Origin of the sequence: Neorhizobium sp. T25_27 (assembly GCF_002968565.1) — a bacterium.
Classification (GTDB): domain Bacteria; phylum Pseudomonadota; class Alphaproteobacteria; order Rhizobiales; family Rhizobiaceae; genus Neorhizobium; species Neorhizobium tomejilense.
The window spans coordinates 57672-114957 of sequence record NZ_PVBJ01000012.1; the positions used below are offsets into that span (position 1 = coordinate 57672).

The window sequence follows — 57286 nt, forward strand, 5'->3', positions numbered from 1 at the left end:
GTTGCGGGAGATCAGGAAGGGCGTGCAATGGGTCTCGAAGAAGGCCCGGGCAGAAACGGGATCGCCCGGGATGTCCCGGGCGGCTTCGATGAAGGAGGCGAGTTCCTCGGCCGTCAGGCCAAGGATACCGGTGCGGTACGGCTTGACCTTGCGGATATGCTCCAGCGACGCACGCATGCCGGCAAAAAGCGCCGTCGGATCGTCATCGCCCCACCCCGCAAGATCGGGGAAGGATACCGGCCGTAGAGTATAATCCGCAGAGCTCAAGGTCATTGTTCGGATTCGGTGGCGACCAATCTCCAGTTCGGATCGCGGGAGTGGATGTCACGGGCAAAGGTCCAGATGTCGGTGACCTCGGCCACGGTTTCCTGATCGCCGTCGATCAGCGCGCCGGCCTTGTCATAGGTGGCGGAAATCAGCTGGCTGACGATGCGGACGGTGATCTGCTCTTCGGCATCCTTGACGGCTGCATGGGTGATATCCGCCTTGTCGATACCGACGAATGTGGACTTCACCACCTCGCCGCGGGATTCCCGGTCGGTGATCGCCGTGTCGAAACCGTCAAAAACCTCTTTCGAGAGGAGGCCCTTCAGCGTCTTCCGGTCGCCGTCGGCAAAAGCCATGACGATCATCTCGTAAGCCATGCGGGCACCGTTCAGGAACTCGCGGGGGCGGAAGGAAGGATCTGACTTCACCAGTTCGCGCAGCGCGGTGTTGAGCGGCGTATCGGGCTTGGCGACAGCGTCGACATCCGCATAACGCTGCTCGTCATCCGTGGCGTCGCGACGCGGCAGGGTCACGACCTTGCTGTCATCGCCACCCGGGTTTTTCGCGACGTCGCGGGGGCTGTAAGGATCGAACGGCGGCTTCTCGCTTCCCGTCCGGCGTCCGAGCACACTGCGCAGTTGCAGGAAGATCAGAACCGCTGCGACAAGGAAAAAGAGTGTTATAAAGTCGTTGGAGCCCATCTTAACCCGCATTTGGCGTTTAAATATTCGGTGCAGTCTCTCATATAGTCTGCATACGCCTATCATTCAAATGATGAAGACGTTAGCGCTTTGCGCGCAACCGAATATCACGACACAGGGAATATCATGCGCTTCTTTCTCGTGCCGCTTCTTCTGATCGGCTGGCCGCTCGCCGAAATCGCCGGCTTCGTGCTGGTCGGCAAAGCACTCGGCCTCTGGGCGACACTCGGTCTGGTCATCGGTACCGCAGTGCTCGGAGCCATTCTGCTTCGCAGCCAGGGGACCCAGATCCTGAGGAAGATTTCGACCGAGAGCCGCGACGGCCGCGCACCCGGCCGCGCCCTGATCGACGGCGCGATGATCGTGGTCGCCGGAATCCTTCTGCTGCTGCCTGGCTTCCTCACCGACATCATCGGGCTGGCGCTGTTCATTCCCTTCGTGCGCAGCCTGATCTGGTCCGTGGTTGGTCGCCGCGTCGTCGTCGTCCGTTCGCCGCGCAGCGAAAGCTATCGCTACGAAAGCCCGAAGCCTTCGCCGGAGGCCAAGAAAACCGGGCCGGTGGTCGATCTCGACGAGCAGGATTACCATCGCGATCCCGACCCCTCTTCGCCCTGGGCCGGCCCCAAAAGCAAGGAACCTTGAGAGGTCCTGCGGGTTGGCCAGGGTTGTAAGCCCCCAGACGAAATGTTAGAGGGCCTCAACGCTCCAAAGCCTCGAGGAAATCCCAATGGCAGACGATAACAACCAGGCCGCAACGCCGTCCCTCAACATCCTGGCGCAGTACACCAAGGATCTCTCCTTCGAGAACCCAGGCGCTCCGCGTTCGCTGCAGGCGCGCGACAAGGCGCCGGCAATCAACATCAACGTCAACGTCAACGCCAATCCGCTTTCGGACGCCGATTTCGACGTTATCCTGACGCTGAACGCCGAAGCCAAGGAAGGCGACAAGATCGTCTTCGCGGCCGAACTGGTGTATGGCGGCGTCTTCCGCATCACCGGTTTTCCGCAGGAACACATGCTGCCGCTGCTCTTCATCGAGTGCCCGCGTCTCCTGTTCCCGTTCGCCCGCCAGATCATTGCGGATGTGACGCGTAACGGCGGCTTCCCGCCGCTGATGATCGACCCGATCGATTTCGCGCAGATGTTCACGCAGCGCATGGCCGAGGAACAGGCCCGTTCCAAGGTTCAGGCACTCGACAGCTGAGATCCAGTTTTGGATTTGATGATAAGAGCCCGGGCTTCGACCCGGGCTTTTTTATTCGGCCGGCTTGTACTTCAGCCAGACCGCCTTGTCCTTCAGGGACGTGACCATGGCCGCATGGGCTTCGATCTCGGCTTCCGTCAGCCGGCGGCCAAGAGGCCGCGGACGGCCGGCCACCGTCACCACGACTTCATCGACCTCGATCACCGTCGCAGACCGCTCGTTGCCCATCAGGCCGAGCGCCGTCTGGCGGCCGCCGGTCATCTCGATGTAGACTTCGGCGAGTAGTTCGGAGTCGAGCAGCGCGCCGTGCTTGGTGCGGTGGGCGTTGTCGATGCCGTAACGGCGGCAGAGCGCATCGAGCGAATTCGGACCCATCGGATGTTTGCGGCGGGCCATGGCTAGGGTGTCGATGACCTGGTCGGACATCACCGGCGGCAGGCCGAGGCGGCCGAATTCCGCATTCATGAAGCCCATGTCGAAAGTGGCGTTATGGGCGATCCACTTGGCACCGTCGAAAAATTCGATGATCTGCTGGACGACATCGCCGAAGCTCGGCTTGTCCTTCAGGAACTCGTCGGTAATGCCGTGAACCGCCAGCGCGTCCGGATGAACCTTGCGGTCGCCCGGATTGATGTAAAGATGAAGCGTCCTACCGGTCGGGAAATTGTTGATCAGCTCGATGCCGCCGATTTCGATCACCCGATCGACCTTCGATTCGAGGCCCGTGGTTTCCGTATCGAAGATGATCTCACGCATGTGGCTTTTTCTCGCTTGTCTTCCCGGCCTTCAGAGATGCGATGATCTCGCGAACCCGTTCTCTCGCCGCGTCCAGTCCAAGGCCCGTATCGACAAGGAAATCGGCTCTTTGGCGTTTTTCGCCGTCGGGCATCTGGCGCGAGAGAATCATCGCCAATTTTTCCTCCGTCATGCCGGGACGCGCAAGCACCCTGTCGCGCTGTATCTGTGGATCGCAGGTGACAACGACAATAACATCGGCGCGATCCTCGCCCTTCACTTCGAAGAGAAGCGGAATATCGAGGAGCACGAGGTCCGTGCCGGCTTCTCTGTGGCGGGTCAGGAAATCGACTTCACGCTGGCGGACCAGCGGATGGACGATCGCTTCGAGGATCGGGAATTTTTCAGGCGACGCCGAAAGCTGGCGGGACAGTTCCTGACGGTTGATGGCACCATCCTTGACCGTGCCGGGAAATGCCTTACCCACGGGTGCCACCGCATCGGTACGGTAGAGATCATGGACGACGGCATCGGCGTCATTCACCGCGACGCCTTCTTCCGCGAACATTTTCGCGGTTGTGGATTTTCCCATTCCGATTGAACCGGTGAGGCCGATGACAATCATCCGTGGCTTTCCATATCGGCGATGACAAGGTCCCGAAGAATTTTATCGACAACCGGGCGGCGGCCGAACCATTTTTCGAAGCCGGGCACAGCCTGGTGCAACAGCATGCCGAGCCCATCGACGGTCGCGAAACCTTGTTCCTCGGCCTGGACGAGCAGCGGCGTTTTCAACGGGACGTAGACGATATCGGTGACGACCGCGCCGGACGCCAACGGCGAGAAGTCAATCTTCAGCGCTTCGCTGCCGTCCATGCCGAGCGATGTCGTGTTCACAAAAAGGCCTGCGCCGGACATCACCTCGTCAAGCGCTTCGACGGGATGGGCATGAACTTTCGGACCGAACCGATCGGCGAGTTCCTCGGCGCGTGAAACCGTCCGATTGACCACATGGATCTCACTGATGCCGCGATCCCGTATCGCCTGGATGACAGCGCGGCTTGCGCCGCCGGCGCCCAAAATGACGGCGCGGCCGATCTTATCCCAGCCCGAATGGCGGTCGTTGAGATTGGCAGTGAACCCGTGGCCGTCGGTATTGGTGGCGTGCAACAGGCCGTCTTCCATCCAGAGCGTATTGGACGCGCCGAGTTCTTCCGCCAGATCATCCGGTCGGTCGGCCAGCTTGAAGGCAAGCTCCTTGTGGGGAATGGTGACATTGCCGCCGCGAAAACCGGAGCTTCCGTCTTTCAACGACTGGATGAAGGCGGGGAAGTCCGCTTCGGTCACGGCCTCGGGCCTGTAGGTCCCGGCAATTTCGAACTTCTTCAGCCAATACCCGTGGATCAACGGGGAACGGGAATGCTTCACCGGCCAGCCGGTTACGAAAGCATTAACCAAAAATGTTTCACGTGAATCAGCCATCGATCGCTCCCAGTTCGCGGAGCTTTTCGAGAAGCGGCAGCATGGGCAAGCCGAGTATGGTGAAATAGTCGCCTTCGATCCTTGAAAACAACTGGATACCCTCCCCTTCCAGCTGATAGGCTCCGACACTGCCGTAGACCTTCTCCCCGACCCGCGACAGGTAGCGGTCAACGAAGGTTTCGTTCAGTTTCCGGACGGTCAGGTCCGCATGGGCGACATGTTCCCAGACGATCTCGTTATCACACACGAAAGCGATCGCGCTGTTCAGTCGATGGGTTCTGTCGGAAAGGGAAAGCAGGTTCTCTTTCGCTTCGGCAAGGGTTTTCGGCTTGTGATAGACGCGGCTTCCGAGCGACATGGTCTGGTCCGAGCCGATCACCAGCGCGCCCGGAAAATGGCGGCTCACATCCACCGCCTTTGCCATGGCAAGCGTCAGCGCCACCTGATCTGGGTTTGCGCTCTCCAGTCCGGCCTCGATTTTCCGCTCGTCGATATCCGCCGCCGTGCTTTCAAAAGCGAGGCCGGCATTTTCCAGCAGCATCCTGCGGAAGGGGCTGGAGGAGGCAAGTACGAGCGGCATTGTCACGAAAATCTCCCAAAGGCTGCGGATTCGCTTAACGCAGCTTCGGGCGTAGCGCAACGATTGCGGCTGCCGTCTCCTCTATCGACCGGCGGGTTACGTCGATGACGGGCCAATTCTGGCGGGCGCAAAGTGCGCGGGCGTATTTCAGCTCCTCGTTGATCGTCGCGCGGTCCGTATAATCGCGCCGGTCGAACCCTTGAGTGACGCCAAGCTCGCGGTGTTCACGCACCTGGCTGATCCGGTCGGTCGTGGCGACGAGGCCGACGATCAGCGGGTGGGTTGCGCGATAGAGGCTGTCGGGCAGATCGACGCCCGGCACGATCGGGATGTTGGCAGTTTTGATGCCGCGGTTGGCAAGATAGATGCTGGTCGGAGTTTTCGAGGTGCGGCTGATGCCGATCAGCACGACATCCGCCTCGTCGTAGTCCTCCGGCATCTGGCCGTCGTCGTGATCCATGGTGAAATTGAGCGCTTCGATGCGCTTGAAATAATCCGCGTTGAGCGCGTGCTGGGCGCCGACACGGCGACGGGACGGCGCACCGAGATAGGCCTGGAAGGTCGCCATGACCGGTTCTAGGACGTTGACGCAGGGCAAGCCCATTTCCCGGCATCGCTGATCGATGAGTTCGGCCAGTTCCTGATCGACAATTGTATAAAGAACGATGCCCGGTTCACGGTCGAGCGCCTCGAGCACCGCCAGCAGCTGTTTGCGGTTACGGATCAGCGGATAGACATGTTCCACCGCCAGCGACGACTGGAACTGAGCCGAGGCGGCGCGGCCCGCGGAAATGAGGGTTTCGCCCGTGGAGTCAGATATGAGGTGCAGATGGAAGAAGTTTTTTCTGTTCTCCACGCTAAACTTAACCCTTTGTTGATAACTCGGGAGAGACCATCAGGTTCTCCCGGACCCGGACCCGGCCTCGGGAAAACCGCCTAGTTTTCCACATTCGCAGATCTTGCGGAGGCGGATCAGGTGGTCTTGTGTGTTGCGGGGACAAGCTTTCCGCCCCGCTTTTTCCTCCCCAGCTTATCCACAGATAGCGCCTAATCCGTCAGAGCGCCATGCCTCTGAATTGACTGGCGAAATTCATGCTGTCCCAGCGAACTTGCCCGAGATGCGATTTTTTATCCCTGACGTGAGCACAAAGCGGCGGATCGTCGCGTCGGCTGTGATTTGACTTTAATCCTTGCTACCCACCGACTCTAAGAAATAGAAAACCTTTTAAGATTCATTTCTTTGTTTTTAGGGAGAACCCATTGACCGGCTCATACCGGAAGATCGTCGAGGTGCTGGAAGGCAAGACCGTCACTCCACCGCCTGTCTGGCTGATGAGGCAGGCAGGACGTTACCTGCCCGAATACCGGGAAACGCGGGCGACAGCGGGAAGTTTTCTCGATCTCTGTTATACGCCGGATCTGGCTGTCGAGGTGACCTTGCAGCCGATCCGGCGTTACGGCTTCGATGCGGCGATCCTGTTTTCCGATATCCTGGTCATTCCGGATGCTCTCCATCGAAACGTGCGGTTCGTGCAGGGCGAAGGTCCCCAGATGGATCCGATCGATGTTGCCGGCATTCAGGCTCTGAGGGGCGAAGGCGTTCTTGCCCATCTTGCTCCCGTCATGGAAACGGTTCGCCGGCTGAGACGGGAACTCCCTGACGAAACTGCGCTGCTCGGTTTCTGTGGCGCTCCCTGGACGGTTGCCACCTACATGATCGCCGGCCATGGGACGCCTGATCAGGCCCCTGCCCGGTTGTTTGCCTATCGACATCCCGAGGCTTTCGAAAAGCTCCTCTCAGCTCTTGCGGAAATTTCCGCGGAATATCTGGTCGCCCAGATCGATGCCGGGGCGGATGCCGTGCAGATCTTCGATTCCTGGGCGGGCGTGCTTGGCGAAAAGGAATTCGAAGCCTATGCGGTGAAACCCGTCGCGCGGATGATCGAGATCGTTCGCCGCCAGCGGCCGCAGGCGAAGATCATCGCGTTCGCCAAGGGCGCCGGCCTGAACCTGAAATCCTATCGTCAGAAGACCGGGGCGGATGCGATCGGCCTCGACTGGTCGGTGCCGCTTTCGTTTGCCGCCGAGCTGCAGAAGGACGGCCCGGTCCAGGGCAACCTCGATCCGATGCGGGTCGTCGCCGGCGGCAGGCCGCTCGAAGACGGCATCGATGCTATTCTCGAGAAACTCGGGCAAGGGCCGCTGATCTTCAACCTTGGCCATGGCATTACGCCGGAGGCCAATCCCGACCATGTGACGACACTGATCGAACGGGTGCGCGGAGCGAAGGCGTGAGCGGGGAGGAGCTGCAGACAGGCAAGACAGCCGGCCGGCGGTCGGCATTGCGGGCCCTGGTCGCGCTTGCCGTCTTCGTCGCCATCCTGGTTGCGGTCTACCTGGCTCAGCCGGGTGATTTTCTTCTCTACGTCAAGGCTTTCCATGTCATCGCCGTGATGTCCTGGATGGCCGGATTGCTGTACATGCCGCGGCTGTTCATTTATCACAGCGACGCGGAACCGGGTTCGGCGCAGTCCGAAACCTTCAAGATGATGGAGCAGCGGCTCCTGAAGATCATCATGAACCCGGCGATGATGATTACCTGGGTTCTCGGTCTTTTTCTCGCCTGGGACGTCTACGAATTTCGCGGCGGATGGCTGCATGCGAAGATCGGGCTTGTCGTGGTGCTCACAATGGTGCATGTGCTGTTCAGCCGCGCGGTGCGTAACTTCGCGGTCGATGGTCCGCGAAGAACGCCGCGTTACTGGCGCTTGATGAATGAACTCCCGACCGTTCTGATGATCGGGATCGTCATTCTGGTGATCGTGAAACCGTTCTGATGCCGGCTTGATCTTTCTTTGGCAAGATTTCGGTCTTGCCCCTTGCGGCGTTCCACGTGAATCGCTATTTTCGTCGCCATCTCATCTCGTGGCATGCGTGTAATTTCCCGTCGTCCCCGGATCATCTTCCGCGGTAGCGAATTTCACCGACACGCCTAATTCCCCCGAAATTCTCAATATGGTCCCCTCTTCATGGCTGAAATGAAGCTTCAAGAACTCAAAAGCAAATCCCCTACCGATTTGCTGACCTTCGCCGAATCACTCGAGGTCGAGAACGCCAGCACGATGCGCAAGCAGGAGCTGATGTTCGCGATTCTCAAGGTTCTGGCGAGCCAGGACGTCGAAATCATCGGCGAAGGCGTGGTCGAGGTCTTGCAGGACGGGTTTGGTTTCCTGCGTTCCGCGAACGCAAACTACCTGCCCGGCCCCGATGATATCTATATCTCCCCCTCCCAGATCCGCCGCTTCTCGCTGAAGACCGGCGACACGGTCGAGGGCCCGATCCGCGGTCCCAAGGAAGGCGAGCGTTATTTTGCCCTTCTCAAGGTCAATACGATCAATTTCGACGATCCGGAAAAAATCCGTCACAAGGTTCACTTCGACAACCTGACGCCGCTTTACCCGAACGAGCGGTTCAAGATGGAGCTGGAAGTTCCGACCTCTAAGGATCTCTCGGCCCGAGTGATCGACCTGGTGGCACCGCTCGGCAAGGGCCAGCGTGGCCTGATCGTCGCGCCGCCGCGCACCGGTAAGACCGTTCTCCTGCAGAACATCGCCCACTCGATCACTGCCAACCATCCGGAATGTTATCTGATCGTCCTGCTGATCGACGAACGGCCGGAAGAAGTCACGGACATGCAGCGTTCGGTCAAGGGCGAGGTCGTTTCCTCGACCTTCGACGAACCGGCCGTGCGCCACGTGCAGGTTGCCGAAATGGTGATCGAGAAGGCAAAGCGCCTGGTCGAACACGGCCGTGACGTCGTCATCCTGCTCGATTCCATCACCCGCCTCGGCCGCGCCTACAACACCGTCGTACCCTCCTCCGGCAAGGTGCTGACGGGCGGCGTGGACGCCAACGCCCTGCAACGCCCGAAGCGTTTCTTCGGTGCCGCCCGTAACATCGAGGAAGGCGGTTCGCTGACGATCATTGCGACTGCGCTGATCGACACCGGCAGCCGCATGGACGAAGTCATCTTCGAAGAGTTCAAGGGCACCGGCAACTCGGAAATCGTGCTCGACCGCAAGGTCGCCGACAAGCGCATCTTCCCGTCGATGGACATCCTCAAGTCCGGTACGCGTAAGGAAGACCTGCTCGTGCCGCGTCAGGATCTCCAGAAGATCTTCGTGCTTCGCCGTATCCTCGCCCCGATGGGCACCACGGATGCGATCGAGTTCCTGATCGACAAGCTGAAGCAGACGAAGACCAACGGCGATTTCTTCGACTCTATGAACACCTGATCCTTAGCCGGATTCACGGATACGACGAGCGCTCGGTTCTAGCCGGGCGCTTTTCAGTTTGGAGCAGTCTCTGATAGATTGATACCATGATCCAGGCAGTCAACGATACGATCTACGCCCATTCCAGCGGCACCCTCCCCGCGGGCGTCGCGGTCATCCGGATAAGCGGGACGCTGGCATTCGACGCTGCCCAGGTTTTGGTGGGGGAGTTGCCGGCCGCCAGGAAGTCTGCGCTCAGGACGATTCGGAGCCGCAACGGTTCGATAATCGATCAAGCTCTGGTCCTGGCCTTTCCGGGCCCGAATTCCTTTACCGGCGAGGACTGTGTTGAAATACACCTGCATGGCAGCCGCGCCGTCGTTTCCGCCGTCTATCGGGAACTGGAGGCGATCGGGCTTCGTCTGGCCGAAGCGGGCGAGTTTTCCCGCCGCTCGTTCGAAAACGGAAAGCTGGATCTGGTGGAGGTCGAGGGCCTCGCGGATCTGATTGCCGCTGAGACCGAGATGCAACGGCGGCTGGCGGTCGAGCAGGGTTTCGGCGGGCAGTCGGCGCTCTATATGGAATGGGCCGAGAGATTGACGCGTGCGCGGGCCTTGATTGAAGCGGAACTCGACTTCGCGGATGAGGACGACGTTCCCGGATCGGTTTCGGACAGGGTCTGGACCGAGGTGGCGGATCTTTATCTCGAGATCCAGAATCATATCGCCTCTGCGAAAGCGGGGGAGATCATTCGGGACGGATACAAGGTGGTCATCGCAGGCCCTCCGAATGCCGGCAAGTCCAGTCTTCTCAACGCGCTGGCGAAACGAGATGTTGCGATCGTCACGGAGATTGCCGGCACCACGAGGGATATTCTGCATGTCGACGTCGACATGGATGGTTATCTCGTACGGTTCTTCGATACCGCCGGGCTTCGTGAGAGCGAGGATCGCGTTGAGCAGGAAGGTGTTCGAAGGGCACACATAGCGATCGAACAGGCGGATCTTGTCCTGCAGCTCGAGGAAATCGATTCGGACTCGAAACAGATCCTCGACGGGATAACTGCGGAGACCCTGCGCGTTGGAACCAAGGCAGACATACGCCGCCCTTCGGCCGCGTACGATCTGAATATTTCCAGCGAAACGGGGGATGGACTGGATGAGCTTCGTTCCGTGATCTTGGAAAAACTCCGCGAGACCTGGTCCGGATCGCTGGTTCCCAACCGGCAGCGACATCTTCAGTACCTGAAAGAGGCTTCCATTTTCATCGAAGAAGCGTTAAACGGCCGAGAGCTCGATCTTCGGGCCGAGAGCCTTCGGGCCGCAGCATCGTCGCTCGGCCGCATCACCGGCCGGGTCGATGTGGAACAGCTTCTTGACGTGATTTTTTCGCAGTTCTGCATCGGCAAGTGATTCACGTGAAACAGGGCGAGCCGCGCTGTTTCATAAGGTAGGCAAATGGAAACGACATTCGACGTCATCGTCATCGGCGGGGGACATGCTGGCTGCGAGGCAGCGAGTGCGGCCGCGCGTGTGGGAGCCAGCACCGCGCTGATTACCCATAACCGGCAGACCATCGGCGTGATGTCCTGTAACCCTGCGATCGGCGGTCTCGGCAAGGGCCATCTCGTGCGTGAGGTTGATGCCTTCGACGGTTTGATGGGCCGCGTCGCGGATGCCTCCGGTATCCAGTTCCGGCTTCTCAATCGTAAGAAGGGACCTGCTGTGCGCGGGCCTCGGACCCAGGCCGATCGCAAGCTTTACCGGCTTGCGATGCAGCGTGAAATTTTCGACCACCCTAACCTCACTGTGATCGAGGGAGATGCCTTCGATATCGGGATCGAGGACGGGCTAGTCAACTCGGTTGAATTGAAAGACGGACGTCGATTCGGATGCGTAACAATTGTTCTGACGACCGGAACTTTTCTTCGCGGCCTGATTCATATCGGCGACCAGAAGATTCCTGCCGGCCGCGTCGGTGAAGCCCCTTCCCTGGGATTGTCTGAAACCCTGGCGCGATTTGGCTTGCAGCTGGGTCGGCTGAAGACCGGTACTCCGGCGCGGTTGGATGGAAATACGATCGACTGGAGCCGTGTCGGTTTGCAGGAGGCCGACGAACAGCCGGTTCCTTTTTCCTTCATGACCGACAAGATCACCACAAGGCAGATTGCGTGCGGCGTCACGCGCACAACCGATGCGACCCACAAGATCATCTCGGACAATATCCATCGCTCCGCGATGTATTCCGGCCAGATCGAAGGGGTAGGCCCGCGGTATTGCCCGTCGATCGAGGACAAGATCGTCCGTTTCGGCGAGCGCGACGGGCATCAGATCTTTCTGGAGCCGGAAGGCCTGGACGATCCGACGGTCTATCCGAATGGTATTTCGACATCCCTCCCCGCCGAGGTCCAGGAGGCGTTCATTCGAACAATTCCGGGTCTGGAGGCAGTGACGATCATGCAGCCCGGTTACGCGATCGAATATGATCACGTGGACCCCCGCGAACTGACCGCGGGCTTGGAAGTGAAGAAGATTCCGGGCCTTTTCCTTGCCGGGCAGATCAATGGCACAACGGGTTATGAAGAAGCGGCGGCGCAGGGTCTGGTGGCCGGATTAAATGCGACGCAAAAAGCGTCCGGCGGTGAGCCCTATCATTTCAGCCGCGCCGACTCCTATATCGGCGTCATGATTGACGATCTCACGTCTCGCGGGGTGACTGAACCCTATCGAATGTTTACGTCCCGTGCCGAATACCGGCTGTCTCTCAGGGCGGACAACGCGGATGTTCGGCTGACGGAGAAAGCGATCGAGCTGGGTTGTGTCGGACCTGCGCGGGCGGCGAAGCTGCGAGCCTATACGCAGGCGCTGGATGCAGGCCGGGAGTTGCTCCGATCCCGCAATTTGACCCCCAACGAGGCCAATAGTCATGGCCTGAAGTTGAACAAGGACGGACAGCGACGAACCGCCTATGAGCTGCTGGCTTATCCTGATCAATCGTTGGGAGGCCTCACCGCTATATGGCCTGAATTCGCGCAGTTGTCCCCCAAGGTTGCGGAAGCCCTGGAAATTGAAGCGTCCTATGCGGTTTACATGAACCGGCAGGCAGCCGATATTCACGCTACCCATCGGGACGAGGCCCGAATTATCCCGCAAGGCTTTGATTTTACAGGTCTTCCTGGTCTTTCCAATGAACTTAAACTGAAGCTGACGGCGGCAAACCCGGGGAATCTTGCACAGGCTGGCAAGGTTGATGGGATGACGCCAGCCGCCCTTGCTCTTATCCTGGCGCTACTTCGTAAAGAAGAAACTGCACCAGATCGCCTCAAGCGAGTCCTGTAAATGCTTCTGAACGGCAAGAGTGTTTCACGTGAAACGCAAGAGAAGCTTGAGCATTTTTCCGCGCTTTTCCAGAAGTGGGCCAAGGCCATCAACCTTGTGGCGCCGTCGACGCTAGACGAACTGTGGCGGCGCCATATAGCCGACAGCGCTCAAATCTTTCAGCTTTCCCCGCAGCCATGCAAGTGGCTTGACCTTGGTTCTGGAGGTGGTTTCCCCGGGATCATAACCGCGATCTTTCTGGCCGAGGTGCAAGAGGGGTGGGTTCATCTGGTGGAGAGCAATCAGAAGAAGGCAGCGTTTCTTCGAGTGGCGCTTAGCGAGACGGGCGCGAGAGGCTCTGTTCATCCACTGCGAATCGAATCGGCTTCGAAGGCTCTTCCAGATTGCGAGCGCATCTCAGCCAGGGCGCTTGCAGAGCTTGATCCGCTTCTTTCCTACACGTCGGCGTGGATGATCGGCAGAGAAACAAGAGCTTTTTTTCATAAAGGCCGGGATTACGCGGCGGAAGTCGAGAAAGCCCGTGGTCGTTGGGTATTCGATCTGATAAAACACCAGAGTGCCGTCGAGCCGGATTCAGTTATCCTTGAGATAAGCAATTTGAGGCACAAAGAACCCTAGATTTTCAGGTGCCGCATGTTTGAAAGAAATCGGGTTATCACGATCGCCAACCAAAAAGGTGGCGTCGGCAAGACAACGACGGCGATCAACCTGGCCACGGCGCTCGCCGCCATCGGCGAGAGTGTGCTGATCGTGGACCTCGATCCCCAGGGCAATGCCAGCACCGGGCTGGGCATTGAGCGCCGTGATCGCAAGATCTCCTCCTATGACCTGTTGATGGGTTACAACTCCATCGCCGAGACTGCGCTGGCAACGGCGGTTCCGAACCTTCACATCGTCCCTTCGACAATGGATCTACTCGGGTTCGAGATGGAAATCTCCCAGGCTCCCGATCGGGCGTTCAAGCTTCGAAGCGCCCTGAATGGCGATGACGCCTTGGCCTATTCCTATATTCTGCTGGATTGCCCCCCATCGTTCAACCTTTTGACGATGAATGCCATGGCGGCGGCTCATTCTATTCTGGTGCCCCTACAGTGCGAGTTTTTCGCCCTGGAGGGTCTGAGTCAGCTGCTGGAAACCGTCGACCAGGTGCGTCGCAGCGTCAATCCCTCGCTCGACATTCAGGGAATTGTCCTGACCATGTTCGACGCGCGAAACAACCTCGCCCAGCAGGTCGTCAACGATGTTCGGACGCATCTGGGCGAAAAGGTCTACCATACGTTGATTCCGCGCAATGTTCGCGTTTCGGAAGCGCCTTCCTACGGGAAGCCGGCAATCCTTTACGACTTGAAATGCGCCGGCAGCCAGGCCTATTTGCAGCTGGCGTCTGAAGTCATCCAGCGGGAACGCAGGCGCAAGGCTGCCTGACCGCTTTGCAGACAAGTGAGTAGTGTGAATGAACGACGACCTCTCGAAACGGCGCCTAGGGCGCGGCCTTGCAGCTCTTATCGGTGAGATGGACCAGCCGGCACCTGTCAACAGTGCTGCCCGTAGCGTCAACCCGGATCGCATGGTGCCGATCGAGCACGTGTCGCGCAATCCGAAGAATCCGCGCCGGAGCTTTGATGAGGGTGAGCTGCAGGATCTCGCAAGCTCCATTCGCCAGCATGGTATCGTTCAGCCGGTGGTCGTTCGGCCGCGCGGCGCCGATCAATTTGAGATCATCGCCGGCGAACGTCGCTGGCGTGCGGCGCAGCTTGCCGGCTTGGTCGAAATTCCCGTCATCGTTCGCGATGTGGATGATCGAACGGCGCTTGAGATCGCGATCGTCGAAAACGTCCAGCGCTCAGATCTCAATCCCTTGGAAGAGGCGCTGGGTTACGATCAGCTAATTGCAGAGCATGGCTACACCCAGAACGATCTTGGGGAAATCATCGGAAAAAGCCGAAGCCATGTGGCCAATAGCCTCCGCTTGCTGAAGCTACCCGAGCCGGTCCGGGACATGTTGGCGGGAGGCAGCCTTTCTGCGGGTCACGCCCGTGCGCTTATCACGACATCGGATCCGGTTTCGCTGGCACGTACGATTGTCGCCAAGGGTATGTCAGTTCGCGATGCTGAGAAGCTAGCCCAAAACGACATCAAGGCTCAATCGGAGCCTGCAAACGTTTCGAAGACGGAACAAAAGGACTCCGATACCCTTGCGCTGGAGCGAACGCTTTCTGATTCACTGGGCCTGGACGTGAAGATCAACCACAAGAACGGTGGCGGTCAGATCAGGATCGGTTACCGCACGCTTGAGCAGCTTGAGGAGATATGCCGCCTTCTTGAGCGGCGATAACCTAGTTTATTCAACGACTTGATTGAATAGCGGTTGCCATCAGCGTGTGGAACGCGATATTGGGTTCCAGGCTCTGCCTCTGTCGTGACATCAGAATTGCAGCCTGCAATCTTTCCGTTTCACGGGCGAGCGCCGGCGAACTCCAAGTTCTCAGCGCTTTTTCGATGATCGGTTTCCGCTTGAAATGAACATGCCTGCCGAGCGTCATCATGACCTGGGAGGTCTGGAGTTTCTTCTCCTCCATCTCCGCCTTCATCAGATCCAGCAGCTGGAATTGTTTCAGGCAGGATTGCAGGACAAGAAAGACCGGTGTCTTAGACGAAACGATCTTCTGGATGGCGCGATGCAGAGCGGGTAAATCGCCGCTGAGGATTGCGTCGACGGCCTCATCGGCTGAAACTGCGCTCGCGTCCCCGATGATTTCATCGATCTGCGCCTCTTCGACCATACCTGTGCCACGGCAGTAAAGCGCAAGTTTGCGGATTTCGTTCCGGGAGGCCACGCGGTCTCCCCCAAGCAGCTCCAGGAGCCTCTGGCGGGCGCCAGGGCTGATCCTGAGGCCCTCGCTCCCCAACTCCGAATCGATGAGGCTGTTCAAAGCCTTGATATCGTCCGCGTAGCAGGGGATCACAGCTATGGATCGAGAGGGCTCAGCGATCTTGCGCAGCCCGCTCCCTTTCTTGAGGTCGCCGGCCTCGACGATCAGTATGTTGACTGGGGCCGGGCCGTCAGCGAGAACCTGCATTGCGTCCAGGAGCGGCTTTTCGTTGGCAGCGCCGCGCAGCCAAACGAGCTTCGAACCGCCGAAAAGGCCCATTGAATTCACTTCATCGAGAAGCCGCCCCGGGTCGCCCTGCAGGTCCGAAACGTCGAGTTTGAGCATCGCAAACGGATCATCCTGGGAAATGCCCGTCTTGCCCGCGATCAGTGCAGCACGTTCGGAAACGAGGCCGCGATCCGGGCCGTAGATCACGAAAATCTTGTAGAGTTCCGCACTCTTCTCGGCAAACCGATCGAATTCGTGGGATTTTACTTCTGCCATACCGTCTGCGGCTGAGGTTCGCGCGAAAGCGCAATCGCGATCTCGGCGCGGATAAACTCGGCAAGTTCTCGCGCGGCACGGTTTTCGGCGTCGCGAACGGCGCGCAGACCTGCATAGCCCTGGCCCGAAATGTCGATGAGCGCAACGACCTGACGTTTGCCAGACTTCAGCACCTGCCCGTCGCTGACGCGGCTAATCGTGTAGGTGCCGTCCACCTGAACGCGGCCGGGGACCGGTACGCCGGTCGGAGAGACGTTGTCGTCGTCCTCGTCGTCCTCGTCGTCGATAATGGTCGAGGCCGTGCTCTTGGTTACCAGCTTCACGTCGTAAGCAGGACGGGCCGACTCGCCGGCACCGCCGGAGGTCAGGAAGACCAGATGGTTGCGGACAACCTGGTCGAGGCGGGTGTGGGGTTGCTCGAAGCCGACGGACGCAAGGCGCTCGCCCGTGCCGGAAGCCTCGGAATAAAGCGGGCGAACCTGGCAGCCGGCGAGCACGGTCAGCATTACCAGGCTGGATACGAACCCAAAACGACGAAGAGAGCGGTCAAACGACAATGTTTACGATCCTCTGTGGGACGACGATTACTTTCTTCGGCGCCCGGCCTTCAAGTGCCGCTTTGACCGCATCCAGCGCCAGAACCGCAGCTTCGACCGCACTTTGATCCGCGTCGCGCGCGATTGTCAATTCGCCGCGCTTCTTGCCGTTGATTTGGACCGGCAGTGTGACTTCGTTCTCGACGACGAGGGTTTCGTCATATTGCGGCCAGGCAGCCAGGGAGAGCAGTTCCCTGTTGCCGAGGACCGCCCAGCACTCTTCGGCCAGATGCGGCGTCATGGGGGCGACGAGTTGGATCAGGATTTCCGATGCGTTGCGTACGGCGCCACGATAGGCCGCATCGCCCTCGCCGCCTGCGACCCGGGCGAGCGGTGCCGCAAGTGCGTTTACGAGCTCATAGATACGCGCGACGGCCTTGTTGAAGGAGAGCTTGTCGTAATCGCCCTGAACCGCCTTCAGCGTCTTGTGGGCAAGCTGCGAGATCGCCAGCGCCTCGCCGTCCTTAGCCGGCACCGGATCGACGCAAGCCAGGTTTTCGGAAGCCTCCGAAATCAGCCGCCACAGGCGCTGGGTAAAGCGGTGAGCACCTTCGACACCGGCCTCGGACCAGATCACGTCGCGGTCCGGCGGAGAGTCAGAAAGTACGAAGAAGCGGGCCGTATCGGCCCCGTAGGAGGCGATGATATCGTCCGGATCGACAACATTCTTCTTCGATTTCGACATCTTCTCGATCGAGCCGATGGTGACTTCTTCGCCACCCTCGAGCATGGTGGCGCGGCGTTTGCCGTCCACTTCCTCGATGCGAATGTCGGCCGGGGCCACCCATTCACCGTTGGGGCCGGTGCCACGACGATAGGTTTCGTGCACGACCATGCCTTGCGTGAAGAGGCCCTTGAAGGGCTCCTTGACCTCGACATGGCCGGTCTCGCGCATGGCGCGGGTGAAGAAACGGGAATAGAGCAGGTGCAGGATCGCGTGTTCGATGCCGCCGATATACTGGTCGACCGGCAGCCATCGGTTGGCGACGGCCGGGTCTGTCGGATCCTTCTCCCAAGGCGCGGTAAAGCGGGTGAAATACCAGCTCGAATCGACGAACGTATCCATCGTGTCCGTCTCACGGCGGGCTTGCTTGCCGCATTGCGGGCAGGCAACATGGCGCCAGGTCGGATGGCGGTCGAGCGGGTTGCCCGGCAGGTCGAAAGTCACGTCGTCCGGCAGCTTGACCGGCAGGTCCGCTTTCGGCACCGGCACGACGCCGCAGTCATCGCAATGGATAACCGGGATCGGGCAGCCCCAGTAGCGCTGGCGCGAGATACCCCAGTCGCGCAGGCGGAAATTCACCTTGCGCTCACCCTGTGGCATGTTGCCCACGATCGTTTCCGACAGGCGGTCTGCCACCACCTCGAAGGCTTCCTCGGTCGTCTTGCCGTCGAGGAAACGCGAATTGATCATGACGCCGTCATCGACGTAAGCGGTGTCGCCGACCTCGAAGGTCGCAGCGTCGCCGTCCTTCGGCATGACGACCGGTACGACGGGCAAACCGTATTTACGGGCGAAATCCAAGTCGCGCTGATCGCCGGACGGGCAGCCGAAGATGGCGCCGGTACCGTAATCCATCAGCACGAAGTTCGCGACATAGACCGGCAGTTCCCAGGATGGGTCGAGCGGATGCCTGACCCGGACGCCGGTGTCGATGCCCTTCTTTTCGGCCGTTTCCAGCGCTGCGAGCGAGGTTCCGTGATGGCGGCATTCCTCGGCGAAGGCTTCGATAGCCGGATTCTGCGCGGCTGCGACCTTGGCCAGCGGATGGTCGGCGGCGATGGCCAGGAACGACGCACCGAACAGCGTGTCGGGACGGGTCGTGTAGACCACGACTTCGCTTTCGCCGGCGGGTGCCGTCGAACCCACTATTTCCCAGCGAACCGTCAGGCCCTCGGAACGGCCGATCCAGTTCTTCTGCATCAGCCGGACCTTTTCAGGCCACTGATCGAGCGTATCGAGCGAGTCGAGGAGGTCCTGGCTGAAATCGGTGATCTTGAAGAACCACTGCACCAGGTCGCGCTGCTCCACCAGCGCACCCGAGCGCCAGCCGCGGCCGTCGATAACCTGCTCGTTGGCCAGAACCGTCTGGTCGACCGGGTCCCAATTGACCTTGGACTGCTTACGGTAGACCAGACCCTTTTCCATCATGTCGAGGAAGAGGTGCTGCTGCTGCTGGTAATATTCGACATCGCAGGTGGCAAATTCGCGTGACCAGTCGAGCGACAGGCCCATGGCCTTCAGCTGCGCCTTCATGGATTCGATGTTCTGGTAGGTCCAGGTCTTCGGATGCACCTTGTTGTCGCGGGCGGCGTTTTCAGCCGGCATGCCGAAAGCGTCCCAGCCCATGGGGTGCAGGACGTTGAAGCCGCGGGCGCGCTTGTAGCGGGCGACCACGTCGCCCATGGCGTAGTTGCGCACGTGGCCCATATGGATACGGCCCGACGGATAGGGAAACATCTCCAGAACGTAGTATTTTTCGCGCGGATCGCTGTTGTCGGTCTCGAAAACCTTGGCATCGTTCCAGGTTTGCTGCCAACGGGGCTCGGCATCGCGCGGATTATAACGTTCAGTCGCCATTTCAATGATATTCCGGGAAAACAGGATCAAGAGTCGGGCGAGACCTTCACCATGAAACCCTGCAAGCGTCAAGTTTTACAGGGGCGGGAAAGGCCAAGTTCAGGGCGAAACACCCTTGGCACGGCCTTATATGAGGGCTAAGCGCTGAGCTTGCAAGAAAAGCGGAAGGCATGGGTCATGAGCGTCGAAGAACGGCTGCGGGATGTGAAGGCACGGATCGGGAAGGTAGAGCGCCTCTCGAAGCGACCCGCAGGGTCGGTGACGCTCGTGGCGGTTTCGAAGACGTTCGACGTGCAGGACATTCGACCGGTGATATCAGCCGGACAACGGATATTCGGCGAAAACCGCGTGCAGGAGAGCCAGGGCAAGTGGCCGGAACTGAAGGCCGAGACGCCTGAGATCGAACTGCATCTGATCGGGCCGCTGCAATCCAACAAGGCCGCCGATGCCGTGGCGCTGTTCGATGTCATCGAGACGGTGGACCGGGAAAAGATCGCCCGCGCGCTTGCCGACGAGATCAGGAAGCAGGGCAAGGCGCCAAAACTCTATGTGCAGGTCAATACCGGGCTCGAGCCGCAGAAGGCGGGGATCGAGCCGAAGCAGACCGTTGCCTTCGTGGAGCTTTGCCGCAAGGAGCTCGGGCTTTCGATCGAGGGGCTGATGTGCATTCCGCCGGCCGAGGAAAATCCGGGGCCGCATTTTGCGATGCTTGCCAAGCTCGCCAGCGAATGTGGCGTCGAAAAGCTTTCCATGGGCATGTCCGGCGATTTTGAGACCGCCGTCGAATTCGGGGCGACTAGCGTTCGGGTCGGCTCGGCCATCTTCGGCTCACGCTGAAAACAGGCTTTCGCCAAGGACCTAGCGCTTTCGTCGGGCTTTCCCGCACCTCTCCCGCACCCTAGATTGACCATTCCGGGCTGTGCTCATGTGACGGGAGGTGCAGATGCAAAGCCGCTATTTCGACATCTATGAAGGCTGGCAAAAGGATCCGGAGGGATTCTGGAGAGGCGCGTCCGCTGCCATCGAGTGGTTCAAGGAACCGGAGAAGATCTTCGACAAGGACGAAGGCGTCTACGGGCGCTGGTTTACCGGCGGCGAGACCAATACCTGCCACAACTGCCTCGACCGGCATGTTGCGGCCGGCCGAGGTGGGCAGCGCGCCTTCATCCACGACAGCGCCATGACGGGAAAGCAGAAGAGCTTCACCTATGCCGAGGTCCTCGACGAGGTGAAGGCGATCGCAGCGGTTATGGGTGATCTCGGCATCGGAAAGGGCGATCGCGTCGTCATCTACATGCCGATGGTGCCGGAAGCGATCTTCTCGATGCTTGCCTGTGCCCGGCTGGGAGCGGTGCATTCGGTGGTGTTCGGCGGCTTCGCGGCGCAGGAGCTGGCGGCACGGCTGAACGATTCGGAAGCGAAACTGGTGGTCAGTGCGAGCTGCGGCCTCGAGCCGGGCCGCACTATCGCCTATAAGCCGCTGCTCGACCAGGCGATCGAGCTCGCCCACGTGAAACCCAATCATTGCCTCATCCTGCAGCGCGAAGAGCTCCAGGCGGAACTGCGGCCGGAGCGTGGAGAGTTGGATTTCGCCGAGGCCGTCGAAAAGGCGCGGGGCAGGGATGTGCCGTGCGTACCGGTCAAGGCCACCGATCCGCTCTACATCCTCTATACGTCCGGGACGACCGGCCAGCCGAAGGGGGTCGTGCGCGACAATGGCGGGCACATGGTGGCGCTGCATTGGAGCATGGAGAACATTTTTGGCGTTAAGCCGGGGGAGGTGTTCTGGACGGCATCCGATATAGGCTGGGTCGTCGGCCATTCCTATATCGTCTACGGGCCACTCCTGACCGGCAATACAAGCGTGATCTTCGAGGGCAAGCCGGTCGGCACGCCGGATGCCGGCACGTTCTGGCGGGTCGTCAGCGATCACGACGTGAAAGTGCTGTTCACGGCGCCGACGGCTTTTCGGGCGATCCGCCGCGACGATCCGGAGGGCGAGCTGGTTGGGAAATACGATCTGACCGGAATGCGCGCCCTGTTCCTTGCTGGGGAGCGGGCCGATTCGGAAACGCTGAAATGGGCCGAGCAGAAGCTCAAGATTCCGGTGATCGATCACTGGTGGCAGACGGAGACGGGCTGGCCTGTCGCCGCCAACACCGTCGGGCTCGGTCTGATGCCGGTCAAGCACGGTTCGCCGACGCGGCCGATGCCCGGTTATGCGCTCGACGTGCTGGACGATGCCGGCCATCCGGTGCCGCGCGGCACGCTCGGCAATATCGTTATAAAATTGCCGCTGCCGCCCGGCTGTCTGGTCAGCTTCTGGAATGCCGACCAGCGGTTCCGCGAAGCATGCCTCGACGAGTTCCCGGGCTACTACAAGACGGCAGATGCCGGGGTGATGGACGAAGAGGGTTATATCTTCGTGATGGCGCGCACCGACGACATCATCAACTGCGCCGGCCATCGGCTTTCGACAGGGGCCATGGAGGAAGCCTGCGCCAAACATCCGGACGTCGCCGAATGCGCGGTGATCGGCGTGCACGACGCAACGAAGGGGCAGATCCCCTGCGGCTTCATGGTGCTGAAGAACCATGTTTCACGGGAAACCGCTGATATCGCGAGAGAAGTGGCCGAAATCGTGCGCAACGAGATCGGGCCGGTCGCGGCGTTCAAGACGGTCATGGTGGTTCACAAGCTGCCGAAGACCCGATCGGGCAAGATATTGCGCGGCACCATGCAGAAGATTGCCGACGACATGCCGTGGAAAATGCCGGCGACGATCGAGGACGCAGCGGTGCTGGACGAGATCACTGCAATCCTGAAGGCGAACGGTTATGCCCGCGAGGGCAGTGGCCTGAAACAGAGCGCCTGAACGAAAAAAGCCCCGGATCGTCTCCGGGGCCTTTTCATGCAATCGAAATGGTTCGATCAGAAGCGCTCGTCTTCCTCGTCGTCGTCGCGACGGGTGGACTTGAGCGACGAGAGCTTGGCGAAAACGGCGTCCGCGTCGATCTCCTTTTCCTTCTCTTCCTCGCGCTCGTTGCGATAGCTGAAGCCGAGGTTTTCGGTTTCAGCCGCAGGCTGCAGGGAAGCGCCGAGTTCGGCAGCGGTCGGCAGCGGACGGCCCTTGGAAGCGCGTTCGACTTCGAGGTCGAGGTCGATCTGGCTGCAGAGGCCGAGCGTCACCGGATCCATCGGCGTCAGGTTGGTCGAGTTCCAGTGGGTGCGCTCGCGGATCTGCTCGATCGTCGACTTGGTAGTGCCGACGAGGCGGGAAATCTGTGCGTCTTTCAGTTCCGGATGGTTGCGAACCAGCCAGAGAATTGCGTTCGGGCGGTCCTGGCGCTTGGAGACCGGCGTGTAGCGCGGGCCGCGGCGTTTCGATTCCGGCACGCGAACCTTCGGCTCCGAAAGCTTCAGCTTGTGATTGACGTCCTTTTCGCCGCGTTCGATTTCATCGCGCGAAAGCTGGCCGGTGGCGATCGGGTCCAGGCCCTTGATGCCCTGCGCCGCTTCGCCATCTGCAATCGCCTTCACCTCGAGCGGGTGGAGCTTGCAGAAATTGGCGATCTGTTCGAAGGAAAGCGCGGTATTGTCGACCAGCCATACAGCGGTCGCCTTCGGCATGAGCAATTGTTGAGCCATGGGTATAGGTCCTCTGTCCGTCCGCGCCGGTGTCGCGGGCCGTGGGTATCAACCACAATTTCCGGGAATTTACCGCCCTATAATCGAATTGGGACAGAATTGCAAATCTTTGAAGCGAGATCGTCGCACCGAGATGAACCGTTTGTCTAATTGCCGCCCTTGCCTCACCTGTTATGAATGCGGCACATATCGCTGACGGCTCGATGCGTCGTCATGCGTGCCAATTCAGGGAGGTGTTCATGTCGGAAAAAGTCTACCCGGTCCTCAAGTCTGCCAAAGCGAAGGCGCTCATCGACAAGGATAAATACGAAAAGTGGTACGAGGAGAGCGTTGAGGACCCGGACAAGTTCTGGGGCAAACATGGAAGGCGCATCGACTGGTTCAAGCCTTATACCAAGGTCAAGAATACCTCCTTCAAGGGCAAGGTCTCGATCAAGTGGTTCGAGGACGGCCTGACCAACGTTTCCTACAATTGCATCGACCGCCACCTGAAGACCCATGGAGAGCGCACGGCGCTGATCTGGGAAGGCGACAATCCCTATATCGACAAGAAGATCACCTATAACCAGCTTTACGATCAGGTCTGCCGGCTCGCCAACGTCTTGAAGAAGCACGGCGTCAAGAAGGGCGACCGCGTCACCATCTACATGCCGATGATCCCCGAAGCGGCCTATGCGATGCTCGCCTGCGCCCGTATCGGCGCGGTGCATTCGGTCGTGTTCGGCGGGTTCTCGCCGGAAGCGCTGGCCGGCCGCATCATCGACTGCCAGTCCACTTTTGTGATCACCTGCGACGAGGGCGTGCGCGGCGGCAAGCCGGTGCCGCTCAAGGACAATACCGATACGGCGATCCATATCGCGGCCCGCCAGCACGTGATCGTCAACAAGGTCGTGGTGGTGCGCCGCACCGGCGGCAAGACCGGCTGGGCGCCCGGGCGCGACCTCTGGTACCACCAGGAAATCGCCACCGTGAAGGAGCATTGCGAACCGGTAAAGATGAAGGCGGAAGATCCGCTGTTCATCCTCTACACGTCCGGTTCGACCGGCAAGCCGAAAGGCGTGCTGCACACGACCGGCGGTTACCTCGTCTTCGCGGCGATGACCCACGAATACACGTTCGACTACCATGACGGCGACATCTACTGGTGCACGGCGGACGTGGGTTGGGTGACCGGCCATTCCTACATCGTCTACGGGCCGCTGGCGAACTGTGCCACCTCGCTGATGTTCGAAGGCGTGCCGAACTTCCCGGACCAGGGCCGTTTCTGGGAAATCATCGACAAGCACAAGGTCAACATTTTCTACACCGCCCCGACGGCGATCCGCTCGCTGATGGGCGCCGGCGACGAGTTCGTGAAACGCTCCTCGCGGACAAGCCTGCGTCTGCTCGGCACGGTCGGCGAGCCGATCAATCCGGAAGCCTGGGAGTGGTATTACAACGTGGTCGGCGACAAGCGCTGCCCGGTGGTCGATACCTGGTGGCAGACGGAAACCGGCGGCCACATGATCACGCCGCTGCCGGGGGCCACCGACCTGAAGCCGGGTTCGGCGACCGTACCGTTCTTCGGCGTGAAACCGGAATTGGTCGACAACGAGGGCAAGGTGCTGGAAGGGGCGGCCGACGGCAACCTCTGCATCGCAGACAGCTGGCCGGGCATGATGCGCACGGTCTATGGCGACCATGAGCGCTTCATCCAGACCTATTTCTCGACCTACAAGGGCAAATATTTCACCGGTGACGGCTGCCGGCGCGACGAGGACGGTTATTACTGGATCACCGGCCGCGTCGACGACGTGCTGAACGTTTCCGGCCACCGTCTCGGCACGGCGGAAGTGGAGTCGGCACTCGTCTCGCACCATCTGGTGTCGGAGGCCGCGGTCGTCGGTTATCCGCACAATATCAAGGGCCAGGGCATCTATTGCTACGTAACCCTGATGGCCGGCCATGACGGTGATGACGCGCTGCGCCAGGAACTGGTGAAGCACGTGCGCCAGGAGATCGGACCGATCGCCCAACCCGACAAGATCCAGTTCGCACCCGGCCTGCCAAAAACCCGCTCCGGCAAGATCATGCGCCGCATCCTGCGCAAGATCGCAGAGGATGATTTCGGCGCGCTCGGGGATATCTCGACGCTTGCCGATCCCGGCGTGGTCGACGACCTGATCGCCAACCGCCAGAACAAGGCGGGCTGATCGAACCCAAAGGCCGCTCGGGAAACTGGGCGGCCTTTTCAGTTGAGGTCGCAGGTCTCGCGCGGCTTGCGTCCGCCATCATAGGTCTGCACGAGGCCAGCGAGCAGCAGGTCGCCGCCGGCGCTGCGGCCATCGGAGAGCACCACGTCTGCGACAATGCGGCCGAAATATTTGTCGCCGGAAATATGGGTGAGCTGAATCTTGCGTGATTGGGCGGTCAGCGCTTCGAGCGCCCGTTGGGCGTCGATGCCCGCCTCGCGAAGCCGCTCGCATTTCGATTTTAGCTCCGGCGCATCGATGCCCCGAATACGCACATAAACTTCCATCTTCTGCTGCGGCCAGGGCTGCGCTTCGACCAGCAGCGTATCGCCGTCGATAACCCGCAGGATTTCCGCCGCCACCGGTCCGGAAATCTCGTCACGCGCTTCTGCTTCGGTGGCGAACACCGCGGCGATGCCAGCGAGAATCAGAAGCGCCTTGATCATGGAAAGGAATAAATTCCGATCCATTAGCGAAGTCAATAGGAATATTTACTTAGAAATCGATCGCCCGGCCGTTGATCTCCCAGTCGCCGAAGCGGGCGGGGTCGGCGCCGCCGCGGCCGCCGAATTCTTGCGGCGTTTCGGCCTTGGCGGCCGCCTGGCGGCGTTCTTCTGCTTCCTTGAGCGCGCGCTCGGCGGCTGGGGAAAGTGGCTTCTTGGGCGCGCCTTCTTCCGGTATGATTTCTGAATTGTCGTTATCTGCGCTTTGCATCGTGGCCTTCGCCGGGTGGATTATTGAAAATTCTGGTCGAATTGACCACATCATAAGGCGTTCGCGCCCAGTGGAAAACCCTTTAACTGCCGTGGGGCGATATCGGCAACGGGAGAGATGACGATGAATGTAATGCGCACCGCCATGCTTCTGGCCTTCATGACGGCCCTCTTCATGGGGATCGGCTTTCTGATCGGCGGCACGGGCGGCATGATGATCGCGTTGGTGATCGCGGCCGGGATGAACCTGTTTTCCTACTGGAATTCCGACAAGATGGTTCTGTCGGCCTACCATGCGCAGGAGGTCGATGCGCGCAGCGCGCCGGAATTCTACAACATGATCCGCGATCTTTCGGCCAATGCCGGCCTGCCGATGCCGAAAGTCTATGTCTACGACAATCCGCAGCCGAATGCCTTTGCGACCGGCCGCAACCCGCAGAACGCCGCGGTCGCGGCTTCCACCGGGCTGATGCAGCGGCTGACGCATGAGGAAGTGGCGGGCGTGATGGCGCATGAGCTCGCGCATATCCAGAACCGCGATACGCTGACGATGACGATCACCGCGACGCTTGCCGGCGCGATCTCGATGCTCGGCAATTTCGCCTTCTTCTTTGGTGGCAATCGGGAGAACAACAATCCGCTCGGTTTCGTCGGCGTGCTGGTGGCGATGATCGTCGCTCCGTTCGCGGCGATGCTGGTGCAGATGGCGATCAGCCGGACGCGCGAATATTCGGCCGACCGTCGCGGTGCAGAGATCTGCGGCAACCCGTTGTGGCTCGCCTCCGCACTCGGCAAGATCGCCGGTGCGGCGCATCAGATCCCGAACTACGAGGCCGAGCGCAACCCCGCTACGGCGCATATGTTCATCATCAACCCGCTGTCGGGCGAGCGGATGGACAACCTGTTCTCGACCCATCCGAACACCGAGAACCGTATCGCCGCGCTCCAGCAGATGGCCGGGGAGTTCGGTGGTGGTGCCTCGACGGCCGGGTTCCAGGCTGATAGACCGCAGCGCACCGCGCGCTCCGTTCCGAATACCGGTTGGGGCCGCGGCTCGGATGAACGGCGCAAAGGTCCCTGGTCTTGAACGAAGCCAAGAAGAACAAGAAGCCTTACAAGCCAGCAGGCAAGCCTGCGGAACAGCGCAGGAAGCCGGCTCACTCGGAGAAGGAAAGCGGTCCCTTCAAGGCAGGTCTCGAGGTTCGGGTCACGGCCGCAAAGCTTCTGGCGGCCGTCGTCGAAAGAAAGATCTCGCTCGACGGCATGCTCGACCTCGTCCATGGCAATCCGGCCTATAGGGCGCTCAGCGATGCCGACCGGGCGCTGACACGCGCCATTCTCAATACCGCACTCCGTCACCTGCCGCGCATCGAGGCGGCGATCGCTTCGCTGATCGATACGCCGCTGCCGGAAGGCGCGCGGGCGCTTCACCATGTGCTGGTGATCGCCGCCGCGCAGATCCTGCATCTCGACGTGCCACCGCATGCCGCCGTCGACCTTGCGGTCGAACAGGCCAATCGCGACCCGCGTAACCGCCGCTTTGCCAAGCTGGTGAATGCGGTGCTGCGCCGGCTGGATCGGGAAAAGGACGATATCCTTGCTGCCACGGCCACCATTTCCCCGGTGCCGGCCTGGTTCCGCAAGCGCCTGGTCGCCCTCTATGGCGAGGCGGAGGCGGATCGTATCGCCGAAGCTCAGCTTGTTCCGGCGGCCATCGACCTAACGGTCAAATCCGATCCCGCAGCCTGGGCCGAAAAGCTCGGCGGCACGGTTCTGCCGACCGGCAGCATTCGCCTCGCGGCCTTCGATGGCGCGGTTTCCGCGCTCGAAGGGTTCGATGAAGGCGTCTGGTGGGTGCAGGATGTCGCCGCCAGCATTCCCGCAAAGCTGTTCGGCGACCTGAAGGGCAAGAAGGTCGCCGACCTCTGCGCCGCCCCCGGCGGCAAGACGGCACAGCTGATCGCGGCCGGTGCCGAGGTGATCGCAGTCGAGCAATCCGGCAACCGGCTGGCACGGCTGAAAGAAAACCTCGGGCGGCTCGGTTACGAGGCGGAACTGGTCGGCGGCGACCTTTTCGATTTCAAGCCGGCGGAACCGCTTGATGGCGTGCTGCTCGATGCGCCCTGTTCCTCGACCGGCACGACGCGCCGGCATCCGGATGTGTTCTGGACCAAGGGACCGGAGGATGTGACGAAGCTCGCCGCTCTGCAGGAAAAGATGCTGCGCCACGCCGTCACGCTGGTGAAACCGGGCGGCATTATCGTTTTCTCCAATTGCTCGCTCGATTCGCTGGAGGGGGAGGAACTGGTCGTGCGCGTGCTCAAGGACCATCCCGAATTGAAACGCGTGGCCGTCAACCCTGAGGACTGGCCGGGACTGGAGGGGGCGATCTCGCCGCTCGGCGAATTCCGCACCACGCCGGCCATGCTGCCCGCCAGCGAAAATTTTGTTGGCGGCATGGATGGCTTCTTCGCGAGCGTCCTTCAGGTGCGGTAAGGTTTTCTTCACCATACGGACTGATACTTTCGAACAATCTAATAGTTGATTCCCGCCGGCGGGGCGGAGGCTGATTCCTGCGGAGTATTCCAGATTGAAGATGCGGCTCGCGGATCGCCGAAGGCTGATGTCCTTCGGCTTGCGGGAAATCTGGCGACGCCTTTGCCGGCGTTCCGCCGGATTCCGTCTGGCCGCGACCTCGTTTTCCATGCAGGTACCGGATCGGCTGATCGTCGCGCCAACTGATCTGAGGGCGCTCGATCCGTTCGTGGCGGAGGAAATCCTGGAAGGGCGGTTCCCGCTCGCGGGGCGAATTCTCGAAACCTACGGTCAATCGCCGTTCTCCGTCGAGCTGCCGTCGCGGGCGGCAGCAGAGCGGCTGCATTCCTTCGCCTGGCTCCGCCATATCCGCACCAACAAGACGGAAGCTGCCTGTGCCAGCGCCCGACAGGTGGTCGCGGACTGGATCGCGCTTTATGGTCGACGGCCGCAGGGCATTGCGTGGGAAGCGCATGTCGCAGCGGAGCGGGTGATCGCCTGGCTTTCGCATTCCACCGTCGTGCTGCAGGGCGCAGAAGCCGGCTTCTACCGCCGCTTCATGAAAAGCCTCGCCTATCAGGTCCGGTATCTGAGGAAGATAGCCGGCTGCACGCCGGAGGGCGATACGCGGCTGAGGCTCAGGATCGCGCTTGCCATGGCCTCGATCTCGATGCCGACACGGGCCGCCTATATCAGGCGCGAGGGCAGGCGCCTGGATCGGGAGCTTGAACGTCAGATCCTTGCCGATGGCGGGCATGTGTCGCGCAATCCGCGTGCGGTGCTCGACCTGCTGATCGATCTCCTGCCGCTTCGCCAGACCTATATCAATCTCGGCCACGACCTGCCGCAGAAGCTCATCCCGACGATCGATCGCATGTATCCGGCGCTCCGCTTCTTCCGGCACCAGGACGGTGACCTGGCGCTGTTCAATGGTGCGAGCTCGACGCCTGCGAGCGAGCTGATGTCGGTGCTGCGTTATGACGAGACGGCCGGCAAGCCGTTCAAGGCGCTGCCGCACATGAACTATCATCGCCTCTCGGCGGATGGCACGACGCTGATCGTCGATACCGGCCGCCCGCTCTCTCCAGGGCTTTCCCGCGGGGCGCATGCGGGCTGCCTGTCCTTCGAGATGTCGGCCGGCCGGCACCGCTTCATCGTCAATTGCGGTTCGCCGAAATATGCAGGGCGGAACTACCGGCACATGGCACGCTCGACGCCCGCCCATTCGACGGTAACGCTCAATGAGACGTCGTCCAGCCGCATCATCCGGTCCCGGTTCGCAGGCTCCATGCTGCTCGGCGGCGTGTCGGAGGTGGAGGTCGAGCGCTGGGACGACTTGCACGGCAATGACTGGCTGCGGGCCAGCCACGACGGCTACGTCCACCAGTTCGGTTATTTCCACGAACGCGAGATCGGCCTCAATGTGAAGGGCAACAAGATCAAGGGCCACGATAGGCTCTTCCTGCCGGAGGGCGAGGTGGCCGAAAGCGGGCCGTTCCTGGCGGTGGCGCGTTTCCACATCCATCCGGTCATCACGCTGTCGCGCCGGGACGAGGAAAGCGTCAGCATGCGTGCGCCGGATGGAGAGACCTGGATCTTTGCGGCACCGGGGCTGCAGGTGATGATCGACGAGGACATCTTCTTTGCCGACGTCTCCGGCGTGCGGCCGAGCCAGCAGCTCGTCATCGAGTTTTCTCCGCCGGAGACTTCGGAAATACGCTGGATGCTGAGACGCGGCGAATAGGCCGTTTCTTCTTCCGCCAAGCTGTGCTAACGGGCGGCCATCTTACCTTCGCGCCGGGTCCCGCGGCGCCTTTCCAGGAGAGACCGATGGCCGTCGTTTCCAAGAAAATCCCCGCTCCCGACCGCATCAGGATCCGCACCGCGCTGCTCTCGGTCTCCGACAAGACCGGTATCATCGAGCTTGCCAAGGCCCTCACCGAGCGGGGCGTGAAGCTGCTGTCGACGGGCGGTACGCACAAGGCGATCGCCGCCGCGGGCCTTGCCGTGACCGACGTGTCGGAAGTCACCGGTTTTCCGGAAATCATGGACGGGCGGGTGAAGACGCTGCACCCGACCGTGCATGGCGGCCTGCTGGCGATCCGCGACGATGCGGAACATGTCGCGGCGATGAAGGAACACGATATCGAGGGCATCGATCTTGCCGTCATCAACCTCTACCCGTTCGAGGAAGTGCGCGCCGCCGGCGGCGACTATCCGACGACGGTCGAGAATATCGATATCGGCGGCCCGGCGATGATCCGCGCGTCCGCCAAGAACCATGCCTATGTGACCACCGTCACCGATCCTTCCGACTACCCGGCACTGATCGAGGCGCTGCGCTCGAATGACGGGCAGACCGTCTATGCCTTCCGCCAGAAGCTCGCCGCCAAGGCCTATGCCCGCACGGCCGCCTACGACACGGCGATCTCGAACTGGTTCGCGGAAGCGCTCGACATCGAAATCCCGCGCTACCGGACGATCGGCGGCGTGCTGAAAGAAGAGATGCGCTACGGCGAGAACCCGCACCAGAGCGCCGGCTTCTACGTGACCGGCGAAAACCGTCCGGGCGTGGCGACCGCAAAACTGCTTCAGGGCAAGCAGCTTTCCTACAACAATATCAACGATACCGACGGCGCCTTCGAGCTGATTGCCGAATTCTCGCCGGAAAAGGCGCCGGCCTGCGCGATCATCAAGCACGCCAACCCCTGCGGCGTGGCCACCGGCCCGAGCCTCAAGGAAGCTTATCTCAGGGCACTCGCCTGCGATTCCACCTCGGCCTTCGGCGGCATCATTGCGGTCAATCAGCTTCTCGACGCGGAGACGGCCGAAGAGATCGTCAAGTTGTTCACGGAAGTGATCATTGCGCCGGCGGTTTCCGACGAGGCCCAGGCGATCATCGCTGCCAAGAAGAACCTGCGCCTGCTGGTGACCGGCGGCCTGCCGGATCCGCGCTCGCGCGGCCTGACGGCGAAGACCGTTTCGGGCGGCCTGCTGGTCCAGACCCGCGACAACGGCATGGTCGAGGATATCGACCTGCGCGTCGTCACCAAGCGCGCACCGACGCCGACCGAACTCGAAGACATGAAGTTCGCCTTCAAGGTCGCCAAGCACGTGAAGTCGAATGCGGTCGTCTACGCCAAGAACGGCCAGACGGCCGGCATCGGCGCCGGCCAGATGAGCCGCATCGATTCAGCCCGCATCGCCAGCATCAAGGCGGAAGAGGCGGCCAGGGCCATGGGCTGGGCCGAGCCGATGACCAAGGGTTCCGCAGTCGCCTCGGAAGCGTTCTTCCCATTTGCGGACGGCCTGCTTTCGGCAATCGCGGCCGGTGCCACGGCGGTCATCCAGCCTGGCGGTTCGATGCGCGACGACGAAGTGATCGCCGCTGCCGACGAGCATGGCGTGGCGATGGTGTTCACGGGAATGCGGCATTTCCGGCATTGATGGTGCTGGATGTTATGCACTGAGCGTGCGGCGTGGGTCCTCGGGTCAAGCCCGAGGATAACGACGGAAAGGGTGTTTCAGGCTGCCCAAAGAGAGATTTGAGCAAGCCGCGACGCCCGCTTTTCTCTGTTTGACCCGCGCACTCCGTCATCCTCGGGCTCGACCCGAGGATCCACGTCCCGACCAAATAGCTATCCGTCTCTACTTCCTGTTTGCCGGATACGGCGTCGCAAACAGCAGCAGCAACCCTGCCACGAGGAAGATCAGCAGCGTCGCCATGCCGAGCCGGGCGGAGCCGCTGGCATAGGTCATGAGCGAGAAGAACAGCGTGGCGAGGAAGCTCGTTGCCCGGCCGGAGAGAGCGTAGATGCCGAAATAGCGGCCGGTCTCCGAAAGGCTGACGCTGCGGGCAAGATAGGATCTGGACGAGGCCTGGACGGGGCCGAAGGCGATGCCGATCAGCAGTCCGAACAGGATATAGGCCTTTTCGGCCGCGGTGCCGAACAGTCCCCCGCTATCTTCTGCCGAAAGAGGCAGAAGGCCGAAGAAGACGAAGCCGGGGCCGGTGGAAATGATGCCGAGGGTGGCCACCAGCAACAGGACGAGGCTGATGATCACGACGATCTTCGAGCCGAGCAGGCGGTCGAGCCAGCCGGCGACGATGCAGCCGAAAATCGCCACGACATTCAGGATGATGCCGTAGATGCCGATCTCGATCGTCGCCCAGCCGAACATCCCGGCCGCAAACGTGCCGCCGAGGATCAGCAGGCCGTTGACGCCGTCCTGATAGAGCATGCGGGCGACCAGGAATTTCGCGATGCCGGTGCGCTGCCTCAGGTCCCGCAGCGTGCCGCCAAGTTCCCTTATGCCGGAACGGACCGCCGCGCCGAGCGGCAGGCCCTTCACGGCGTCCGGTGTGAAGAAGAACATCGGCAGGATGAACAGGAAATACCAGAGGGCGGAGATAGGACCGGTGATCCGAGCGTCCTCGCCGAGATGCGGGTCGAGGCCGAAAAGCGGGGAGATGCCGATCAGCGTTTTACCGGTTTCGGGATTGGCGGCGAGCAGCGCCACGACGGCGATCAGCACGATCATACCGCCGAGATAACCAAGCCCCCAGGCGACGTTGGAAATGCGGCCGACATCCGCCTTGGAGACCAGCCGCGGCATCATCGAATCATTGAAGACGGTTGAGAACTCCGCGGCGATCGATGCGAAGATCATGAAGATCATCGGCCAGATGATCGGAGAACCGGGCGCTGCAAACCAGAGGGCCGAGACGCAGGCGATCTTGATCATCGCAAAAAAGGCGATCCACGGTTTGCGGGGGCCGGCCTGGTCGGCGATCGAGCCGAGGATGGGGGAGAATACGGCGATGACCAGCGACGAGACCGTCGCCATGTTGCTCCACGCCGCCTGCGCCGAGACGGGATCCTCGGTCAGCCTCGAGACGAAATAGGGGCCGAAGATGAAGGTGGTGACGACGGTGAAGAACGGCTGGGCCGCCCAGTCGAAGAACATCCAGCCCCAGATGCCGCGCCGGCTCGTTTTCACCGGCGCATCGTCCACATCAATAACGGCCATTTTTCCCCCGGATCAGCCAGTTCGGTCCGTTGTCCTACATCGCCCGACCGTGCGCAAGATCGCTGAGGAGACCGGCCGCGACGGTGATCTTCGGAAGCGTCAACTCGCCGCTTTCGCTCAAGATCACCAGTTCGGCACCGATGCGGTTCACCCGCACCCGGTCGCCGCCGACCCAAGCTTCCAGCGGCTTCTTGTCCTTCGGATGGGCAGTCATCGCGGCGATGACGATATCGCGGCGCGCCGAGGCGAGCTGCTGCAGGCTACGGGAGAGCGCCAGGCTTTCATAGTGCTCCGAGGTGCTGATGCGTTCGCCAGCGCCGATCAGTCGGTTGATGCGGAAGGTTTCGGTAACAGTGAAATAGCTCTCGGTGGCGCGCGCCATGGTCTCGCCGGTGCGGTCGGCGATCAGCATGATCTCCGGCACCAGGACCAGCGTCGACAGCAACAGGATTTCACGGGCAAGCGATGCCGGTATGCCCTGCGCTTCGAGTTCCGAGGCGCGGGCTGCGGTTTCCACGAAATCTCCGCCCGCCAGTGACGAGCGCAGCCCTTTGATCGCGGCCTTGAGCCGGCTCATCGCGCCGTCCATGTCGCCGGTGCCGACCTGCGTCTGCAGGATGAGGCGGGTTGCTTCCGCGAAGGTCTCGGTGGTGCGGGCGTAGAGATCGTTCTGCAGCTGGCCGGGGATTTTTCCATCCAGCGCATCGATCTCGGCCCAGAGCTTGGGAAGTTCGAAGCCGTCGCGGGCAAGGAAGGCAGCCTTGACGACATTTGCTGCCGTAGCGCCGGTCATATCGCTCATCTGCTGCACAAAACCCGGGCCGCCGCGGTTGATCGCCTCGTTGGCGAGCGTGGTGGCGACGATTTCGCGATGCAGGCGGTGGGACTGGATGTCCGCCGCGTAAGCCTTCTGCATCTTGGCCGGGAAATAGGCCTTCAGGACGGCCGAGAAATAGGGGTCGTCCGGCAGGCTGCTGTCGAGCAGGGCATCGAAGAGAACGATCTTCGAATAGGAGAGCAACACGCCGATTTCTGGCCGGGTCAGCGGTCTGCCGGAGGAATAACGCTCCGCAAGCTCCGCATCATCGGGCAGAGTTTCGACCTTGCGATTGAGCTGGCCTTGCGATTCCAGCACGGACATCAGCCGTGAAAGTTCTTCGCGGTTGCCGGTACCCTTGCGTTCGGTCAGCGAGATCGACAGCGGCTGCAGATAGTTGTTGCGCAGCACGAGATGGCCGACTTCTTCGGTCATCGAGGCGAGAAGCTGGTTCCGTTTGTCGCGGGCAAGCCGCCCATCCTGCATGGCCGAATTGAGGGCGATCTTGATATTGACCTCGACGTCGGAGCAGTTGACGCCGGCGGAATTGTCGATCGCATCGGAATTGCAGCGCCCGCCATTCAGCGAATAGGCGATGCGGCCCTTCTGGGTCATGCCGAGATTGGCGCCTTCGCCGATGACGCTGGCGCGCACCTCGGCCGCGGTGATGCGGATGGGATCATTGGCGCGGTCGCCGACTTCCGCATCGGTTTCGGAGGTTGCCTTGATATAGGTGCCGATGCCGCCGAACCAGAGGAGGTCGACCGGGCTCTTCAGGATCGCGGTCATGATCTCGAAGGGCGTCGCCGTCGTCTTGTCGATACCGATTGCGGCAGCGGCCTGCCTGGTGAGCTTTACCGACTTCTCCGAGCGGGAAATGACCATCGCCCCTTCGGAAAGGGTTGATTTGTCGTAATCCTGCCAGCTCGACCGGGGCAGGGCGAACATGCGTTCGCGTTCGGTGAAGGACTTTTCGAGATCCGGATCCGGATCGATGACGATATCGCGATGGTCGAAGGCCGCGATGAGACGGATCTTGCGCGACAGCAGCATGCCGTTGCCGAAGACGTCGCCGGACATGTCGCCGACGCCGACGACTGTGAACGGCGTCGTCTGGATGTCGATATCCTTCTCGCGGAAATGCCGTTTCACGGCTTCCCAGGCGCCGCGAGCGGTGATGCCCATCTTCTTATGGTCGTAACCGACCGAACCGCCGGAGGCGAAGGCATCGTCCAGCCAGAAGCCGGCTTCCTGCGCCAAGCCGTTGGCGGTGTCGGAGAAGGTCGCCGTACCCTTGTCGGCGGCAACCACGAAATACGGGTCGTCGCCATCGAGGCGGATCGTGTCCGGCGGCCCGACGATGTCGGCGCCGACGATATTGTCGGTGATCGACAGGAGGGTGCGGATGAAGGTCTTGTAGGCTTCTCGGCCGGCATTGAAGAATGCGTCGCGGGAGCTCGCCGGCGGCAGCATTTTCGGGAAGAAGCCGCCCTTGGCGCCGACCGGCACGATCACGGCGTTCTTGACCTGCTGCGCCTTCACGAGGCCGAGGATTTCCGTCCGATAGTCCTCGCCGCGGTCCGACCAGCGCAGGCCGCCGCGCGCAACCTTGCCGAAGCGCAGGTGCACGCCTTCAACCTCGGTGCCGTAGACGAAGATTTCGCGGAAGGGTCGGGGTTCCGGCAGGCCGTCCAGCAGCTTCGGATCGAGCTTGAAGGCGAACATCCGGTGCGGGGCGCCATTGGCATCGCGCTGGAAGTAGTTGGTCCGGAGCGTGGCATCGACCGCATTGACGAAACGGCGAAGCGTGCGGTCCTCGTCGAGATTGGGCACGTTGCCGAGCGCTTCTTCGATTTCGGCGTGATGGTCGGTGAGTTTCTTGACGCGGGCCTTCTCAGTGATCTTCGGGTCGAAGCCGTCGCGGAAGAGGCGGAAGATGGCGGCGGATATGGCCGGGTATTTCACCAGGGTGTCGGCGATATAGGCCTGCGAGTAAACGATGCCGGTCTGGCGCAGATAACGGGAATATGCGCGCAGCACCGTGACTTCGCGGGCGGACAGGCCGGCCAGCAGAACCAGCCGGTTGAAGGTGTCATTGTCGATCAGGCCTTCGAAGGCGGAGAGGAAGGCCTCTTCCAGAGCCAGGCCTTCGCGGGACAGGTCGACCTCGCGCCCGTCGCCGAGCTGCAGTTCCATGTCGTGGAGGACGATCAGCTTGCGGTCGTTTTCCGGCCCGACCTCGATCTCGAACGTCTGCTCGCTGACGGCGTGGAAGCCAAGGTTTTCGAGAAGCGGCACGCGGCGGGAGAGCGACAGGTGCCGGTCCTTGTGGAAGATCTTCAGCGACACGGTGTTGGCGGCGTCGCCGGGGCGGCGATAGAAGGCGATGCGGATCGTTTCGCCGGCTGCACAGGCGGCGATGTCCGGCAGGTCGGCGAAGGTTTCGTCGGGCGAAAAGGCTTCCTGGAAGGCCTGGGTGACGGTGAGCCGCGGTCCCTCCTCCGCAAGCGCTGCGAAGCGGTCCTCCCAGGGGGTGGCGATGAGCCGGATCGCTTCCTCGAGCTTGCCCTGCGCGATCCTCGGCGTCTTGCCGCCGCGCCGGCCGATGATCATGTGGACGCGGGCGACGCCGCCTTCCGGGAAAGCCGGGTAATAGGCGGAGACGTGGCCGTCATAGACCTTGGTCAGGTAGTCGCCGACCTTCTCGCGGACCAGGGAATTGTAGTCCTCGCGAGGCACATAGACGATCACCGAGACGAAACGGTCGAAATGGTCGATGCGCGGCAGGACCCGGACGCGCGGACGCTCGCTCAGTTCCATGATCTGCTCGCAGAAGCGGGCCAGCAGATCGGCATCGATCTGGAAGAGGTCGTCACGCGGATAGGATTCGAGCGTGTTTTCCAGCATGCGGCCGGAATGGCTGTCGGGGTCAAAGCCGAACTGCTCTTCCACCCGACCGGTCTTGGCGCGCAGGAGAGGGATGTCGCGCACGGAATGGGTATAGGCGGTTGCCGTGAAAAGACCGACGACGCGCAGCTCGCCGACCACTTCGCCCTTTTCGTCGAAGCGCTTGACGCCGACATAATCCATGTAGGCGCGGCGGTGCACCACGGATTTCACGTTCGCCTTGGTGACGATCAGGAAATCGGGGCCGTCGAGGAACTCGAGGATTTCGGGGGTGGTCGTCACCGCGTCCTTGCCCTGGCGCAGCACCAGCACATCCGGATCGGAGAGGATGCCGAGACCGCGGCCCTTGCCGCGTTCAACCTTGGCCTCAGTGCCCTTGCCGGAATAGACGTATTCGCGCATGCCGAGGAAGGTGAAGTTGTCGTCGCGCAGCCAGTCCAGGAAGGCGAGCGCCTCGTCGCGATCGGCCTTGCGGCGGCTTGTCGAATTGCTGAGCTGCTTGGCGGCCCCGTCGAGGACTTCCAGCATGGAGCCCCAGTCGGTGATCGACAGATGAACCTGGTCGAGGATGTAGCGGATGCGCTCGGTGAGCGAAGCCGCCTGTTCCTCGTTGAGCGGCGAAAGATGGATCTGGATGAGGCTCACATGATGAGCCGGGTTGCTGGGCTGCTCATTGGAGCGGAGCGCCGGTTCCTTGCCCGGTTCAACGACCAGGATCGGATGAACCGCCATGGTCAGGTCGCGGTGGGTGGCGGTCACCTCGCCCATGACCGAGTCGAACAGGAAGGGCATGTTGCGGTCGACGACGGTCAGCACCGAGACCGGAATACCGTCCGGCTCGACACCGGCGATCGGTTCGACCGTGATGTCGGCCCGGATCCGCGTCCAGGCCATCAGCCGCTCGGCTGCATGATTGGCGGAAAGCGCCAGCATTTCCGGCGTATAGCTTTCGATGTCGTCAGTGCTGGCCCGGGCGAACAGGATGAGCGGGTCGAGATGCGGCCCCTTGCTCGCAGCGACGATCTTGCGTGCGCTTTCGATCTGTTTTTCCCGTTTCGGATTCTGCCTGACGGCCATGTCCCTCTCCCCTTTTTCCGTCCCCGGACGGAATAAATTAGATGTGTGTCATCGTGCAGCAACGTGGCTGATCCATGTCCGTCGGCACTACACGTTTCATTGTTCCGTGAAGGCTTGTTGACATGCGGCGACGAAGAAACGATCAACAGGGCCATCGTAGCCGGAAAGCAATCACATGCAGGATACCAGCAGTGCCGTCCTCGTCATCTCCAGCCATGTCGTGCGCGGCTCGGTCGGCAATCGCGCCGCCGTCTTCGCGCTCGAGACGCTGGGATTTCCCGTCTGGGCAATGCCGACCGTCGTCCTCCCCTGGCATCCCGGTCATGGGCCTTCTACACGGCTGACCTTTCCCGAATCAGATTTCGACAAGGCTATAGACGATCTTATTCGCGCGCCATGGCTCGGAGAAGTGAAGGCGGTGCTGACCGGCTATTTCGGGAATGCGGCCCAGCCGCGTTCGGTGGCGCGGCTGATAAGGGCGCTGAAGGAGAAGAACCCGGGCCTTCTCTATGTCTGCGATCCTGTCATGGGCGATCTCGGCGGGCTCTATATTCCGCAGCCGACGGCAGAAGCGATCCGTGACGAACTCATTCCGCTTGCGACGATCGCCACCCCGAACCGCTACGAACTCGCCTGGCTTTCCGGCGCACCGCTCGAAACCAACAACGATATCATGGATGCCGCAATCGCACTCGGGCCGCCGCGCATCCTGGTGACCTCAGCCGTGCCGATGATGGCGGGCGGTACAGGCAATCTCTACCTGACGGGCAAACATGCGCTGCTTGCCGAACACCGGCTGATCGACAATCCCCCGAACGGGCTCGGCGACCTCCTGGGAGCGCTCTTTCTCGGGCGAATCCTGGCCGGAATGGAGGAGGAAAAGGCGCTGCAGCTGGCAACCGCGAGCGTTTTCGAAGTCCTTGCGCGCACGGCCAAGCGCGGTGGCGACGAACTGACGCTGGAGACGGACGCGTCGAGCCTTTCCACTCCCATGGCGATGGTTCAGATGCGCCGGCTCGTGCATCCCTTGCAGCGGATCAAGCGGTAATAGGCCTCGGGAGTTCGCAGATGCACAATGGCCGTTGATCTTCGCTCGACGGCGCTATAATCGTTGCTCCATGACGGATTTTCCTGACAGACTTCTGGCGGGCTACCGCAATTTCATGAGCGGTCGCTATAGTGACGAACGCGAGCGTTACCGGGTGCTGGCGGATAGCGGGCAGAAGCCCCACACGCTGCTGATTGCCTGTTGTGACTCCCGTTCTGCGCCGGAGACCATTTTCGATTGCGGGCCGGGCGAACTTTTTGTCGTGCGCAACGTTGCCAACATGGTGCCGCCCTACGAGCCCGACAGCCAGTTTCACGCCACCTCGGCAGCGCTCGAATATGCCGTTCAGGTGCTGGAGATCGACAATATCGTGGTGATGGGCCATGGCCGTTGCGGCGGCATCAAGGCTGCCCTCGACCCGTCCATCGAGCCGCTGTCGCCGGGCGACTTCATCGGCAAGTGGATGGGGCTGGTGAAGCCCGCCGCCGAGCAGATCCAGAACAACGAATTCATGACGCAGGCCGAACGCCAGACGGCGCTGGAGCGGGTCTCGATCCGCAATTCGATCGCCAATCTGCAGACGTTTCCCTTTGTTCGCAAACTCGGCGAAGAGGGGAAACTCGGCATTCACGGCGCCTGGTTCGACATTTCGACCGGCGAGCTCTGGATCATGGACAGCAAGGGCGATTTCGTCCGCCCGGACCTCACCGAACCGCCGGAGCAGACCGAACAGGCGTCGGCCTGAATTTTTCAGGTGTAGGCGAAGCTTGATGGCCGGCGGGGCTTATTGGCCGTCGATCTGCGCGCCCATATAGGCGATTGCCTTCTGATAGACGGTCGCGGCGTTCCAGCCCTGGATAGCACCGAAGTTCGGCTCGCCCGGCTGATAACCGGCACCTGGCCTCCAGCCGTGGCCCTTCAGGAAGTTGGCGGTCGAGGCCAGCGCGTCGGCACGCGAACGAACCATGTCAATATGGCCGTCGCCGTCACCGTCGGCGCCGTAGCGGACGACGTTCAGCGGCAGGAACTGGGTCTGGCCGATCTCGCCATGGGCAGCACCGCGGGCGGTGATGCTCAGATCACCTCGGCCGACGAGCTGAAGGGCCGCATAAAGCTGCTCGGTGAAATAGGCGGAGCGGCGGCAATCGTAAGCAAGCGTCGCGACGGCGGAAAGCGTGTGCTGATCACCCATGAAGCTGCCGAAACCGGTTTCCATGCCCCAGATGGCAATGATCGGGCCGGCCGGCACGCCGTAGCGGCGTTCGATCTGCGCAAACAGCGAAGCGTTGCCGGATTTCATGCCCTTGCCGCGGGAGATGATGGCGGCCCCGCCGCGTTTCCTCATGAAGTCTTCGAAGGAGAGCTTGAAGCTTTTCTGGCCGCGATCGGCGCTGATGGTCGGACGGTTGTAGGAGACGTTCGAGAAGGCCTTCTCGACGACGGAGGGGTTGATGCCGCTCGAAGGGGCAACCCGCTTGAACTCTTCGACCCAGCGGGCGAAGCCGGATGAATCGTTGCCGCATTGGAGCGCGGCAACAGCCGGACTAGCGGTCATGAAACCGGTTGCGATCAATCCTGCCAGCAAAATCTTCTTCATGCGGTCAAACCCGTCCCGAGAGCCGGATCGCTTAAGTCAAAAGCGTCCGGATAATGTGCATTGTTTCGGCCTTATGGCGGCGGTTGCAGACAATCGCAACTCACCCGTTCATGAATAGTTCGTGATATGGGTGATTCGGAAGAAAAACCCCGCCATTTCTGACGGGGTTTCTATCGGAACATGCTTAATAAATTTATTATTTATCAGGCAGCAGCCTTGCGCGGCTTGATCAGGCCGCGATTGACGAGCAATTCGGCGATCTGGATGGCGTTGAGCGCGGCACCCTTGCGCAGGTTGTCGGAAACGACCCAGATATTGAGGCCGTTTTCCACCGTCGCATCCTCACGGATACGGGAAATGTAGGTGGCATCCTCGCCGGCGCATTCGTAAGGCGTGATGTAGCCGCCGTTTTCATGCTTGTCGATGACGAGGCAGCCCGGAGCTTCGCGCAGGATATCGCGGGCCTGATCCGCGCTGATCTCGTTTTCGAACTCGATATTGACCGATTCCGAATGGCCGATGAAGACCGGAACGCGCACGGCGGTGCATGTCACCTTGATCTTCGGGTCGAGCATCTTCTTGGTTTCGGCGAGAACCTTCCACTCTTCCTTCGTATAGCCGTCTTCCATGAAGCTATCGATATGCGGGATGACGTTGAAGGCGATCCGCTTGGTGAACTTCTTGGATTCGACCGGATCAGCGACGAAGACGGCGCGGGTCTGGGTGAAGAGCTCGTCCATCCCTTCCTTGCCGGCGCCGGAGACCGACTGGTAGGTCGAGACGACGACGCGCTTGATCTTGGCGAAATCGTGCAGCGGCTTCAGCGCAACGACGAGCTGAGCGGTCGAGCAATTCGGATTGGCGATGATGTTGCGCTTGGTAAAGCCGGAGATCGCATCGGGGTTCACTTCAGGAACGATCAGCGGAACGTCCTGGTCGTAACGCCAGGCGGACGAGTTGTCGATGACGACGCAGCCCTGGGCGCCGATCTTCGGCGACCACTTCTTGGAAACCTCGCCTCCCGCCGACATCAGGCAGATATCGGTGTCGGAAAAATCGTAGTTTTCCAGGTTGGAAACCTTCAGCGTCCGGTCGCCGAACGAAACTTCGGTTCCCTGGCTACGGGCGGATGCCAGCGCCACGACTTCGTCGACCGGGAAGCCGCGTTCGGAAAGGATCGTCAGCATTTCCCTGCCGACATTGCCGGTTGCACCGGCGACTGCGATCTTGAAACCCATTTTGTGCTCTCTTTCTGTCTCTCCTCGATTTGGTGAGGGGGAAGCCGCGATCAATTCGCGGAATTCCTTGTCCCCGACCATCCGGGGAGAGAGCGGCGGCCAGAGACGTCAGACGGTTTTCGTCGTCGTTTTGGCCTTGGTTTTGGAGAAAGCGGCAAAACACGCCCGCTGCGCAGCCTGGATGGCCGGCAGTGCGGAAGCAGCGATATGGAATTCGCAGGCGCGCATGTGGGTGTCTTCCCGTTCGCGAAGCTGTTTAAAAGATTTTCGCAACGAGTCAAGCGATGGCTGACTCAGGTGATGCACCGCATTGCCATTATGCCGCGCCGCAGCATTCGCTGTGCACGGCAGGCGCGATATTAGACGAAAGTCATAATCCCAAAGCATCGCTCTCCTTAGCCCTTGAATTCTGGCAATCTGCGACAATGCGTCGCCACGTCCTTGTTCAGGAGGGAAAAGACAGGGAAGTCCGGCGCCTCAGTTTCACTTGTTGGGAGGACGACAATGGCAAATGTCGCAACGGCGGTCGACGCCAGAACGAAGCCGATGACGGCCGAGGAGAGGAAGGTGATCATCGCTTCCTCGCTCGGCACCGTTTTTGAATGGTACGATTTCTATCTCTACGGAACGCTGGCCGCGATCATCGGCAAGCAGTTCTTCTCGCAGTTCCCGCCGGCAACGCAGGCGATCTTCGCCCTGCTGACCTTTGCCGCCGGCTTCCTTGTCCGCCCCTTCGGCGCCCTGGTTTTCGGTCGTCTTGGCGATCTCGTCGGCCGCAAATACACCTTCCTTCTCACCATCCTGATCATGGGCCTGTCGACCTTTGCGGTCGGTCTTCTGCCAAGCTATGACCAGATTGGTGTTGCTGCGCCCATCATTCTCGTGGCGCTGCGCATGGCTCAAGGCCTGGCGCTCGGCGGTGAATATGGGGGCGCGGTGGTTTATGTTGCCGAGCATTCGCCGCGGAACCGGCGAGGTTTCTATACCGCCTGGATCCAGACCACGGCCACCATGGGTCTGCTCCTGTCGTTGTTCGTGATCGTGACCTTGCGCCTCAACATGGGCGAGGAAGCCTTCGCGACCTCGCAGCCGATTCTCTTCGGGCTTCAGGGTGGATGGCGCATTCCCTTCCTTCTGTCGATCATCCTGCTCATCATATCGATCTACATTCGCTTGCAGATGAACGAATCACCGCTCTTCAAAAAGATGAAGGAAGAGGGCACCCAGTCCAAGGCCCCGCTGTCGGAAGCTTTCGGTAACTGGGGGAATGGCAAGATCGTGCTGATCGCGTTGTTCGGCCTCGTGGTCGGCCAGGCGGTCGTCTGGTATACGGGACAGTTCTACGCCCTGTTCTTCCTGCAGACTGTGCTGAAGATCGATCTTCTGACAGCCAACGTGCTGATCGCCTGGGCGTTGATTATCGCAACACCCTTCTTCCTGGTGTTTGGCTCTCTTTCTGACCGGATCGGAAGGAAGCCGGTGATCCTGGCGGGCTGCCTTCTCGCGGCAGTAACTTACTTCCCTCTGTTCAGCGCCCTGACAACGGCGGCCAACCCGACCTATTCCAAGGCGATCGAAGCCGTGAAGGCTGAAGTTAGGGCCGATCCCGCCACCTGCGGTTCCCTGTTCGACCCGGTCGGCATTCGCACCTTCACGACGCCTTGCGATGTGATGCGCCGCACCATGTCAACTCAGGCTTTCCGCTACACGCTGGTGGACGCGCCTGCGGGCTCTCCGGCCCAACTCGTCGTCAATGGCGGAACGCCGATATCCTTCACCGATGCCCCAGCCTTCAATGCAGCGCTCGGCCCGGCTATGGTTGCGGCTGGTTATCCGGCGGCAAACGACCCGGGCAAGGTCAAGGTCAGCGGCTTTTTCTCCGCCTTGGCTAACGGTCAGTCGTTGACGGTCATCGCGATCCTGACGATCATGGTGATCTACGTCACCATCGTATACGGCCCGATCGCTGCTGCCCTGGTCGAGTTCTTCCCGACCCGCATTCGTTATACGGCCATGTCCCTGCCCTACCACATCGGTAACGGCTGGTTCGGCGGCCTCCTGCCGGCCACCTCCTTCGCAATCGTCGCCTCCACCGGCGATATTTTCGCAGGACTCTGGTATCCCGTCATCTTCGCACTTTTGACGGTCGTCATCGGCGTGCTGTTCGTCCGCGAGAAACGGGACGTCGATCTCGCTCACTGAGGCAAGATCAGCAGATAAAAAAGGGGCCTGGTACAATGTGCCGGGCCCTTATGCTTTTGAAGGTTCTTATGGAATTCGAGCCGGTATCTTTGATCCGGCACCTACGCTTCGGCTTAATGATGCTCCGGAATCCTTGCCGTTTTGCGCGATACGCCTTGAGTATTTAGTCTCTCCGCTTCGGCGGAATGCCGCGGAGCGGGAATGGCACTGTCGCTCGATTGGGGCGCAGGAGGAGAGGAATGGGCCGGCGCGGAACCGGCCAACCGTCAGGCTCCTGCCGGAAGAGCAGCCCGTAGCGGGAAAAGACGATTGCCATGATGACCGAGAACCAGGCGCCGAAGGAGAGACCGGCAATCACGTCGCTCGGATAATGCGCCGCGACAATGACGCGCGAAAAACCGAGCCAGAAGCTCATGATCAGAAAGAACAGGCGGTAGCGCGGAGCGAGCAGCGCCAGCGCCATCAGGAATGCCCCGACCGTAGTTGCGTGACCGGAAGGAAAGCTTTCGAACCGGGAGCCGGAAAAGGGGCTGAGCCCGTAAAAGCTCCATTGCTCGTAAAGAACCGGGCGGGCGCGGCCGATGATGCGCTTCACCAGGTTGACGAGAAGGCCAGAGCCGGCAACGGCCACAAAGATGTAAGCCGCAACATGGCTGACCAGCATTGCCTGGAAGCGGGCTTTCAGGCCGGGTGCGAGCCGGATAACGGCGAGCGCTTCGAAGAAGAGGAGTGCTGCCGCAAAAAGGATCCAGCCGGACGTGCCGAAATCGGTAATCGCCTTGCCGATCGGCAGCAGCACGTTGGGCGTATGGGCGGCATAGGAGCCAACCGGAGCATCGAGCAGGAAAAAGGCGATCAGGATCAGGTTGACCGTGACCAGCGCGTAGGAAAGCCATCGCGGCGACGGTGGTCCGGATGGATGGCGATACCGCCGATGTTTCAGTTTTTCGATTGTTCGTTTCATCGGCCTCTTCCGTGGCGCGGGACCGATCCCGCGCCGCTTCTTCCCATAGATTCCGCAATATGGGTAGCGGGATGCCGAGCGCCAACGTCGAGGTGCCTTTCCGCCGCGACGGAAAGGCACCTCGATCGGTGTGTCAGGCGGAGAGGCTTACGAATTCCTTGAGGATCGCATCGCCCATCTCGGCGGTGCCGACCTTGCGGGCGCCTTCGGCCATGATGTCGCCGGTGCGGATGCCCTGATCGAGCACGTTGGCAATCGCCTTTTCGAGATTGTCGGCTTCCGTGACCATGTTGAACGAGTAACGCAGGCACATCGCGAACGAGGCGATCATGGCGATCGGGTTGGCAACGCCGGTGCCGGCGATGTCTGGCGCTGAACCGTGCACCGGCTCGTAAAGCGCCTTGCGCTTGCCGGTCTTGGCGTCGGGTGCGCCGAGCGATGCGGAAGGCAGCATGCCGAGCGAGCCGGTCAGCATGGCCGCGACGTCGGAGAGCATGTCGCCGAACAGGTTGTCGGTGACGATGACGTCGAACTGTTTCGGAGCGCGGACCAGCTGCATGCCGCCGGCATCGGCCAGCATGTGGTCGAGCTTGACGTCGGAATATTTCGCCTTGTGCGTCTCGGTGACCACCTGGTTCCAGAGCACGCCCGACTTCATGACGTTGCGCTTTTCCATGGAGCAGACGGTGTTCTTGCGGGTACGGGCAAGCTCGAAGGCGACGCCTGCGATACGCTCGATCTCATAGGTATCGTAGACCTGGGTATCGATGCCGCGCTTCTGGCCGTTGCCGAGGTCAACGATTTCCTTCGGCTCGCCGAAATAGACGCCGCCGGTCAATTCGCGGACGATCAGGATGTCGAGGCCTTCGACCAGTTCCGGCTTCAGAGAGGAAGCGGAGCTAAGCGCCGGATAGCAGATGGCCGGACGCAGGTTGGCAAACAGCTCCATGTCCTTGCGCAGCCGCAGGAGGCCTGCTTCCGGGCGCACTTCATAGGGAACCTGGTCCCATTTCGGGCCACCGACGGCGCCGAAAAGCACGGCATCTGCATTCATGGCCTTGCTCATATCCTCTTCGGAAATGGCAGCGCCATGGGCATCATAAGCGCAGCCGCCGACCAGTCCTTCGTCGAGGACGAAATCGGCCTTCATGGCGCTGTTCATATGGGCGATGATCTTGCGGACTTCGCCCATGGCCTCGGGGCCGATGCCGTCGCCGGGAAGGAGGAAGAGGTTCTTTGCCATATCGTTTTCGTGTCCTTGCGGGTTTCGCAGGCTCGCGTCCTCCCGCGCGGGTTCTCCGCGCCTGGCATAACCTCGTCCGAGCCTGCCAAAGGACGAGGCTGGAAAGGTTTCAGGGACTGCCGGCGCCGATGCGGGCGGTCACCTCGATCTCGATCTTCATTTCGGGCGTGGTGAGGCCGCACACGACCATGGTGGCCGCAGGCCGGATCTCGGAGAAGGTCTCGCCGAGAACCTGCACGATGGCATCGTAATCGGCCATGTCGGTGAGGTAGTAGCGCACCCGGACGATATCCTGGAGGCCGCTGCCGGCCTCTTTCAGCGCTTTTTCGATCGTGCCGAGCGTGTTGCGCGTCTGGACGGCAGCGTCTTCGGGCATTTCCATCCTGGCATAGTCGTAGCCGGTGGTACCGGAGACATAGACCATGTCGCGGTCCACCACGGCGCGCGAGTAGCCGATCCGCGCTTCGAAGGGCGATCCGGAGGAAATCCGCTTGACCATCAGGATGCTCCGGAAATCAGAGCCAGGGGCGAGCGGCTCGGTTGTTGTTTTCGAAAGTGCTGATCGCGGCATCGCTCTTCAGCGTCGAGGCAATGTCGTCGAGGCCTTCGAGCATGATGTGGCGGCGGCCGGGATCGATGTCGAAATGGATGGAGCCACCATCCGGGCCGGTGATTTCCTGGGCTTCCAGGTCGATCGAGAGGATGGCGTTCGAGCCGCGCTCGGCATCGTCCATCAGCTTTTCAAGATCTTCCGGGGAAACGACGATCGGCAGGATGCCGTTCTTGAAACAGTTATTGTAGAAAATGTCGGCGAAGCTCGTCGAGATGACGCAGCGGATTCCGAAATCGAGAAGCGCCCACGGCGCGTGTTCGCGCGAGGAGCCGCAGCCGAAATTGTCACCCGCAACCAGGATCTTGGCGTTGCGATAGGCCGGCTTGTTCAGCACGAAATCGGGATTTTCAGAACCGTCGTCCTTGTAGCGGGCTTCCGAGAAGAGACCCTTGCCAAGACCGGTACGCTTGATGGTCTTGAGGTAATCCTTCGGAATGATCATGTCCGTGTCGATATTAATGACCGGCAGCGGCGCTGCAACGCCGGTGAGCTTGGTGAACTTTTCCATGATCTGCCTCCAGGTGGACTTATCTGCGGAAGCTGCCATAAAGCAAATCGACGCAGATTTGAAGGCCTGTTTGGCGTGAACCGGTACGCCAACACGCCGGAAACCGGCGTATTCGCCTCAGTCAGCGCTTAGAACGATCAAAGGTCGATGATCGTGCCGCGGCCGTCGTTCCAGACGCGCATCTCGCGCTTGCTTGTCTTGGCCCGAACCGGAACCGGCTTCAGCCGCGCCGAAAGCGCACGCCCGACGGACAGAACTGCGAGAATGCCGGCAAAGGCGACGGTCAGCGAAGCCGTCAGAAGTGCTGCCATGGCGAGCACGGCGATGGCCGATATGATGACGAAGAAGACGCGAATATTTTGCATGGTATATACCTTTCTCACCAAGGAATGTGGAGCCTTGCGCCCTTTCTTGCAAGGGGCTTTGGGCATGCAGTATTGCCGCAGACCAAAAAGATTGGCACAAAGCGCCGATGATCGCCTTGACCGATATCAAATCCGCCTCCTTTCATATTCGCCGGTCGATTCTGAGCGTGCCAGCCGGAAACACGAGGGCATTGGAAAAGGTGCATGGCCTCGATTGCGACGCGGCGATCTTCGACCTCGAAGATTCCGTCGCGCCGGAAAAGAAGACGGAAGCCCGCGAGAACCTGCGCCGGCTGTTTAAGGAAAACCCGCCCAAGGGCAGGGAAGCGATCATCCGCATCAACCCGCTCGAAACCGAGTTCGGCAAGGCGGACATGGATCTCGTGACCGAAGTCTCTCCGGATATCGTGCTGATCCCGAAGGTCGAGCATATGTCGCAGGTCCAGGCGGTGGCGGATATCCTGTCCGAAGCCGGGGCTCCGGACGATCTCGCCATCTGGGCGATGATCGAAACGCCGAAGGGTGTCCTGAATGCGCCGGCGATTGCCCCTGTCGACGAGCGGCTCCAGTGTTTCGTGGTCGGCCTCAACGACCTGCGCAAGGAAACAGGCGTGCTGCCGCAGCTGGGCCGGGCCTATCTGGTGCCCTGGCTGATGCAGATCGTGCTCGCCGGCCGCGCCCATGGCATCGATGTGATCGACAGTGTCTTTAACGACTTCAGCGATGCGGAAGCCTTCGAAGCGGAATGTGCCCAGGGCCGCGCCATGGGTTTTTCCGGCAAGATGCTGATCCATCCGGCCCAGATCGAACCCGCCAACCGGCATTTCGGGCCGGATCCACAGGCCGTGGAAGAGGCGGAAGCGGTGATCGCCGCCTTTGCGGAACCGGGAGCGCAACATCTCAACATCATCAACCTGAACGGCAAGATGGTCGAAAGGCTGCATCTGGCGGAGGCCCAAAAACTTGCCGTCACGGCCCGGATCATCGCTGAAAGAAAGAAAACGCCATGAAACTGTATCGCTTCCTCAGCGGCCCCGACGATTCCTCCTTCTGCCACAAGGTGACGGCGGCGCTGAACAAGGGGTGGGAACTTTCCGGCTCGCCGACCTATGCCTTCAACGCCACGACCGGCGAGATGCAGTGCGGCCAGGCGGTGACGAAAACCGTTCACGGCAAGGAATATGACCCCGAAATGAAGCTCGGCGAGCAATAGGCTTCCGTCAGGGGATCAGCGCTGGGCAGCTTCGTCGGCGCTGGCCTCGATACGCTCCATGTCGTCGTCGCTGAGGCCGAAATGGTGGCCGATCTCGTGGATCAGCACATGGGTGATGATATCGCCCAGGGTTTCCTCGTTTTCCGCCCAGTAATCGAGGATCGGCCGGCGATAAAGCCGGATGCGGTTCGGCAATTCGCCCGTTTCCATGTTGAACCGCTCGGAAATGCCGCGGCCTTCGAAAAGGCCGAGCAGGTCGAAGGGTGTCTCGAGCGCCATGTCCTCGAAAACGTCGTCGTCCGGGAAATCCTCGATCTCGATCGTCAGGTTGACGGTGAGAGCCCGGAATTCCTCCGGTAAATGACCATAGGCCTCGATTGCCAGCGACTCGAACGTGCTGATCGTCGGTGCGTGGCGATCCTGCCAATCGTCGGTCTGGTCGATGCGGGCCATAGGCTCTCCTTCTGATCAGGCCCATATAGTACCTCCCGCGATATTTTTCGAGTGAAGAATCATCGGCCTAGGATCCAAGGAAAAGATTCCCAGGATTTGGTTGTTGACTCTTTCGGGCAGCTCTGGAATCCATAAGAACATAAAGAGAACATGTACAGATGGAGCTGACGCCATGGCCGAGCACGCCACGGCGCAGGAGACGCTTTTTGCCCTGCGCGAACAGATCGCCAGATTGGAGGGAAAATCTCTGCCGGCGCTTGCCGCGGCGGAACAGGCGGACTCGGCTGCCGATCCGGAGGGCAGGAAATCCAAGAACAACCCACCCCGTCTGCCATTCGGCGTACCGCCGATGGATACCGCCTTGGAAGGTGGCCTGCCGCTCGACGGCATCACGGAAATCCGTTCCCGTTTGATGGGGGATGCCGGGGCAGCAAGCGGCCTTGCTCTCTCGCTGGCGTCCCACCTCAAGGCGAGACAGCCGAGCGAGGCGCCGCTTCTCTGGATCTGTGATGTCGTCTCCATGCAGGAGGCCGGAATTCCTTATTCCATCGGTCTCAAACAGTTCGGATTGAGCCGCCGGGATATTCTTTACGCCTCGCCACGCAAGTTGGACGATGCCCTGTGGCTTGCCGAGACCGCATTGGCGAGCGGGGCTCTTGTCGCCGTCATTCTCGAAATCCGGGGAAATCCCAAGCATTTCGGGCTCACCGAAAGTCGCAGGCTGGGTCTGAGGGCAAAGGCGGCGGCGCGGCCACTCTTTTTGTTGCGGCATGCGGGAGAGGAGGAGGCGAGCAACGCCTCGTTCCGCTTTCTTGTCGAACCGGCGCCGGCGGCTCACCGGCATCTTCCGGATGGATCCGTGCTTGGCGGCAGCATCGGTCATCCCGTTTTCAGGCTGACCCTGGAGAAGAGCCGTAACCCGGCTCCTCTGTCCCTACTTCTGGAGTGGAACCCCCATGACCGTCAATTTTCCCTTGGCCAAGACACAGGAGAGGCTTTTTCTTTCCTCAACCCGCCAGCGCATCCTGGCGCTCGTCTTCCCGCATCTGCCGACCGACAGGATCGCGCGCCGGCTCTGGGGACTGTCGTGGCGTTCGAAAGGGCGTCCTGAGCATCATCCGCCGATCCTCTGCGCCGGCCGGCGCGAAAACGCCATGCGGCTCACAGCGCTCGACGAGGTTTCCGAACGTCTTGGTCTGAAGCGCGGGCAGGGGCTGGCGGAGGCGCGCGCCATGTTTCCGAAGATCGACGTGGTGGACGAAGATGACGCTGCGGACCACGGCCTTCTCGAGGCGATCGCCGATTGGTGCGATCGTTATACCCCGCTGGTGGCGCTGGACGGCCGCGAAGGCCTGTTTCTCGACATCAGCGGCTGCGCCCATCTCTTCGGTGGCGAAGAAACCCTGCTGAAGGATATTCTGGGCCGGCTTCTGCAGATGGGCTTCGACGTCAAAGGGGCGATCTCCTCGTCGCCGGGCCTGTCCTGGGCGGCCTGTCGTTTCGGCCGCGGCGGCGTGATCGCCGATCAGGTGACGGAGGAGGTGCTGGCGCCTCTGCCGGTCAACGCTCTGCGCATCGATGAGGCCACCGTCGCATCGCTTTACAAGCTCGGACTGAAAAGGATCGGCGACCTTCTGCCCATGCCGCGTGCGCCGTTGGCTCGCCGTTTCGGCATGCAACTGTTGCTTCGACTGGATCAGGCGCTCGGGCACAATGAGGAAGCCATCTCGCCTCGCCGTCCGGTGGCGGCCCTTTCCGCCGAGCGGCGGCTTCCCGAACCGATCCAGGCGGAAGAGCATATTCTGCAGCTCACCGGCCAGATTGCGATTTCGTTGAAATCGGAACTGGAGGCTCGCGGTGTCGGGGGGCGGGTTTTCGAACTGGTCCTTTTCCGTGTCGATGGCCGGGTGTTTCGCATCGCGGCCGGCGCCTCGCAGCCGTTGCAGGATCCGAAACGGATCTCCTCGTTGTTTTCCGAGCGCCTGAACGCGGTGCATGACGATCTCGACGCCGGCTTCGGTTTCGAGCTCCTGCGTCTCAACGTGCTGCAATACGATGTCTTCAGGATTTCGCAGGGCGATTTCACCGGCAATGGTGACAGCGAAATCTCACTTGCCGATTTTATCGACCGGGTCTCGGCCCGGCTCGGGGCCGACTGTCTGCAGATCGCCGATCCCAAACAAAGCCATATGCCGGAGCGCGCGGAAATATTTGTGCCGGCGATCGCGGCACGGATCGTCCGGGAAGGAACCCTGGAGCTTTCCGCCTTCGTGCCGAGAAGCGATCGGCCCTTGCGACTTTTCAGGCATCCGGAGCTCGTGGAAGCCTTTGCGGCAACGGTGCCGGATGGGCCTCCCCGGCGTTTCCGCTGGCGCCGCATCGTCCATGAAGTCATCCGCGCCGAAGGGCCGGAGCGGATTTCGCCGGAATGGTGGCATGACGAGGAGGATGTGGAGGAACGCGATTATTTCAGGCTTGAAAGTGAAGCTGGCCGCCGCTTCTGGATTTTCCGCGCAGGCCATTACGTTGCCGGCAAGGCTGCACCGACCTGGCGGGTGCACGGGATTTTCGCATGACGAACGCTCCCGCCTTTTTCGAGATCGGCGCCAAGACAAACTTTTCCTTCCTGGAAGGGGCGGCCAAACCCGAGGAGATGATCATCGCGGCCAGCGTGTCCGGCTTGTCCGGTCTCGGTATTGCCGACAGGAATTCCGTTGCCGGCGTGGTGAGGGCGCATAGCCAAGTCAGAAACATGAAGGAAACCTACGAACTTCAGCAGAAACAGGGCAGAAAGAAAGACGAGGAAGCGGCCATCCTCCCTTGCGCGTTTTATCCGGGAGCGCGGCTCGTTTTTTCCGACAAGACGCCGGATGTTCTCGCCTATCCGCAGAACCGGAAGGGTTGGGCCAATCTCTGCCGCCTGCTGAGCCGGGGGAAACTCAGGGCAGACAAGGGGGCCTGCATTCTGGAAGAATGGGATCTTCTGGAATGGTGCGACGAGATGATGCTGGCGGTCGTGCCGGATTTTTCCCGCGTGGAAGAGATGTCCTATCGACATCACCTGGAAGGCTGCCTCGGTAGATACCGGGAGCGGTTCAGAAAGAACATCTATTTGGTTCTGTCGCCGACCTATGATGGACGAGATGCCTTTGTCTTCAGCGCGCTTGCCCAGATTGTGGCGGGCAGCCGGGTGCCTTTGATTGCAACCAATCTGCCCCTTTTCCATCTCCCTTATCGGCGTTCCCTGTCGGATGTGGTGACGGCGATCCGCGAACATGTGACGGTCCAGGAAGCTGGATTCCGGCTCGCGCCGAATGGAGAAAGGTACATCAAGCAGGCTGCCGAAATGGCGCGGCTCTTCCGCGGCTATCCGGACGCGATCGCCAATACGGAAAAGTTCTTCAGCCGGCTGAAGTTTTCCCTCGATGAACTCAGCCATAACTATCCCGACGAGAGCGTGCCTGGCGAGACCGTGTCCGAAACCCTGGAACGGTTAACCTGGGAAGGCGCAAAGCGCCGATATCCCAACGGCATCGAGGAAAAGGTCTCCAACCAGATCAGGTACGAACTCGATCTGATCAAGGAGATGGAATACGAGCCCTATTTCCTGACGGTGCGCCACATTGTCTGGCATGCCAGATATGTTCTCAAAATCCTCTGCCAAGGGCGTGGATCCGCCGCCAATTCCACCGTCTGTTTCTGCCTCGGCATCACCGAGGTCGATCCCACATTCACGACGCTTCTCTTCGAACGGTTCATTTCGACGGAGCGGAACGAGCCGCCGGATATCGACGTGGATTTCGAGCATGCGCGACGCGAGGACATTATCCAGTATATCTACCAGCATTACGGCTATCGCCATGCCGGTTTGACGGCGGCGGTCACCAGTTACCGGACCCGCATGGCAGGCCGCGAAGTCGCAAAGGCTTTCGGCCTTTCCGAAGATGTTCAATCGGCGCTTTCCAGTACCGTCTGGGGTTGGTCGGAGGATGGGCTTTCGGAGCGGGACGCCAAAGTCGCCGGCCTGGATGTGACGGACAGGACGACACTCAAGGTGATAGCCCATGCGAAGGAACTCATGGGCTTTCCACGCCATCTTACCCAGCATGTCGGCGGGTTCCTGATAACCCGCGACCGGCTGGATGAAGTCGTGCCGATCATGAAGACGGCGATGCCGGGCCGTTACATGGTCGAATGGGACAAGGACGACCTCGATACGCTGAAACTTTTAAAGATCGACGTGCTGGCGCTCGGCATGCTGACCTGCCTCCAGAAGGCATTCGAGCTGATGAAGCAGCATTACGATCGAGAAGAGACGTTGGCTGGTCTTCTCTTGAAAGATGAAGACCCAAACGTCTACGGCATGATTTGCCGGGCCGATACGATCGGCGTTTTCCAGATCGAAAGCCGGGCGCAGATGAGCATGCTGCCGCGGCTGAGGCCAGAAAAATTCTACGATCTTGTCGTCGAGGTAGCAATCGTTCGACCGGGACCGATCCAGGGGAATATGGTGCATCCCTATTTGAAGCGGCGGGAGGCCCTGCGAAACAATCAGCCCATCGAATACCCGGGCCCTAAGTTGAAGAAAGTTCTTGAACGGACACTGGGAGTGCCGCTTTTTCAGGAACAGGCAATGCAGATCGCCATTACTGGAGCCGGTTTTTCACCCGCGAAAGCGGACAAACTGCGTCGGTCGATGGCGACGTTCAAGCGCTCCGGAAGAGTGGAGGAATTCCGGCGTGATTTCCTTGCTGGCATGGAGAACAATAATTACCCAAGAGAATTCGCGGAAAGCTGCTTCAGTCAGATCGAGGGTTTTGCCGAATACGGGTTTCCGGAAAGCCATGCAGCTTCATTCGCTTTGCTTGTCTACGCCTCCTCCTGGATCAAGGCCTATTATCCGGATGTCTTCTGCACGGCGATGTTGAATTCCCAGCCAATGGGCTTTTATGCGCCAGCGCAGCTCGTTCGCGATGCGCGGGAACATGGCGTCAAAATTCTTCCCGTCGATATCAATCGCTCGGATTGGGATTGCACTTTGGAAGCGGCTGCCTTTGATAGGAATGCGATCGATAAGCGCCATGGATCCATGCGGGACGTCATCAAGACCCGGCGGGCCGTGCGGCTTGGGTTTCGCCAGGTCAAGGGCCTTGCCGAAAAAGACATGGCCGAAAAGCTCATCGCCAACCGAGGAGAGGGCTATACCTCGATCCATGATCTCTGGCAGCGGTCCGGCCTCGACAAGTCGGATATCGAGCGGCTCGCGGATGCCGATGCCTTCAACTCCGTAGAAATCAATCGTCGCGAGGCGCTCTGGGCGGTCAGGGGGCTCGATGCCAGGAGGGCTGCCGAGAAACTGCCTCTGTTCGAAGTGGCTGATCGCATGGATCTGCGGCCCGAGGCGAGAGTGGCGCTTCCGGAAATGCTGCCCGGGGAACAGGTGGTTGAGGATTACCGCTATCTCTCGCTTTCGCTGAAGGCGCATCCGGTCTCTTTCCTGCGGGAGGAATTCAAGGCGATGGGGATTACCCGGAGCGTCGATCTCTTGACTGTCCCGAACGGGCAGAGGGTGACGATCGGCGGGATCGTTCTCGTCCGGCAGCGGCCGGGTTCGGCCAAGGGCGTTATCTTCATGACGCTGGAAGACGAGACCGGTGTTGCCAATGCGATCGTCTGGTCGAAGATTTTCGAACGTTACCGGCCGGTCGTGATGGGCGCGCGGCTGGTGAAGATTCGGGGGAGGCTGCAAAGCCAGAGTGGTGTCATCCATACCGTGGTCGAGCATGTCGAGGATATTACCCCGATGCTGGGTCTGCTGCAGAAGGAGGCGAAGCGGCTCGGCGTATCGGTCCGCTCGGACGAGACGCTGCAATCGAGCGGCGACCACCGGCAGAAGAGGCGCTCGAATGGAATGGAGGAGGCACGCGGGGGGAGTGCAAAGGAGGCGGTGCCTCGCGATTCCTACGAAGCCGGACCAGGGAGCGTCATGCCGAAGGGCCGCAATTTCCACTAATTACCGATGCAATGATACAAAGGAAGAAGCCGTGGGCATGGCAGCCTCCCTTAAGAAGTGACTCATATATGTCGATTCTTTCTTGACATCCTCTGTCCGCTTTCGCAAAAAGAAGATGTTACAGGTCATGTTTGGCAGGTCGACCGAGAATGCTGGTTTGCAGTTGCAATTACATCACCGACAGGGAAATCAAGGACGTCATCACGCAGCTCCTTGACGAAGACTGTTGGCAGCTCATCGTACCGTCAAAGGTCTATCACGCCATGGCGAAACGCGGCCGCTGCTGCGGCTGCTTCCCAAGCGTTGTCGACCTGATCATCCGCACAACCGAGGAATATCACGCCGCGCACCACTCGACGGAAGACGAGGTGGTCGTATATATGTCCCGCTTGAGACAATTCCACGAGGAAAACAGGAGAGCGGACATTGAAAGGCGACTCAAAGGTCATCGAGCGGCTTAACGAGGCACTTTTTCTCGAGCTAGGCGCAGTCAACCAGTATTGGCTGCATTATCGCCTGCTGGACGATTGGGGCTTCAAGAAGCTCGCGAAAAAAGAGCGGGCGGAATCGATCGAAGAAATGCATCATGCCGATCGTCTCATCGATCGCATCATCTTTCTCGAAGGCCACCCCAACCTGCAGACGCTTGCCCCGCTGCGCATCGGCCAGAACGTCAAGGAAGTGCTGGAGGCCGATCTTGCCGGCGAATATGATGCCCGCACGGCCTACAAGGCTTCCCGCGATATCTGTCACGCGGCCGGCGACTACGTCTCGATGAAGCTCTTCGAAGAGCTTCTGATGGATGAGGAAGGCCATATCGACTTCCTCGAAACCCAACTCGATCTGCTGGCAAAAATCGGCGAGGAGCGTTACGGCCTCCTCAACGCGGAATCTGCGGATTCTGCCGAATAATCGGCTGTTACCTGAACATAAAAACCCGGCGAAGCATCCACTTCGCCGGGTTTTTCATTGCGGCCATGAAACTGTTTCAGATGGCGGCTGCCCCGGCAGTCAAAGCCGCTCGGTCGCCACCTTGGCCAGATGGGTGAACTCCGCGACGACCCGATCGTAGACGGCACGCTTGAAGGGCACGATCAGGCCGGGAAGATCCGCCATCGGCTTCCATTCCCAGGCATCGAACTCCGGCGCGTGTCCGCCAGGCGGCGGGTTGATGGCAATCTCGCTTTCGTCGCCGTCGAAGCGGAAGGCGAACCAGCGCTGGGTCTGGCCGCGATATTTTCCCTTCAGCCCGATGCCGATCAGATGTGCTGGCAGATCGTAATTGATCCAATCCTGCGCCTCGGCAAGCAAGGTGACGGAGCGCATCCCCGTTTCCTCATAGAGCTCGCGATAGGCGGCCGGAAGCGGGTCCTCCCCCTTGTCGATGCCGCCCTGCGGCATCTGCCAGAGCTGCGGCGAGCCGTCATATTCGCTGTTGCCCTGGCTGATGCGCCGGCCGGCCCAGACGAGGCCTGCGTGGTTCAGAACCATGATGCCGACGCAGGGGCGATAGGGAAGCTCCTCGGCGACGACCGAACGTTTGTCTTTTTTGCTCATGGATAACTCCGATCGATTACGGTCCGACGCTTTCGCTCGCGAGCGACGAGACGCCGACAATCTCGATACCGCGCTGCGAGGCTTCCTCGATCCATTGCCTTATCGCATCGATGCTCTCGTCGAAAGCCGAGGCGATGCCAATCGCCGTGCCCTTGCGGCCGGCTATGCGCTCCAGTTC

Annotated in this window: 52 protein-coding genes and 1 pseudogene (2 of these 53 only partly in view); 27 read left to right on the forward strand and 26 right to left on the reverse strand. The window is 60.7% G+C overall.

All coding sequences use genetic code 11. The features are described from left to right. Together C5J24_RS26300 and C5J24_RS26305 are read right to left on the reverse strand one after the other, a co-directional pair. Positions 1 to 273, reverse strand: partial view of a murein transglycosylase A gene (locus C5J24_RS26300; protein ID WP_105422121.1) — the beginning only. The gene continues 846 nt to the left of window position 1, outside the view; the window shows 273 of its 1119 coding nt (coding positions 1-273); it begins with the start codon at positions 271 to 273; its stop codon lies off the left edge, out of view. Then, complete coding sequence (locus tag C5J24_RS26305; protein WP_105404816.1) at positions 270 to 968, reverse strand: Tim44/TimA family putative adaptor protein; 699 nt, start codon at positions 966 to 968, stop codon at positions 270 to 272. The genes C5J24_RS26300 and C5J24_RS26305 overlap by 4 nt, the downstream gene beginning before the upstream one ends. A 126-nt stretch (positions 969 to 1094) precedes the next feature. Here C5J24_RS26305 and C5J24_RS26310 point away from each other — a divergent pair, with 126 nt between their 5' ends. Beyond that, positions 1095 to 1610: an FxsA family protein gene (locus C5J24_RS26310; protein WP_105422302.1), complete on the forward strand. Its 516-nt coding sequence runs from the start codon at positions 1095 to 1097 to the stop codon at positions 1608 to 1610. A gap of 85 nt (positions 1611 to 1695) precedes the next feature. Continuing rightward, entirely contained in the window at positions 1696 to 2172 is a 477-nt protein-coding gene (gene secB, locus C5J24_RS26315; RefSeq protein ID WP_046611880.1) for a protein-export chaperone SecB, read from the forward strand. 51 nt (positions 2173 to 2223) lie between these two features. On the opposite strand, the gene dnaQ is transcribed toward secB, so the two are convergent. The 5 genes from dnaQ to C5J24_RS26340 are packed head-to-tail and all read right to left on the reverse strand — an operon-like array spanning position 2224 to position 5825. Then, positions 2224 to 2928 (reverse strand): DNA polymerase III subunit epsilon, encoded by a 705-nt coding sequence (gene dnaQ / locus C5J24_RS26320; RefSeq protein WP_105422123.1) that lies wholly within the window; start codon positions 2926 to 2928, stop codon positions 2224 to 2226. Further along, positions 2921 to 3532, reverse strand: a complete 612-nt coding sequence (gene coaE, locus C5J24_RS26325) for a dephospho-CoA kinase (protein WP_105422125.1) — start codon at positions 3530 to 3532, stop codon at positions 2921 to 2923. Before coaE ends, dnaQ begins: the two co-directional genes overlap by 8 nt. Then, positions 3529 to 4389 (reverse strand): shikimate dehydrogenase, encoded by an 861-nt coding sequence (locus C5J24_RS26330; RefSeq protein ID WP_105422127.1) that lies wholly within the window; start codon positions 4387 to 4389, stop codon positions 3529 to 3531. Before C5J24_RS26330 ends, coaE begins: the two co-directional genes overlap by 4 nt. After that, entirely contained in the window at positions 4382 to 4975 is a 594-nt protein-coding gene (locus tag C5J24_RS26335; RefSeq protein WP_105422129.1) for a Maf-like protein, read from the reverse strand. The genes C5J24_RS26330 and C5J24_RS26335 overlap by 8 nt, the downstream gene beginning before the upstream one ends. A 28-nt stretch (positions 4976 to 5003) precedes the next feature. Beyond that, positions 5004 to 5825, reverse strand: a complete 822-nt coding sequence (locus C5J24_RS26340; RefSeq protein ID WP_046636701.1) for a pyruvate, water dikinase regulatory protein — start codon at positions 5823 to 5825, stop codon at positions 5004 to 5006. Between the two features lie 404 nt (positions 5826 to 6229). Between C5J24_RS26340 and hemE the strand changes: the two genes are divergently transcribed. The 8 genes from hemE to C5J24_RS26380 all read left to right on the forward strand — a co-directional run bounded on the left by hemE (position 6230) and on the right by C5J24_RS26380 (position 14916). Then, positions 6230 to 7264, forward strand: a complete 1035-nt coding sequence (gene hemE, locus C5J24_RS26345; protein ID WP_105422131.1) for a uroporphyrinogen decarboxylase — start codon at positions 6230 to 6232, stop codon at positions 7262 to 7264. After that, the gene (hemJ, locus tag C5J24_RS26350) at positions 7261 to 7806 is read left to right on the forward strand and encodes a protoporphyrinogen oxidase HemJ (protein WP_105404822.1); all 546 of its coding nucleotides are present in this window, start codon (positions 7261 to 7263) and stop codon (positions 7804 to 7806) included. Before hemE ends, hemJ begins: the two co-directional genes overlap by 4 nt. Positions 7807 to 7998: 192 nt before the next feature. After that, the gene (gene rho / locus C5J24_RS26355) at positions 7999 to 9264 is read left to right on the forward strand and encodes a transcription termination factor Rho (protein WP_105404823.1); all 1266 of its coding nucleotides are present in this window, start codon (positions 7999 to 8001) and stop codon (positions 9262 to 9264) included. A gap of 89 nt (positions 9265 to 9353) precedes the next feature. Continuing rightward, complete coding sequence (gene mnmE, locus C5J24_RS26360) at positions 9354 to 10655, forward strand: tRNA uridine-5-carboxymethylaminomethyl(34) synthesis GTPase MnmE (protein WP_205412863.1); 1302 nt, start codon at positions 9354 to 9356, stop codon at positions 10653 to 10655. 45 nt (positions 10656 to 10700) lie between these two features. Further along, positions 10701 to 12581, forward strand: a complete 1881-nt coding sequence (gene mnmG / locus C5J24_RS26365) for a tRNA uridine-5-carboxymethylaminomethyl(34) synthesis enzyme MnmG (RefSeq protein ID WP_105422135.1) — start codon at positions 10701 to 10703, stop codon at positions 12579 to 12581. Then, positions 12582 to 13199, forward strand: a complete 618-nt coding sequence (rsmG, locus tag C5J24_RS26370; RefSeq protein ID WP_105422137.1) for a 16S rRNA (guanine(527)-N(7))-methyltransferase RsmG — start codon at positions 12582 to 12584, stop codon at positions 13197 to 13199. A 15-nt stretch (positions 13200 to 13214) separates the two neighbouring features. Beyond that, on the forward strand, positions 13215 to 14006 hold the full coding sequence (locus C5J24_RS26375; RefSeq protein ID WP_046636706.1) for a ParA family protein: 792 nt from the start codon (positions 13215 to 13217) through the stop codon (positions 14004 to 14006). A 28-nt stretch (positions 14007 to 14034) separates the two neighbouring features. After that, positions 14035 to 14916, forward strand: coding sequence for a ParB/RepB/Spo0J family partition protein (locus C5J24_RS26380; protein ID WP_105422139.1), 882 nt, complete (start codon positions 14035 to 14037; stop codon positions 14914 to 14916). Positions 14917 to 14926: 10 nt separating this feature from the next. Here C5J24_RS26380 and holA read toward each other — a convergent pair whose 3' ends face one another. The 3 genes from holA to leuS are packed head-to-tail and all read right to left on the reverse strand — an operon-like array spanning position 14927 to position 19135. Next, on the reverse strand, positions 14927 to 15958 hold the full coding sequence (gene holA, locus C5J24_RS26385; RefSeq protein ID WP_105422141.1) for a DNA polymerase III subunit delta: 1032 nt from the start codon (positions 15956 to 15958) through the stop codon (positions 14927 to 14929). Continuing rightward, positions 15946 to 16515, reverse strand: coding sequence for a hypothetical protein (locus C5J24_RS26390; RefSeq protein WP_105422143.1), 570 nt, complete (start codon positions 16513 to 16515; stop codon positions 15946 to 15948). The genes holA and C5J24_RS26390 overlap by 13 nt, the downstream gene beginning before the upstream one ends. Further along, the gene (gene leuS, locus C5J24_RS26395) at positions 16505 to 19135 is read right to left on the reverse strand and encodes a leucine--tRNA ligase (protein WP_105422145.1); all 2631 of its coding nucleotides are present in this window, start codon (positions 19133 to 19135) and stop codon (positions 16505 to 16507) included. Before leuS ends, C5J24_RS26390 begins: the two co-directional genes overlap by 11 nt. 177 nt (positions 19136 to 19312) lie before the next feature. On the opposite strand from leuS, the gene C5J24_RS26400 reads away from it, so the two are divergent. Further along, positions 19313 to 19972, forward strand: coding sequence for a YggS family pyridoxal phosphate-dependent enzyme (locus C5J24_RS26400; protein ID WP_105422147.1), 660 nt, complete (start codon positions 19313 to 19315; stop codon positions 19970 to 19972). A 106-nt stretch (positions 19973 to 20078) separates the two neighbouring features. Then, positions 20079 to 22010: a propionyl-CoA synthetase gene (locus tag C5J24_RS26405; protein WP_105422149.1), complete on the forward strand. Its 1932-nt coding sequence runs from the start codon at positions 20079 to 20081 to the stop codon at positions 22008 to 22010. Between the two features lie 56 nt (positions 22011 to 22066). On the opposite strand, the gene C5J24_RS26410 is transcribed toward C5J24_RS26405, so the two are convergent. Then, positions 22067 to 22783 (reverse strand): DUF1013 domain-containing protein, encoded by a 717-nt coding sequence (locus tag C5J24_RS26410; RefSeq protein ID WP_105404833.1) that lies wholly within the window; start codon positions 22781 to 22783, stop codon positions 22067 to 22069. A gap of 239 nt (positions 22784 to 23022) precedes the next feature. On the opposite strand from C5J24_RS26410, the gene acs reads away from it, so the two are divergent. Then, positions 23023 to 24975: an acetate--CoA ligase gene (acs, locus tag C5J24_RS26415; protein ID WP_105422151.1), complete on the forward strand. Its 1953-nt coding sequence runs from the start codon at positions 23023 to 23025 to the stop codon at positions 24973 to 24975. A 38-nt stretch (positions 24976 to 25013) separates the two neighbouring features. On the opposite strand, the gene C5J24_RS26420 is transcribed toward acs, so the two are convergent. Next, positions 25014 to 25460, reverse strand: coding sequence for a thermonuclease family protein (locus tag C5J24_RS26420; RefSeq protein ID WP_105422153.1), 447 nt, complete (start codon positions 25458 to 25460; stop codon positions 25014 to 25016). 49 nt (positions 25461 to 25509) lie between these two features. Then, positions 25510 to 25728 (reverse strand): DUF1674 domain-containing protein, encoded by a 219-nt coding sequence (locus tag C5J24_RS26425; RefSeq protein WP_046668133.1) that lies wholly within the window; start codon positions 25726 to 25728, stop codon positions 25510 to 25512. 123 nt (positions 25729 to 25851) lie between these two features. Here C5J24_RS26425 and htpX point away from each other — a divergent pair, with 123 nt between their 5' ends. The 4 genes from htpX to purH all read left to right on the forward strand — a co-directional run bounded on the left by htpX (position 25852) and on the right by purH (position 31709). Continuing rightward, the gene (gene htpX, locus C5J24_RS26430; RefSeq protein ID WP_105422306.1) at positions 25852 to 26814 is read left to right on the forward strand and encodes a zinc metalloprotease HtpX; all 963 of its coding nucleotides are present in this window, start codon (positions 25852 to 25854) and stop codon (positions 26812 to 26814) included. Continuing rightward, on the forward strand, positions 26805 to 28223 hold the full coding sequence (locus tag C5J24_RS26435; protein ID WP_105422155.1) for an RsmB/NOP family class I SAM-dependent RNA methyltransferase: 1419 nt from the start codon (positions 26805 to 26807) through the stop codon (positions 28221 to 28223). Before htpX ends, C5J24_RS26435 begins: the two co-directional genes overlap by 10 nt. 100 nt (positions 28224 to 28323) lie before the next feature. After that, the gene (locus C5J24_RS26440) at positions 28324 to 30006 is read left to right on the forward strand and encodes a heparinase II/III family protein (RefSeq protein WP_105404434.1); all 1683 of its coding nucleotides are present in this window, start codon (positions 28324 to 28326) and stop codon (positions 30004 to 30006) included. An 86-nt stretch (positions 30007 to 30092) separates the two neighbouring features. After that, complete coding sequence (gene purH, locus C5J24_RS26445) at positions 30093 to 31709, forward strand: bifunctional phosphoribosylaminoimidazolecarboxamide formyltransferase/IMP cyclohydrolase (RefSeq protein WP_105422157.1); 1617 nt, start codon at positions 30093 to 30095, stop codon at positions 31707 to 31709. 201 nt (positions 31710 to 31910) lie between these two features. Here the strand turns inward: purH and C5J24_RS26450 are convergent, their stop codons facing one another. Next, a complete protein-coding gene (locus C5J24_RS26450; RefSeq protein WP_105422159.1) occupies positions 31911 to 33293 on the reverse strand; it encodes an MFS transporter in 1383 nt (460 codons plus the stop codon). 34 nt (positions 33294 to 33327) lie between these two features. Further along, positions 33328 to 38094: an NAD-glutamate dehydrogenase gene (locus tag C5J24_RS26455; protein WP_105422161.1), complete on the reverse strand. Its 4767-nt coding sequence runs from the start codon at positions 38092 to 38094 to the stop codon at positions 33328 to 33330. A 175-nt stretch (positions 38095 to 38269) separates the two neighbouring features. Here C5J24_RS26455 and pdxY point away from each other — a divergent pair, with 175 nt between their 5' ends. Both pdxY and C5J24_RS26465 read left to right on the forward strand, forming a co-directional pair. Then, positions 38270 to 39142, forward strand: a complete 873-nt coding sequence (pdxY, locus tag C5J24_RS26460; RefSeq protein WP_037086250.1) for a pyridoxal kinase PdxY — start codon at positions 38270 to 38272, stop codon at positions 39140 to 39142. 70 nt (positions 39143 to 39212) lie between these two features. Beyond that, entirely contained in the window at positions 39213 to 39887 is a 675-nt protein-coding gene (locus tag C5J24_RS26465; RefSeq protein WP_105422162.1) for a carbonic anhydrase, read from the forward strand. 39 nt (positions 39888 to 39926) lie between these two features. Here the strand turns inward: C5J24_RS26465 and C5J24_RS26470 are convergent, their stop codons facing one another. The 3 genes from C5J24_RS26470 to C5J24_RS32095 form a co-directional block, all read right to left on the reverse strand. After that, the gene (locus C5J24_RS26470) at positions 39927 to 40739 is read right to left on the reverse strand and encodes a lytic transglycosylase domain-containing protein (protein WP_105422164.1); all 813 of its coding nucleotides are present in this window, start codon (positions 40737 to 40739) and stop codon (positions 39927 to 39929) included. A gap of 203 nt (positions 40740 to 40942) precedes the next feature. Next, positions 40943 to 41977 carry an aspartate-semialdehyde dehydrogenase gene (locus C5J24_RS26475; protein ID WP_046636720.1) on the reverse strand — a complete coding sequence of 345 codons (1035 nt, stop codon included), beginning with the start codon at positions 41975 to 41977 and terminating at the stop codon, positions 40943 to 40945. A 108-nt stretch (positions 41978 to 42085) separates the two neighbouring features. Then, on the reverse strand, positions 42086 to 42364 hold the full coding sequence (locus C5J24_RS32095) for a hypothetical protein (protein ID WP_172724152.1): 279 nt from the start codon (positions 42362 to 42364) through the stop codon (positions 42086 to 42088). Between the two features lie 117 nt (positions 42365 to 42481). On the opposite strand from C5J24_RS32095, the gene C5J24_RS26480 reads away from it, so the two are divergent. After that, complete coding sequence (locus C5J24_RS26480) at positions 42482 to 44179, forward strand: MFS transporter (protein ID WP_105422166.1); 1698 nt, start codon at positions 42482 to 42484, stop codon at positions 44177 to 44179. 163 nt (positions 44180 to 44342) lie between these two features. Here the strand turns inward: C5J24_RS26480 and lpxE are convergent, their stop codons facing one another. From lpxE to C5J24_RS26505, 5 genes are all read right to left on the reverse strand, one after another. After that, on the reverse strand, positions 44343 to 45143 hold the full coding sequence (gene lpxE, locus C5J24_RS26485; RefSeq protein WP_105422168.1) for a lipid A 1-phosphatase LpxE: 801 nt from the start codon (positions 45141 to 45143) through the stop codon (positions 44343 to 44345). Between the two features lie 133 nt (positions 45144 to 45276). After that, positions 45277 to 46386: a 3-isopropylmalate dehydrogenase gene (gene leuB / locus C5J24_RS26490; protein WP_105422170.1), complete on the reverse strand. Its 1110-nt coding sequence runs from the start codon at positions 46384 to 46386 to the stop codon at positions 45277 to 45279. Between the two features lie 109 nt (positions 46387 to 46495). After that, positions 46496 to 46885, reverse strand: coding sequence for a RidA family protein (locus C5J24_RS26495; protein WP_105422172.1), 390 nt, complete (start codon positions 46883 to 46885; stop codon positions 46496 to 46498). Positions 46886 to 46901: 16 nt separating this feature from the next. Beyond that, positions 46902 to 47507: a 3-isopropylmalate dehydratase small subunit gene (gene leuD / locus C5J24_RS26500; RefSeq protein WP_046634664.1), complete on the reverse strand. Its 606-nt coding sequence runs from the start codon at positions 47505 to 47507 to the stop codon at positions 46902 to 46904. Positions 47508 to 47644: 137 nt separating this feature from the next. Beyond that, on the reverse strand, positions 47645 to 47872 hold the full coding sequence (locus tag C5J24_RS26505) for a hypothetical protein (RefSeq protein ID WP_105422174.1): 228 nt from the start codon (positions 47870 to 47872) through the stop codon (positions 47645 to 47647). A 107-nt stretch (positions 47873 to 47979) separates the two neighbouring features. On the opposite strand from C5J24_RS26505, the gene C5J24_RS26510 reads away from it, so the two are divergent. Both C5J24_RS26510 and C5J24_RS26515 read left to right on the forward strand, forming a co-directional pair. Next, a complete protein-coding gene (locus C5J24_RS26510) occupies positions 47980 to 48882 on the forward strand; it encodes a CoA ester lyase (RefSeq protein WP_105422176.1) in 903 nt (300 codons plus the stop codon). Further along, positions 48879 to 49085 (forward strand): DUF1737 domain-containing protein, encoded by a 207-nt coding sequence (locus C5J24_RS26515; protein WP_007764402.1) that lies wholly within the window; start codon positions 48879 to 48881, stop codon positions 49083 to 49085. The genes C5J24_RS26510 and C5J24_RS26515 overlap by 4 nt, the downstream gene beginning before the upstream one ends. Before the next feature lie 15 nt (positions 49086 to 49100). Here C5J24_RS26515 and C5J24_RS26520 read toward each other — a convergent pair whose 3' ends face one another. Next, positions 49101 to 49538 (reverse strand): metallopeptidase family protein, encoded by a 438-nt coding sequence (locus C5J24_RS26520; protein WP_038547261.1) that lies wholly within the window; start codon positions 49536 to 49538, stop codon positions 49101 to 49103. Positions 49539 to 49710: 172 nt separating this feature from the next. On the opposite strand from C5J24_RS26520, the gene C5J24_RS26525 reads away from it, so the two are divergent. The 5 genes and pseudogenes from C5J24_RS26525 to bfr all read left to right on the forward strand — a co-directional run bounded on the left by C5J24_RS26525 (position 49711) and on the right by bfr (position 56463). Next, positions 49711 to 50649: an ImuA family protein gene (locus C5J24_RS26525; protein ID WP_105422178.1), complete on the forward strand. Its 939-nt coding sequence runs from the start codon at positions 49711 to 49713 to the stop codon at positions 50647 to 50649. 13 nt (positions 50650 to 50662) lie between these two features. Continuing rightward, positions 50663 to 52114: a DNA polymerase Y family protein gene (locus C5J24_RS26530; RefSeq protein WP_371674838.1), complete on the forward strand. Its 1452-nt coding sequence runs from the start codon at positions 50663 to 50665 to the stop codon at positions 52112 to 52114. Next, the gene (locus C5J24_RS26535) at positions 52111 to 55551 is read left to right on the forward strand and encodes an error-prone DNA polymerase (RefSeq protein WP_105422182.1); all 3441 of its coding nucleotides are present in this window, start codon (positions 52111 to 52113) and stop codon (positions 55549 to 55551) included. Before C5J24_RS26530 ends, C5J24_RS26535 begins: the two co-directional genes overlap by 4 nt. A 57-nt stretch (positions 55552 to 55608) precedes the next feature. Beyond that, a pseudogene (locus C5J24_RS32475) lies at positions 55609 to 56012 on the forward strand ((2Fe-2S)-binding protein). Beyond that, on the forward strand, positions 55978 to 56463 hold the full coding sequence (gene bfr, locus C5J24_RS26545; RefSeq protein ID WP_007764418.1) for a bacterioferritin: 486 nt from the start codon (positions 55978 to 55980) through the stop codon (positions 56461 to 56463). Before C5J24_RS32475 ends, bfr begins: the two are co-directional and overlap by 35 nt. 99 nt (positions 56464 to 56562) lie before the next feature. Here the strand turns inward: bfr and C5J24_RS26550 are convergent, their stop codons facing one another. Both C5J24_RS26550 and C5J24_RS26555 read right to left on the reverse strand, forming a co-directional pair. Then, positions 56563 to 57108 carry an RNA pyrophosphohydrolase gene (locus C5J24_RS26550; RefSeq protein ID WP_046636733.1) on the reverse strand — a complete coding sequence of 182 codons (546 nt, stop codon included), beginning with the start codon at positions 57106 to 57108 and terminating at the stop codon, positions 56563 to 56565. A 16-nt stretch (positions 57109 to 57124) separates the two neighbouring features. Next, positions 57125 to 57286, reverse strand: the end of a protein-coding gene (locus tag C5J24_RS26555) for a divergent polysaccharide deacetylase family protein (RefSeq protein WP_105422184.1). It continues 1038 nt past the right edge of the window; only the last 162 of its 1200 coding nucleotides appear in the window; the start codon falls outside the window, past its right edge; the stop codon is at positions 57125 to 57127.

Bases quoted from the DNA above. Each gene is read 5' to 3' on its own strand.
- C5J24_RS26305 (WP_105404816.1), bottom strand. From the start codon at position 968: ATGGGCTCCAACGACTTTATAACACTCTTTTTCCTTGTCGCAGCGGTT.
- C5J24_RS26310 (WP_105422302.1), top strand. From the start codon at position 1,095: ATGCGCTTCTTTCTCGTGCCGCTTCTTCTGATCGGCTGGCCGCTCGCC.
- secB (WP_046611880.1), top strand. From the start codon at position 1,696: ATGGCAGACGATAACAACCAGGCCGCAACGCCGTCCCTCAACATCCTG.
- dnaQ (WP_105422123.1), bottom strand. From the start codon at position 2,928: ATGCGTGAGATCATCTTCGATACGGAAACCACGGGCCTCGAATCGAAG.
- coaE (WP_105422125.1), bottom strand. From the start codon at position 3,532: ATGATTGTCATCGGCCTCACCGGTTCAATCGGAATGGGAAAATCCACA.
- C5J24_RS26330 (WP_105422127.1), bottom strand. From the start codon at position 4,389: ATGGCTGATTCACGTGAAACATTTTTGGTTAATGCTTTCGTAACCGGC.
- rho (WP_105404823.1), top strand. From the start codon at position 7,999: ATGGCTGAAATGAAGCTTCAAGAACTCAAAAGCAAATCCCCTACCGAT.
- mnmG (WP_105422135.1), top strand. From the start codon at position 10,701: ATGGAAACGACATTCGACGTCATCGTCATCGGCGGGGGACATGCTGGC.
- rsmG (WP_105422137.1), top strand. From the start codon at position 12,582: ATGCTTCTGAACGGCAAGAGTGTTTCACGTGAAACGCAAGAGAAGCTT.
- C5J24_RS26375 (WP_046636706.1), top strand. From the start codon at position 13,215: ATGTTTGAAAGAAATCGGGTTATCACGATCGCCAACCAAAAAGGTGGC.
- C5J24_RS26380 (WP_105422139.1), top strand. From the start codon at position 14,035: ATGAACGACGACCTCTCGAAACGGCGCCTAGGGCGCGGCCTTGCAGCT.
- holA (WP_105422141.1), bottom strand. From the start codon at position 15,958: ATGGCAGAAGTAAAATCCCACGAATTCGATCGGTTTGCCGAGAAGAGT.
- leuS (WP_105422145.1), bottom strand. From the start codon at position 19,135: ATGGCGACTGAACGTTATAATCCGCGCGATGCCGAGCCCCGTTGGCAG.
- C5J24_RS26400 (WP_105422147.1), top strand. From the start codon at position 19,313: ATGAGCGTCGAAGAACGGCTGCGGGATGTGAAGGCACGGATCGGGAAG.
- C5J24_RS26405 (WP_105422149.1), top strand. From the start codon at position 20,079: ATGCAAAGCCGCTATTTCGACATCTATGAAGGCTGGCAAAAGGATCCG.
- C5J24_RS26410 (WP_105404833.1), bottom strand. From the start codon at position 22,783: ATGGCTCAACAATTGCTCATGCCGAAGGCGACCGCTGTATGGCTGGTC.
- acs (WP_105422151.1), top strand. From the start codon at position 23,023: ATGTCGGAAAAAGTCTACCCGGTCCTCAAGTCTGCCAAAGCGAAGGCG.
- C5J24_RS26420 (WP_105422153.1), bottom strand. From the start codon at position 25,460: ATGATCAAGGCGCTTCTGATTCTCGCTGGCATCGCCGCGGTGTTCGCC.
- C5J24_RS26425 (WP_046668133.1), bottom strand. From the start codon at position 25,728: ATGCAAAGCGCAGATAACGACAATTCAGAAATCATACCGGAAGAAGGC.
- htpX (WP_105422306.1), top strand. From the start codon at position 25,852: ATGAATGTAATGCGCACCGCCATGCTTCTGGCCTTCATGACGGCCCTC.
- C5J24_RS26440 (WP_105404434.1), top strand. From the start codon at position 28,324: ATGCGGCTCGCGGATCGCCGAAGGCTGATGTCCTTCGGCTTGCGGGAA.
- purH (WP_105422157.1), top strand. From the start codon at position 30,093: ATGGCCGTCGTTTCCAAGAAAATCCCCGCTCCCGACCGCATCAGGATC.
- C5J24_RS26450 (WP_105422159.1), bottom strand. From the start codon at position 33,293: ATGGCCGTTATTGATGTGGACGATGCGCCGGTGAAAACGAGCCGGCGC.
- C5J24_RS26455 (WP_105422161.1), bottom strand. From the start codon at position 38,094: ATGGCCGTCAGGCAGAATCCGAAACGGGAAAAACAGATCGAAAGCGCA.
- pdxY (WP_037086250.1), top strand. From the start codon at position 38,270: ATGCAGGATACCAGCAGTGCCGTCCTCGTCATCTCCAGCCATGTCGTG.
- C5J24_RS26465 (WP_105422162.1), top strand. From the start codon at position 39,213: ATGACGGATTTTCCTGACAGACTTCTGGCGGGCTACCGCAATTTCATG.
- C5J24_RS26470 (WP_105422164.1), bottom strand. From the start codon at position 40,739: ATGAAGAAGATTTTGCTGGCAGGATTGATCGCAACCGGTTTCATGACC.
- C5J24_RS26475 (WP_046636720.1), bottom strand. From the start codon at position 41,977: ATGGGTTTCAAGATCGCAGTCGCCGGTGCAACCGGCAATGTCGGCAGG.
- C5J24_RS32095 (WP_172724152.1), bottom strand. From the start codon at position 42,364: ATGCTTTGGGATTATGACTTTCGTCTAATATCGCGCCTGCCGTGCACA.
- C5J24_RS26480 (WP_105422166.1), top strand. From the start codon at position 42,482: ATGGCAAATGTCGCAACGGCGGTCGACGCCAGAACGAAGCCGATGACG.
- lpxE (WP_105422168.1), bottom strand. From the start codon at position 45,143: ATGAAACGAACAATCGAAAAACTGAAACATCGGCGGTATCGCCATCCA.
- leuB (WP_105422170.1), bottom strand. From the start codon at position 46,386: ATGGCAAAGAACCTCTTCCTCCTTCCCGGCGACGGCATCGGCCCCGAG.
- C5J24_RS26495 (WP_105422172.1), bottom strand. From the start codon at position 46,885: ATGGTCAAGCGGATTTCCTCCGGATCGCCCTTCGAAGCGCGGATCGGC.
- leuD (WP_046634664.1), bottom strand. From the start codon at position 47,507: ATGGAAAAGTTCACCAAGCTCACCGGCGTTGCAGCGCCGCTGCCGGTC.
- C5J24_RS26505 (WP_105422174.1), bottom strand. From the start codon at position 47,872: ATGCAAAATATTCGCGTCTTCTTCGTCATCATATCGGCCATCGCCGTG.
- C5J24_RS26510 (WP_105422176.1), top strand. From the start codon at position 47,980: ATGATCGCCTTGACCGATATCAAATCCGCCTCCTTTCATATTCGCCGG.
- C5J24_RS26515 (WP_007764402.1), top strand. From the start codon at position 48,879: ATGAAACTGTATCGCTTCCTCAGCGGCCCCGACGATTCCTCCTTCTGC.
- C5J24_RS26520 (WP_038547261.1), bottom strand. From the start codon at position 49,538: ATGGCCCGCATCGACCAGACCGACGATTGGCAGGATCGCCACGCACCG.
- C5J24_RS26525 (WP_105422178.1), top strand. From the start codon at position 49,711: ATGGCCGAGCACGCCACGGCGCAGGAGACGCTTTTTGCCCTGCGCGAA.
- C5J24_RS26535 (WP_105422182.1), top strand. From the start codon at position 52,111: ATGACGAACGCTCCCGCCTTTTTCGAGATCGGCGCCAAGACAAACTTT.
- C5J24_RS26550 (WP_046636733.1), bottom strand. From the start codon at position 57,108: ATGAGCAAAAAAGACAAACGTTCGGTCGTCGCCGAGGAGCTTCCCTAT.